This is a genomic window from Mesorhizobium sp. LSHC420B00 (assembly GCF_000503055.1).
Classification (GTDB): Bacteria; Pseudomonadota; Alphaproteobacteria; order Rhizobiales; family Rhizobiaceae; genus Mesorhizobium.
In genome coordinates, this window is sequence record NZ_AYVY01000015.1 from 56055 (window position 1) to 113725 (window position 57671).

44 protein-coding genes and 2 pseudogenes (2 of these 46 cut by a window edge) are annotated in these 57671 nt (G+C 62.6%); 35 read left to right on the forward strand and 11 right to left on the reverse strand.

The genetic code is table 11. The features are described from left to right. The 15 genes from X760_RS59965 to X760_RS60035 form a co-directional block, all read left to right on the forward strand. On the forward strand, positions 1 to 1569 hold the 3' portion of the coding sequence (locus tag X760_RS59965) for an amidohydrolase (protein WP_023720235.1). Its footprint begins 99 nt before the window's first position; only the last 1569 of its 1668 coding nucleotides appear in the window; its start codon lies beyond the left edge, outside the window; it ends in the stop codon at positions 1567 to 1569. Between the two features lie 139 nt (positions 1570 to 1708). Then, positions 1709 to 2803 (forward strand): ABC transporter ATP-binding protein, encoded by a 1095-nt coding sequence (locus X760_RS59970; protein WP_023720237.1) that lies wholly within the window; start codon positions 1709 to 1711, stop codon positions 2801 to 2803. After that, positions 2803 to 3723 (forward strand): ABC transporter permease, encoded by a 921-nt coding sequence (locus X760_RS59975; protein WP_023720238.1) that lies wholly within the window; start codon positions 2803 to 2805, stop codon positions 3721 to 3723. The genes X760_RS59970 and X760_RS59975 overlap by 1 nt, the downstream gene beginning before the upstream one ends. Beyond that, on the forward strand, positions 3716 to 4516 hold the full coding sequence (locus X760_RS59980) for an ABC transporter permease (protein WP_023720239.1): 801 nt from the start codon (positions 3716 to 3718) through the stop codon (positions 4514 to 4516). Before X760_RS59975 ends, X760_RS59980 begins: the two co-directional genes overlap by 8 nt. Positions 4517 to 4538: 22 nt before the next feature. Beyond that, entirely contained in the window at positions 4539 to 5573 is a 1035-nt protein-coding gene (locus X760_RS59985) for an extracellular solute-binding protein (RefSeq protein ID WP_023720240.1), read from the forward strand. A gap of 103 nt (positions 5574 to 5676) precedes the next feature. Then, on the forward strand, positions 5677 to 6858 hold the full coding sequence (locus tag X760_RS59990) for a serine hydrolase (protein ID WP_023720241.1): 1182 nt from the start codon (positions 5677 to 5679) through the stop codon (positions 6856 to 6858). Between the two features lie 120 nt (positions 6859 to 6978). Then, positions 6979 to 9291, forward strand: coding sequence for a Tex family protein (locus X760_RS59995; protein ID WP_023720242.1), 2313 nt, complete (start codon positions 6979 to 6981; stop codon positions 9289 to 9291). A 238-nt stretch (positions 9292 to 9529) separates the two neighbouring features. After that, positions 9530 to 10720: an acyl-CoA dehydrogenase gene (locus X760_RS60000; RefSeq protein WP_023720243.1), complete on the forward strand. Its 1191-nt coding sequence runs from the start codon at positions 9530 to 9532 to the stop codon at positions 10718 to 10720. 450 nt (positions 10721 to 11170) lie between these two features. Next, a complete protein-coding gene (locus X760_RS60005) occupies positions 11171 to 14542 on the forward strand; it encodes a transglutaminase family protein (RefSeq protein WP_023720245.1) in 3372 nt (1123 codons plus the stop codon). Positions 14543 to 14548: 6 nt separating this feature from the next. Next, positions 14549 to 16960 (forward strand): circularly permuted type 2 ATP-grasp protein, encoded by a 2412-nt coding sequence (locus tag X760_RS60010; RefSeq protein WP_023720246.1) that lies wholly within the window; start codon positions 14549 to 14551, stop codon positions 16958 to 16960. A gap of 7 nt (positions 16961 to 16967) precedes the next feature. Next, positions 16968 to 17852 (forward strand): transglutaminase family protein, encoded by an 885-nt coding sequence (locus X760_RS60015; RefSeq protein WP_023720247.1) that lies wholly within the window; start codon positions 16968 to 16970, stop codon positions 17850 to 17852. 109 nt (positions 17853 to 17961) lie between these two features. After that, positions 17962 to 19080, forward strand: coding sequence for a DNA topoisomerase IB (locus X760_RS60020; RefSeq protein ID WP_023720248.1), 1119 nt, complete (start codon positions 17962 to 17964; stop codon positions 19078 to 19080). A gap of 86 nt (positions 19081 to 19166) precedes the next feature. Beyond that, positions 19167 to 19541, forward strand: a complete 375-nt coding sequence (locus X760_RS60025) for a YciI family protein (protein ID WP_023720249.1) — start codon at positions 19167 to 19169, stop codon at positions 19539 to 19541. Beyond that, positions 19538 to 20800, forward strand: a complete 1263-nt coding sequence (locus X760_RS60030; RefSeq protein ID WP_023720250.1) for an RNA polymerase sigma factor — start codon at positions 19538 to 19540, stop codon at positions 20798 to 20800. The genes X760_RS60025 and X760_RS60030 overlap by 4 nt, the downstream gene beginning before the upstream one ends. A gap of 183 nt (positions 20801 to 20983) precedes the next feature. Further along, positions 20984 to 22495 (forward strand): aldehyde dehydrogenase family protein, encoded by a 1512-nt coding sequence (locus tag X760_RS60035; RefSeq protein ID WP_023720251.1) that lies wholly within the window; start codon positions 20984 to 20986, stop codon positions 22493 to 22495. Positions 22496 to 22554: 59 nt separating this feature from the next. On the opposite strand, the pseudogene X760_RS60040 reads toward X760_RS60035, so the two are convergent. Further along, positions 22555 to 23419, reverse strand: a pseudogene (locus tag X760_RS60040) (hypothetical protein). 709 nt (positions 23420 to 24128) lie between these two features. On the opposite strand from X760_RS60040, the gene X760_RS60045 reads away from it, so the two are divergent. Next, the gene (locus X760_RS60045) at positions 24129 to 24941 is read left to right on the forward strand and encodes a hypothetical protein (protein ID WP_023720252.1); all 813 of its coding nucleotides are present in this window, start codon (positions 24129 to 24131) and stop codon (positions 24939 to 24941) included. Further along, positions 24934 to 25686, forward strand: coding sequence for a metallophosphoesterase (locus tag X760_RS60050; protein WP_023720253.1), 753 nt, complete (start codon positions 24934 to 24936; stop codon positions 25684 to 25686). Before X760_RS60045 ends, X760_RS60050 begins: the two co-directional genes overlap by 8 nt. 319 nt (positions 25687 to 26005) lie before the next feature. Here X760_RS60050 and X760_RS60055 read toward each other — a convergent pair whose 3' ends face one another. Next, positions 26006 to 27619, reverse strand: a complete 1614-nt coding sequence (locus tag X760_RS60055; RefSeq protein ID WP_023720254.1) for a DHA2 family efflux MFS transporter permease subunit — start codon at positions 27617 to 27619, stop codon at positions 26006 to 26008. After that, on the reverse strand, positions 27616 to 28497 hold the full coding sequence (locus X760_RS60060) for an HlyD family secretion protein (protein ID WP_023720255.1): 882 nt from the start codon (positions 28495 to 28497) through the stop codon (positions 27616 to 27618). The genes X760_RS60055 and X760_RS60060 overlap by 4 nt, the downstream gene beginning before the upstream one ends. Before the next feature lie 448 nt (positions 28498 to 28945). Here X760_RS60060 and X760_RS78020 point away from each other — a divergent pair, with 448 nt between their 5' ends. After that, positions 28946 to 29377, forward strand: a complete 432-nt coding sequence (locus X760_RS78020) for a hypothetical protein (RefSeq protein WP_023720256.1) — start codon at positions 28946 to 28948, stop codon at positions 29375 to 29377. A gap of 351 nt (positions 29378 to 29728) precedes the next feature. Here the strand turns inward: X760_RS78020 and X760_RS60065 are convergent, their stop codons facing one another. The 3 genes from X760_RS60065 to X760_RS60075 all read right to left on the reverse strand — a co-directional run bounded on the left by X760_RS60065 (position 29729) and on the right by X760_RS60075 (position 32231). Then, positions 29729 to 30919, reverse strand: coding sequence for an NADH-quinone oxidoreductase subunit D (locus tag X760_RS60065; RefSeq protein WP_023720257.1), 1191 nt, complete (start codon positions 30917 to 30919; stop codon positions 29729 to 29731). Positions 30920 to 30985: 66 nt separating this feature from the next. Continuing rightward, on the reverse strand, positions 30986 to 31411 hold the full coding sequence (locus tag X760_RS60070) for a hypothetical protein (protein WP_023720258.1): 426 nt from the start codon (positions 31409 to 31411) through the stop codon (positions 30986 to 30988). A 145-nt stretch (positions 31412 to 31556) separates the two neighbouring features. After that, positions 31557 to 32231 carry a DUF2161 family putative PD-(D/E)XK-type phosphodiesterase gene (locus X760_RS60075; protein WP_023720260.1) on the reverse strand — a complete coding sequence of 225 codons (675 nt, stop codon included), beginning with the start codon at positions 32229 to 32231 and terminating at the stop codon, positions 31557 to 31559. A 363-nt stretch (positions 32232 to 32594) separates the two neighbouring features. Here X760_RS60075 and X760_RS60080 point away from each other — a divergent pair, with 363 nt between their 5' ends. From X760_RS60080 to X760_RS60110, 7 genes and pseudogenes are all read left to right on the forward strand, one after another. Then, positions 32595 to 33422 carry a phosphogluconate dehydrogenase C-terminal domain-containing protein gene (locus tag X760_RS60080; RefSeq protein ID WP_023720261.1) on the forward strand — a complete coding sequence of 276 codons (828 nt, stop codon included), beginning with the start codon at positions 32595 to 32597 and terminating at the stop codon, positions 33420 to 33422. A gap of 266 nt (positions 33423 to 33688) precedes the next feature. Further along, on the forward strand, positions 33689 to 34630 hold the full coding sequence (locus tag X760_RS60085) for a D-ribose ABC transporter substrate-binding protein (RefSeq protein WP_023675475.1): 942 nt from the start codon (positions 33689 to 33691) through the stop codon (positions 34628 to 34630). A 113-nt stretch (positions 34631 to 34743) separates the two neighbouring features. Further along, on the forward strand, positions 34744 to 35397 hold the full coding sequence (locus X760_RS60090; RefSeq protein WP_023720262.1) for a DUF2291 family protein: 654 nt from the start codon (positions 34744 to 34746) through the stop codon (positions 35395 to 35397). Further along, a complete protein-coding gene (locus tag X760_RS60095; protein WP_023720263.1) occupies positions 35394 to 36938 on the forward strand; it encodes a sugar ABC transporter ATP-binding protein in 1545 nt (514 codons plus the stop codon). Before X760_RS60090 ends, X760_RS60095 begins: the two co-directional genes overlap by 4 nt. Beyond that, positions 36935 to 37999: an ABC transporter permease gene (locus tag X760_RS60100; RefSeq protein WP_023720264.1), complete on the forward strand. Its 1065-nt coding sequence runs from the start codon at positions 36935 to 36937 to the stop codon at positions 37997 to 37999. Before X760_RS60095 ends, X760_RS60100 begins: the two co-directional genes overlap by 4 nt. A 1-nt stretch (position 38000) precedes the next feature. After that, a pseudogene (locus X760_RS60105) lies at positions 38001 to 39036 on the forward strand (Gfo/Idh/MocA family oxidoreductase). Then, positions 39033 to 40940 (forward strand): hypothetical protein, encoded by a 1908-nt coding sequence (locus tag X760_RS60110; protein ID WP_023720265.1) that lies wholly within the window; start codon positions 39033 to 39035, stop codon positions 40938 to 40940. The pseudogene X760_RS60105 and the gene X760_RS60110 overlap by 4 nt, the downstream one beginning before the upstream one ends. 78 nt (positions 40941 to 41018) lie before the next feature. Here the strand turns inward: X760_RS60110 and X760_RS0138465 are convergent, their stop codons facing one another. Together X760_RS0138465 and X760_RS60115 are read right to left on the reverse strand one after the other, a co-directional pair. Then, positions 41019 to 41963 (reverse strand): helix-turn-helix domain-containing protein, encoded by a 945-nt coding sequence (locus X760_RS0138465; protein WP_198030513.1) that lies wholly within the window; start codon positions 41961 to 41963, stop codon positions 41019 to 41021. A gap of 332 nt (positions 41964 to 42295) precedes the next feature. Beyond that, positions 42296 to 43009 carry a transcriptional regulator NanR gene (locus X760_RS60115; RefSeq protein WP_023720267.1) on the reverse strand — a complete coding sequence of 238 codons (714 nt, stop codon included), beginning with the start codon at positions 43007 to 43009 and terminating at the stop codon, positions 42296 to 42298. 183 nt (positions 43010 to 43192) lie between these two features. Here X760_RS60115 and oiaX point away from each other — a divergent pair, with 183 nt between their 5' ends. Beyond that, positions 43193 to 44455: a 3-oxo-isoapionate-4-phosphate decarboxylase OiaX gene (gene oiaX / locus X760_RS60120; protein WP_023720268.1), complete on the forward strand. Its 1263-nt coding sequence runs from the start codon at positions 43193 to 43195 to the stop codon at positions 44453 to 44455. Positions 44456 to 44459: 4 nt separating this feature from the next. Further along, a complete protein-coding gene (locus tag X760_RS60125) occupies positions 44460 to 45794 on the forward strand; it encodes a four-carbon acid sugar kinase family protein (RefSeq protein ID WP_023720269.1) in 1335 nt (444 codons plus the stop codon). Positions 45795 to 45886: 92 nt separating this feature from the next. Here X760_RS60125 and X760_RS60130 read toward each other — a convergent pair whose 3' ends face one another. After that, complete coding sequence (locus X760_RS60130; RefSeq protein ID WP_023720270.1) at positions 45887 to 46390, reverse strand: hypothetical protein; 504 nt, start codon at positions 46388 to 46390, stop codon at positions 45887 to 45889. Positions 46391 to 46663: 273 nt separating this feature from the next. Between X760_RS60130 and X760_RS60135 the strand changes: the two genes are divergently transcribed. From X760_RS60135 to X760_RS60145, 3 genes are all read left to right on the forward strand, one after another. Further along, positions 46664 to 48181, forward strand: coding sequence for an alpha/beta hydrolase (locus tag X760_RS60135; protein ID WP_023720271.1), 1518 nt, complete (start codon positions 46664 to 46666; stop codon positions 48179 to 48181). Positions 48182 to 48376: 195 nt separating this feature from the next. Further along, entirely contained in the window at positions 48377 to 49771 is a 1395-nt protein-coding gene (locus X760_RS60140) for a sensor histidine kinase (RefSeq protein WP_031194366.1), read from the forward strand. Beyond that, positions 49768 to 50442: a response regulator transcription factor gene (locus X760_RS60145; protein WP_023720273.1), complete on the forward strand. Its 675-nt coding sequence runs from the start codon at positions 49768 to 49770 to the stop codon at positions 50440 to 50442. Before X760_RS60140 ends, X760_RS60145 begins: the two co-directional genes overlap by 4 nt. A gap of 39 nt (positions 50443 to 50481) precedes the next feature. Here X760_RS60145 and X760_RS60150 read toward each other — a convergent pair whose 3' ends face one another. Next, positions 50482 to 50898 carry a hypothetical protein gene (locus X760_RS60150; protein WP_245278631.1) on the reverse strand — a complete coding sequence of 139 codons (417 nt, stop codon included), beginning with the start codon at positions 50896 to 50898 and terminating at the stop codon, positions 50482 to 50484. Between the two features lie 944 nt (positions 50899 to 51842). Between X760_RS60150 and X760_RS60155 the strand changes: the two genes are divergently transcribed. From X760_RS60155 to X760_RS60175, 5 genes are all read left to right on the forward strand, one after another. Continuing rightward, on the forward strand, positions 51843 to 52847 hold the full coding sequence (locus tag X760_RS60155) for a LacI family DNA-binding transcriptional regulator (protein WP_023720275.1): 1005 nt from the start codon (positions 51843 to 51845) through the stop codon (positions 52845 to 52847). 71 nt (positions 52848 to 52918) lie between these two features. Further along, positions 52919 to 54253, forward strand: coding sequence for a sugar ABC transporter substrate-binding protein (locus X760_RS60160; RefSeq protein ID WP_023720276.1), 1335 nt, complete (start codon positions 52919 to 52921; stop codon positions 54251 to 54253). 28 nt (positions 54254 to 54281) lie between these two features. After that, positions 54282 to 55208, forward strand: coding sequence for a sugar ABC transporter permease (locus X760_RS60165; protein ID WP_031194369.1), 927 nt, complete (start codon positions 54282 to 54284; stop codon positions 55206 to 55208). Next, on the forward strand, positions 55201 to 56043 hold the full coding sequence (locus X760_RS60170) for a carbohydrate ABC transporter permease (RefSeq protein WP_023720278.1): 843 nt from the start codon (positions 55201 to 55203) through the stop codon (positions 56041 to 56043). Before X760_RS60165 ends, X760_RS60170 begins: the two co-directional genes overlap by 8 nt. 24 nt (positions 56044 to 56067) lie before the next feature. Then, a complete protein-coding gene (locus X760_RS60175; RefSeq protein WP_023720279.1) occupies positions 56068 to 57264 on the forward strand; it encodes a glycoside hydrolase family 172 protein in 1197 nt (398 codons plus the stop codon). Here the strand turns inward: X760_RS60175 and X760_RS0138470 are convergent. Then, positions 57261 to 57671, reverse strand: partial view of a VOC family protein gene (locus X760_RS0138470; RefSeq protein WP_023720280.1) — the 3' portion only. 42 nt of this gene lie beyond the right edge of the window; the window shows 411 of its 453 coding nt (coding positions 43–453); its start codon lies beyond the right edge, outside the window; the stop codon is at positions 57261 to 57263. The two genes, X760_RS60175 and X760_RS0138470, sit on opposite strands and share 4 nt — an antisense overlap.

A 57671-nucleotide genomic window follows, 5' to 3' on the forward strand; every position in this document is an offset into this window, starting at 1 on the left:
ATCCTGGCGGTTGGCGATCGCCGGACGATCGAGGCGCTGAAAGGGCCGGCCACGAAGGTCATCGATGCGCAAGGCGGGTCGGTGGTGCCGGGCTTTATCGAAGCGCATATGCATCTTTTCGGCGGCGCGGCCGAACTCGACAATCTGCACCTTCAGGGCGTGCATGGCTTCGATGCGCTGAGCGACGCGATCCGCGCCTACGCGGCGGCACGGCCGAACGCCAAATTGCTGCTGGGGGCCGGCGTCGACTACACTATCCTTTCCAAGGAAGAGCCGGTCACCCGCCATCATCTCGATCGCATCATCGCCGACAGGCCGTTCGCGATGTCGGCTTCCGATCACCACACGATGTGGGCCAACACAAAGGCGCTGGAACTGGCTGGCATCCTGCACGGCAAGCAACTCGGTCCCGGCAACGAGATCGTCATGGGAGCGGATGGCCTAGCGGCGGGCGAATTGCGCGAGGGCGAGGCGTTCGGGCCGATCCTCGAGCTTTCCGGGCAGAACCGCGTGCGGCTCGGCCTTGCGACAGGCGGCGAGCCCGAGCCGTACCCTTCCGCCGCCGAAGTCGCTGCCGATCGCGACCTGATGCATCGCGGGTTGGAATGGTGCGCCCGCCACGGCATCACCTCGATCCAGAACATGGACGGCAATTTTTACCAGCTCCAGCTGCTAGCCGGGCTGGAACAGGAAGGGCGGCTGCTCTGCCGCACCAAGATACCTTTTCATTTCAAGAATTTCATGACGCTCGACGTGCTGGAAAAGGCATCGAGCATGGCCAACTCCTACCAATCGGAATGGCTGTCGTCCGGCATGGTCAAGATGTTTTACGACGGCGTGCTGGAAGGCTGGACCGCGGTCATGGTCGACGACTATGCCGACCGGCCGGGCTGGCGCGGTGAGCCGCTGTTTACGCCCGAGCATTTCGCCGAGGTGGCGCTGGAGGCCGACCGGCGCGGCCTGCAGATCGCCGTGCATTCGATCGGCGACGGCGCGGTGCGCGCGGTTCTCGACGGTTACGAGGCGGCGCAGCGGAAGAACGGCAGGCGCGACAGCCGGCACCGGGTCGAGCACATCGAGGTCACCACTGCCGCCGACGTGCCGCGCTTCGCCGAACTCGGCGTCATCGCCTCGATGCAGCCGCCGCACCCGCCCGGCGCCATGGACTTCCCGCTGGAGCCGACGCTTTCGCGCATCGGCCGCGAAAGATGGCCGCTGAGCTATGCCTGGCGGACACTGAAACAGGCGGGCGCGCATGTCGTCTTCGCTTCCGACTGGCCGGTGTCGCGGGTCGACCCGATCCTGGGCATTCAGGCGGCGGTGCTGCGCAAGCCTTGGGCAGAGGGCGATCCAGACCAGAGCTTCTCGCTGATCGAGGCGCTTGCCGGTTATACGGTCGAAGGTGCCTATGCCGAATTCATGGAACACCGCAAAGGCCGGCTGAAACCAGGCTATCTGGCCGATCTGGTGGTGCTGTCGGCCGATATCGAGGCAACTGAACCGGGTTTGCTACACAAGGTGCATCCGGTCAGCACCATCTGCGGCGGCAAGATCACTTACCAGGGTTGATGATGACGCTGACGATGGCACGGAGCTTGCATTCTGAACCGAGGTCCAGATGCATGGTTGCCAAGCCGACCGGCATATGCTGACAATCGAATGGGAACTGGATCCGCCGTCAAGAGCGGACATGAAAATGGGGTAATGCGTGCCGGATCAACCGGGTAAGAGTGCAATCGAGGTCCGCGGCGTCCGCAAGGTGTTCGGTACCGGGGACGCCCAAGTCGCCGCTCTCGACACGGTTTCGGTGTCGATCCGCGAGAACGAGTTCTTCACGCTGCTGGGGCCGTCGGGCTGCGGAAAGACGACGCTGCTGCGGCTGATCGCCGGCTTCGATTTTCCCAGCGAAGGCGAAATCCTGCTGCACGGGCACGACATCGCGCCGCTACCGCCGTTCAAGCGGCCAGTCAACACCGTGTTCCAGTCCTACGCGCTGTTCCCGCACATGACCGTGGCCGAGAATATCGGCTTCGGCCTGGAGATGCTGGGCAAGCCGAAGACCGAAATCAAGGCGCGCGTCGCCGAGATGCTGAAGCTGGTCAAGATGGAGGCGCTGAGTGCCCGCCGCACCAGCCAGATCTCCGGCGGCCAGCAGCAGCGCGTGGCACTGGCGCGCGCGCTGGCACCGCAGCCAAAAGTGCTGTTGCTCGACGAGCCGTTGTCGGCACTCGACTACAAGCTGCGCAAGGAAATGCAGATCGAACTGAAACGGCTGCAGCACCAGACCGGCATCACCTTCATCTTCGTCACCCATGACCAGGAAGAAGCGCTGACCATGTCGGACCGCATCGCGGTGATGTCGGCCGGCAAGATCCTGCAGGTCGGCACGCCCTGGGACATCTATGACAGGCCGGCCGAGCGCTTCGTCGCCGACTTCATCGGCGAAACCAATTTCCTGACCGCAGCCATTACCGGCATCGGCAACGGCAAGGCTCGCGCGACACTTAAATCAGGCGTGACGATCGACGCGACCGTGGCTGAGGGCTTCCAGCCGAAGGCGAATGCCACCCTGGTGGTCAGGCCGGAACACGCAAAGCTGACCGGCGGCAAGGGCGATCTTTCCGGAACCGTCGAAAACATCGTCTATTTCGGCACCGACACGCATATTCATGTCCAACTGGACAGCGGCGAAGCCTTCACCGTGCGCCAGCAGAACACGCGCAGCGCAGGCTGCGGTTTCGAGCGGGGCGACAAGGTCGGCGTCTCGATCGGCAACGACGCCGCGCAAGTGCTGAGGGATTGATGGCGAGCGCGGAAGAAGTCGCCAAGGCGGCCGAACGGCGCGACATCCGCGACCGCTGGCTGCTGTCGGCGCCGGCCCTGCTGATCATCTTCCTGGCAGCGACCGGCCCATTGCTGATCGTGCTGGTCTATTCGCTCCTGACGCCGGGTCCTTATGGCGACGTGAAGTGGCAATTTTCGCCGGAGGCCTGGATTTCGGTGTTCATGGAACGCGACATCTTTGACGACACGCTGTCGGTTGCCGCCGCCCACGTCACCATTTTCTGGCGCTCGATCAAGCTTGCCATCGTGACCACGCTCGCCACCTTGGCGCTTGGTTTTCCCACCGCCTATTTCATGGCGACGCGCAGCGAGAAGACGCGCGATCTCTGGCTGTTCCTGATCACCATACCGTTCTGGACCAACTTGCTGATCCGAACGTTCGCCGTGCTGCAGATCATCCGCAACGAAGGTCTGATCAACACAGTGCTGCTCAAGCTCGGCATCATTTCCGCGCCGATCCAGATACTCTTCACCGACACAGCGATCCTTATCGGGATGGCCTATGTCTATCTCCCGCTAATGGTGCTGCCGATCTATGCCAGCATGGAGAAGCTCGATTTCCGGCTGGTCGAGGCCGGCTACGATCTTTATGCGACACGCTTTCAGGTGCTCAGACGCATCATTTTCCCGCTGGTCAAGCCCGGCGTGATCGCTGGCTCGATCCTCGTCTTCATTCCAGCGCTCGGCGCCTATGTCACGCCCATCTTGCTCGGCGGCGGCAAGACCATGATGCTCTCCAACCTGATCGAGATGCAGTTCGGGCAAGGCCGCAACTGGCCGCTTGGCTCGGCCCTGTCGATCGCCGTCATGATCATCGTCATGGTGGCGCTGCTTGCCTATGTGCGTAACGCCGGCCGCTCAGAGATGCGCCATGGCTAGAAGCTTCGCAATCAAGCATCAGCCAGGATTCACCGCGATCGCCGCGACCTGTTTCGTCGTGCTCTATCTGCCCATCGTCATACTCGTCGTCTATGCCTTCAATGCCGCGACTTCGACCTCCGAATGGGGCGGTTTCTCGCTCAAATGGTTCCAGTCGGCTTGGCAGAATACGCAGGTGATCGACGCCACGCTGCGTTCCTTCCAGATCGGCGCCATCGCGGCAACCCTTGCGACCATCGCGGCGACCATGGCGGCGCTCGCGACAACGCGCACGGCAGCCTATCCGGGCCTGACTTTCAAATATGCGGCGATCAACCAACCGCTGATGGTGCCGGAGATCGTCACCGGCGTGGCGCTGCTGATCTTTTTTTCGCGCATAAAGATATTCACCGGCTATTCGGGTCTCGGCTATCTAATCGCCGCGCATACGGCCTTTTGCATTCCCTTTGCCTATCTGCCGATCCGGGCGCGGCTGGAGAACATGGACCTGACGCTGGAGCGCGCTGCCGCCGATCTCTATGCGACGCCGTGGCGGACGTTCCGTCGCATCACGTTGCCGCTGCTGTGGCCCGGCATCCTCGCCGGACTGATGCTGGCCTTCGTCATCTCGCTCGACGATGTCGTCATCACCGAGTTCGTGAAATCCGGCGGCCAGGACACGTTGCCAACCTACATGCTCGGCCAGATACGCCGAGGCATAACGCCTGAAATCAACGCGATTTCGACCGTGTTCCTGCTCTTGTCGGTCGCCATCGTGACGTTGTTTTTCTTCATCAGCAGGAAACGGGACTGAGCATGAAAATGGGAGTTAGAACATGAACTGGAAGACAACAGCGACCGCCATCGGGTTGGCATTGCTCGCCTCGACGAGCCTGGCTCGCGCCGACGGCGAATTGAACATCTACAATTGGGGCAACTACACCAGCCCCGACGTGATCAAGAAGTTCGAGCAAAAATACAACGTCAAGGTGACCATCACCGACTACGATTCCAACGACACGGCACTGGCCAAGGTTCGCCAGGGCGGCACCGGCTTCGACATCGCGGTACCCTCACAAACCTTCGTGCCGATCTGGATCAAGGAAGGCCTCGTCCAGGAAACCGATCCGGGCAAGATGGAGAATTTCAAGAATGTGGCGCCGGAATGGGCCAATCCCGATTTCGATCCCGGCCGCAAATATTCCGTGCCGTGGGCCTGGGGCACCGTAGGCATCGTGGTGAACACCGATGTCTACAGCGGGCCGTCGAACAGTTGGGGCATCATCTTCAACACGCCCGACGAACTGAAGGGCAAGGTCAACGTCGTGCCGGAAATGAACGATGTCATGTTCGCGGCGACCAAATATGTCGGCGCCGCGCAATGCGCCAGCGACAAGGAAACGCTGAAGAAGGTGCGTGACACGCTTGTCGCGGCCAAGCCGAACTGGATTGCTATGGAATACAACACAATCGAGAAGATGGGCGCAGGCGATTTCAAGGCGACAAGCGACTGGAACGGCTCGGCTCTGCGCCAGCGGCTGGCGAACCCCAAGATCCACTATTTCTATCCCAACGAAGGTTTTGGTCTCTGGAGCGACAATGTCATGGTCCTGAAGGAAGCCAAGAACGTCGAGAACGCCAAGCTGTTCCAGAACTTCATCATGGATCCGGAGAACGCCGCCGGCCTGTCGGCTTTCCACCGCTATGCCAACGGCATTGCCGGTTCGGACAAGTACATGCCGGCCGACATGAAGGACGCGCCGGAGGTCATTGTCCCGGAAGCCGTCAAAGCGCGTGGCGAGCTGCAGAGACTGTGTTCCCCGGAGGTGCAGGACATCTACAGCAAAATCTGGACCGAATTGCAGAAGTAACCCGGCCCACCCGGCGGCATTGCCGCCGGGTTTTTCCGGCGATCGGCCGTACACGCCATCGCCGCGGCGCTCGCCCAGAACCCAAAGACCGAAGGAAGCGCCAATGGCCGGCAAGACCGCGTTCGAAACCAGATATGGCTTTGCCCGAAACCAGGTGCTGCTCGGCAATTGGCGGGAAAGCCCGTTCAGCCGGTGGTCGTTCCAGAATGCCGGCGAGCTGGTGCCGAGCGCTGCCGTGGCGGCAAAGCCGGGCAGCAGCGAGGCGCCGGCGCGGGATTTCGGCGAGCTACTTGGTGAAAAGGTCGCTCTTGCAGGCGGCGCGGAGACTGTCGCAGCTTTTCTCAAGCGCTCCGATACCGACGCGCTGACGATCATGAAAAGCGGCAAATTCGTTGGCGACTGGTTCGCACCGCATATGGAATTCGGGGCGCGCCACATCGTCTTTTCGATCAGCAAGTCGCTGACCGCGATTGTTGCCAGGATATTGGCAGGCGAGGGGATTTTCGATCCGCAGGCTCCGGTAAGCCGCTATCTGCCCGAAGCTGCCGGCTCGGCCTATGGCGATGCGAGTGTGCGGCACGTGCTCGACATGAGTGTCAGCCTCGACTTCGAAGAGGCCTATCTCGATCCGGAAAGCGCCTTCGCCCGCTATCGCCGCGCCATGCTGTGGAATCCAGGCGGGGGCACCGAGAGCCTGGCCACTTTCCTCATGACGCTGCAGGGCCTGGCCGAGCCGCATGGCCGGACGTTCCGCTACCGTTCGCCCAATTCCGACCTGCTCGGCATCCTGCTCGAACGTGCGTCGGGCCGGCGCTTCGCCGATCTGATGCGCGAGAAATTATGGGAGCCGCTCGGCGCTGTCAGCGAAGCTTCGGTAACCGTGGACATGGAAGGCACGGCGCGTACGGCCGGCGGCATTTCGGTGACGCCGCGCGACCTCGCCCGGGTCGGCGAGATGATGCGGCAAGGCGGCATGGCCAATGGCTGCCGTATCGTGCCGGAGAGCTGGGTGCGCGACACGACCGAAACTGGCGGTGACGCCGAGGCTTGGCAACGCGGCACGATGGCGTTCCTGTTTCCGCGTGGCCGCTATCGCAACAAATGGTACCAGACGGGCGCGGCAAGCGGCGCCTTCTGCGGCATCGGCATCCACGGCCAGTGGCTGTACGTCAGTCCGAAGGCCGAAATGGTAATCGCAAAGATGTCGTCGCAGCCGGTACCGGTCGACGATCCGCTCGATCTGGATATTCTTTCTTTCTTCGAGGCGCTGAGCCGGATGGTCTGATCCGATCCAGACAGCCGCGCCTTTCCTGTGGACCTCTCGCCGGGTTGAAAATGGCGCGGTTGGCGCATCGGTGCTCTGCGCCTATGGTCGCGTCTCTTTTCGACAAACAGCAGGATCGACATGGCATCCGACATCAAGCGCATCGCAACCATCATAGCCGCCGAGATCGGCGCCCGGCCCGAACAGGCCGCGGCGGCGATGGGCTTGCTCGACGACGGTGCGACCGTGCCGTTCGTTGCCCGCTACCGCAAGGAGGTCACCGGCGGCCTCGACGACACGCAGTTGCGCGACCTCGCCGAGCGGCTCGCCTATCTGCGCGAGCTCGACGCGCGCCGCGACACCATCGTTGGTTCGATCCGCGAGCAGGGCAAGCTAACGGAAGAGCTTGAGGCAAAGATCGCTGCGGCCATCACAAAGGCCGAGCTCGAAGACATCTACCTGCCTTACAAGCCGAAGCGCCGGACCAAGGCCGAGATCGCACGCGAGCGCGGACTGGGACCGCTGGCCGAGGCCATTCTCGCTGACCGTACGGCCGTGCCGGCCGAATTGGCGCAGGCTTATGTCGAGGAGGAGGTGGCCGACGCCAAGGCAGCGCTCGAAGGTGCGCGCGATATCCTGTCCGAACAGTTCGCCGAGAATGCCGACCTGGTCGGCAAGCTCCGTGCCTACATGAAGGAACGCGCCTTCCTGCGCTCGCGCGTCGTCGACGGCAAGCAGGAGGCGGGCGCGAAATTCTCCGACTATTTCGACCATGTCGAGCGCTGGGCCAACGTGCCCAGCCATCGCGCGCTGGCCATGCTGCGCGGCCGCAACGAGGAGGTTCTGTCGCTCGATATCGAGGTCGATGCCGACGATGCCTCGCCGGTGAAACCGGTCGAGCGGATGATCGCCGACGCCTACGCCATCGGCCGCCAGTTGCCAGGCGATCGCTGGCTGATGGAGGTCGCCGGCTGGACCTGGCGCATAAAGCTGTCGCTGCACCTGACGCTCGATCTGATGCGGGACTTGCGCGAGCGAGCCGAGGAGGAGGCGATCCATGTGTTCGCCCGCAATCTGAAGGATTTGCTTCTCGCAGCCCCCGCCGGTTCGCGCGCCACGATGGGCCTCGACCCGGGCATTCGCACCGGCGTCAAGGTGGCGGTGGTGGACGGCACCGGCAAGCTGCTGGCGACGACGACGGTCTATCCGTTCCCGCCGAAGAACGATGTCCGCGGCACGCAGGCCGAACTGGCGAAGCTCATCCGGCTGCACAAGGTCGAGCTGATTTCGATCGGCAACGGCACTGGCAGCCGCGAGACCGAAAGGCTGGTGGCCGACATGCTGGCTGATATGCCGGCCGGGTCCGGGCCGAAGCCGCTCAAGGTGATCGTCAGCGAGGCCGGCGCCTCGGTCTATTCGGCGTCGGCAACGGCGGCGGCGGAATTTCCCGGCCTCGACGTGTCGCTGCGCGGGGCGGTGTCGATCGCGCGGCGCCTGCAGGATCCGCTCGCCGAACTGGTCAAGATCGAGCCGAAGTCGATAGGCGTCGGCCAGTACCAGCACGATGTCGACCAGTACCGCCTCGGCCGCTCGCTTGAGGCGGTGGTCGAGGATGCGGTCAATGCCGTCGGCGTCGATCTCAACACGGCGTCGGCGCCGCTTCTGGCGCGGGTTTCGGGTCTCGGCGCATCGCTGGCCGAAGCGATCGTTGCGCATCGCGATGCGACCGGCCCGTTCGCCAGCCGCCGCGAACTGTTGAAGGTGTCCCGCCTTGGACCCCGCGCGTTCGAGCAATGCGCCGGCTTCCTGCGCATTGCGAACGGCACCGAACCGCTCGATGCCTCGGCGGTGCATCCGGAAGCCTATGGCGTGGCCAAGAAGATCGTTGCGGCCTGCGGGCGCGACGTTCGCTCGCTGATGGGCGACAGCGCCGCACTCAAGGCACTCGATCCGCGCGTCTTCGTCGACGAGCGCTTCGGCCTGCCGACGGTGCGCGATATCCTGTCGGAGCTGGAAAAGCCCGGCCGCGATCCGCGCCCCGGCTTCAAGACCGCGACCTTTGCCGACGGCATCGACGACATCAAGGATCTGAAGCCCGGCATGCAGCTTGAAGGCACCGTCACCAATGTCGCGGCCTTCGGCGCCTTTGTCGATATCGGCGTGCACCAGGACGGATTGGTGCACGTCTCGCAACTGGCCGACCGTTTCATCAAGGACGCGCACGAGGTGGTCAAGGCCGGCGACGTGGTCAAGGTGCGTGTCGTCGACGTCGATATTAAGCGCAAGCGCATCGGCCTGTCGATGCGCAAGGACGGCGACGGTGGCGCACCGAAGCCGCGCGACAATGGCAACAGGCCGGTGCCGCGCGCGCCCACGCCCCAACGCCAGCCGGAGCGGCCGGCGCAGCAGGGCGCGTTCGGCGCCGCTTTGGCCGATGCGTTGAAGCGGAAGTAATTTCGCGAGCCGGGCTGTGGCAGGTCATACGGCGGCGCTCGACATTGATGATCCATCACCAATGCTCATGGATCGGCGAAGCTATTTCGTTTGATTTTTTGGGGACGGAAGCCGATAAGCCGCGCGTTTCAAGATTTCTGTTTGATGCATGTCGTTATCCCCAAGCTGCCGAACACCCTCGGGTCAGGCCCGTGGGCAAGCTTTGGGCGACATGCATGAGTTTGGGAGACCGAGAGCCATGGCCGCCGATAAGAATGCATTCGTCTGGGACGATCCTTTCCTGATCGAGGACCAGCTTTCGGAAGACGAGCGCATGGTGCGTGATGGCGCCGCGGCGTTTGCCGCCGACAAGCTCGCTCCGAAGATCGAGGAAGCCTATCTCGAGGAGAAGACCGACGCCGGGATCTTTCGCGAAATGGGCGAGGCCGGTCTGCTCGGCATCACCATCCCCGAGGAATATGGCGGGCTCGGCGCCAACTACGTCACCTACGGGCTGGTGGCGCGCGAGGTCGAACGCGTCGATTCCGGCTATCGCTCGATGATGAGCGTGCAGTCGTCGCTGGTGATGTATCCGATCCATGCCTATGGCTCGGAAGAGCAGCGCAAGAAATACCTGCCGAAGCTGGCGTCGGGCGAATGGATCGGCTGCTTCGGCCTGACCGAGCCGGATGCCGGTTCCGACCCGGGCGGCATGAAGACGCGGGCCGAGAAGACTGCGAGCGGCTACAGGATCTCCGGCTCGAAGATGTGGATTTCCAACGCCCCGATCGCCGACGTGTTCGTCGTCTGGGCAAAATCGGCCGCGCATGACAACGAGATTCGCGGCTTTGTCCTGGAAAAGGGCATGAACGGGCTGTCGGCGCCGAAGATCGGCGGCAAGCTGTCGCTGCGAGCGTCGATCACCGGCGAAGTGGTGATGGAAGGCGTCGAAGTCGGCGAGGACGCGCTGCTGCCCAATGTCTCGGGCTTGAAGGGGCCGTTCGGCTGCCTCAACCGCGCGCGCTACGGCATCTCCTGGGGCGCCATGGGCGCGGCGGAGGATTGCTGGCACCGCGCCCGCCAGTATGGCCTCGACCGCAAGCAGTTCGGCAAGCCGCTGGCCGGCACGCAGCTTTTCCAGAAGAAGCTCGCCGACATGCAGACCGAGATCGCGCTCGGCCTGCAGGGCAGCCTGCGCGTCGGGCGGCTGATGGATGAAGGCAAGATGGCGCCGGAGATGATCTCACTCGTCAAGCGCAACAATTGCGGCAAGGCGCTCGACATCGCCCGCCAGGCCCGCGACATGCATGGCGGCAATGGCATCCAGATCGGCTACCACGTCATGCGCCACGCCCAGAACCTGGAAACGGTCAACACCTATGAGGGCACGCATGATGTGCATGCGCTGATCCTCGGACGGGCGCAGACCGGGTTGCAGGCGTTCTTTTAGCATTGGCAGATGTCCTCCGCTTCCAGGACGCCACTGCTTCGCATCTTCCCTCGCAAAGCGGCAGATCGGCAATTTTCGCCGACAGTGCCACATTTTGTTCTTGCTTTGTGCCGGCAGCTATGCTACTAATTTGGTTATGGTGCTAATTGGCACCGGCGACCCGCCCACCGAGGCGGGTTTTCTTTTCAGCTCTTTTGGACCACGCATCGCGCGTGCTGCCGATCATCGATATCGGCGGGACAGCGCCCGGTGCTGACCCGCCGGCCGTCGGCTCTGCACCGTTGTATCGTTTTGCCGCAACGCTGCGGAATCCCAGGGTCGGCGCTCCGTTTCGTGAAGCGATGAAAGCTGCTTAATTTAGGTGCAGCGCAACATCTCTGCTTGGAGAATGGTCAGCATTCGTGTCAGGGTTCAGCGAACTCCTTTTGAAACGCCGACTTCAGGGGCACCATGGCAATTCTGGCAGCCGTCTATCACCTGACCCACTACAAATACGACCGGCCGGTCGTATTGGGCCCGCAAGTCATAAGGTTGCAGCCTGCGCCGCATTCCCGCACCAAGGTGCTCAGCCATTCGCTGAGGGTCGGGCCGGCAAATCACTTCGTCAATCTGCAGCAGGACCCTTACGGCAATTTCCTTGCCCGCTTTGTCTTTCCCGAACCGGTGACGGAACTGAAGATCGAGGTCGACCTCGTTGCCGACATGACGGTCTACAATCCATTCGATTTCTTCGTCGAGCCGTCGGCCGAGACGTTTCCGTTCGAATACCCGGAAGAGATCAGGGACGATCTGACCATCTACCGAACGCCGGAACCGGCAGGGCCGCTGTTGGAAGCATTCCTGAAAACCATCGCGCGCCACCCGACCAACACCGTCAATTTTGTCGTCGACCTCAATGCGCGCCTGCAGCGCGAGATCGCCTATATCGTGCGCATGGAAACCGGCGTCTTCTCGCCCGAGGAAACGCTGGCCGCCGGCAAGGGGTCGTGCCGCGATTCGAGCTGGCTCCTGGTGCAGATATTGAGGAACCTCGGCATCGCCGCGCGCTTCGTTTCCGGCTATCTGATCCAGCTGAAGCCTGACCTCGTCGCGCTCGACGGACCGCCTGGCACGGCGACCGATTTCACTGACCTCCATGCCTGGTGCGAGGTGTATCTGCCGGGCGCCGGCTGGATCGGCTTCGACCCGACCTCCGGCCTGCTCACCGGCGAAAGCCATGTGCCGCTCGCGGCAACGCCGCATTTCCGCAATGCCGCGCCGATCTCCGGCATGGCGAGCTTCGCCAATGTCGAATTCGGCTTCGACATGCGGGTCGACCGCATCGCCGAACATCCGCGCATCACCAAGCCGTTCTCCGACGAGAGCTGGCAGGCGCTCGACGCGCTGGGCGTCGAGGTCGATGCAGCACTCCAGGCCGGCGACGTGCGGCTGACCATGGGCGGCGAGCCGACCTTCGTCTCAATCGACGATTTCGAGGCGGCCGAGTGGAACACCGCCGCCGTCGGGCCAACAAAACGCGAAAAGGCCGATGCGCTGATCCGCCGGCTGCGCGAACGCTTCGCGCCGGGCGGCTTCCTGCATTACGGACAGGGCAAATGGTACCCCGGCGAAAGCCTGCCGCGCTGGACGTTCTCGCTTTACTGGCGCACCGACGGCGAGCCGGTGTGGAGCGATCCGTCACTGATCGCACATGAAAAGAGCGAGGCGGATGCCGGACCGAAGCAGGCCGAGAGCCTGCTGACCGCGATTGCCGACGAACTCGGCATCGACAAGACGATGGTCAGCGAAGCCTATGAGGATCCGGCCGAATGGCTGCTCAAAGAAGGCAAGCTGCCGGACAATGTCGATCCCTCCAATTCGAAGCTGGAGGACCCGGAGGAGCGCAGCCGCATGGCGCGGGTGTTCGAACGCGGGCTGACCAAGCCGTCGGGCTACGTGCTGCCCGTCCAGCGCTGGAACAGCCAGGCTTCCGGACCGCGCTGGCGCTCGGAGAAGTGGAAGACGCGGCGCGGCAGGCTGTTCCTGGTGCCCGGCGATTCGCCGGTCGGCTACCGCCTGCCGCTCGGCACGCTGCCTTATGTGCCGCCGGCGCAGTTCCCCTATATCGTACCGGTCGATCCATCGCTGCCGCGCGGACCATTGCCGGCGCGTGAGGCGATCTTGCCCGGTGCTGCTTCTTCGCCCGCTCCGGCCGAACTGGAAGGCGCCGACGAAATGGCGCGACGCCAGCAGGCGGTCTCCTTCACGGCCGTTACCGGCCAGCAAGACCGCGTCGAACAGGAGATTACCGAGATCGGCGGCGCCGTGCGCACAGCGCTTTCGGTCGAGCCGCGCGACGGACGGCTTTGTGTGTTCATGCCGCCGGTCGAGGCGCTGGAGGATTATCTCGAACTGGTCGCGGCGGCTGAGAACGCGGCAAGGGCGATCGGACTGCCGGTGCATATCGAGGGCTACGGCCCGCCACACGATCCGCGCCTCAATGTCATCCGTGTCGCACCCGATCCCGGCGTCATCGAGGTCAATATCCACCCCGCCGCGAATTGGCAGGATTGCGTGGCGACGACCACGGCGATCTACGAAGAGGCGCGGCAGACGCGGCTTGGCGCCGACAAGTTCATGATCGACGGCCGCCACACCGGCACCGGCGGCGGCAACCACGTCGTCGTCGGCGGCGCCACGCCCAATGACAGTCCGTTCCTGCGCCGCCCCGACCTGTTGAAGAGCCTTGTTTTGCAATGGCAGCGGCATCCATCGCTGTCCTATCTGTTCTCCGGCCTGTTCATCGGCCCGACCAGCCAGGCGCCGCGCTTCGACGAGGCACGACACGATTCGCTCTACGAACTCGATATCGCGATGGCGCAGGTGCCACATCCGGACAAGGGCGCGGCACCCCTGCCGTGGCTGGTCGACCGGCTGTTCCGCAACCTCCTGACCGACGTGACGGGCAATACGCATCGCTCCGAAATCTGTATCGACAAGCTGTTTTCGCCGGACGGGCCGACCGGCCGGCTGGGGCTGGTCGAATTCCGCGGCTTCGAGATGCCGCCCAACGCGCGCATGAGCCTGGCGCAGCAATTGCTGGTGCGCGCCATCATCGCCCGGGCCTGGAAGAACCCGCTCGACGGCCGCTTCGTACGCTGGGGCACCTCGCTGCACGACCGTTTCATGCTGCCGCACTATGTCTGGGCGGATTTTCTCGATGTGCTGGACGACCTCAAGCTGAACGGCTTTGCGTTCCGTCCGGAATGGTTCGACGCCCAGCTCGAATTCCGCTTTCCGTTCTGCGGCGAGGTCCAGCATGCCGGCATCAAGCTGGAGCTCAGGCAAGCACTGGAGCCTTGGCATGTGATGGGCGAGCAAGGCGCGATCGGCGGCACGGTGCGCTTTGTCGATTCCTCCGTCGAACGGCTGCAGGTGAAGACCGAGGGGCTCAACCCGGAACGTCACGCCGTCGTCTGCAACGGCCGCCGGGTGCCGATGAAGGTGACCGACAACCGCGAGATCGCGGTGGCCGGCGTTCGCTTCAAGGCCTGGCAGCCGGCGTCGGGCCTGCATCCGGCGCTGCCGGTCAACACGCCGCTGGTCTTCGATATCTATGACCGCTGGTCGGGCCGCGCGGTTGGCGGTTGCGTCTACCATGTGGCACATCCCGGCGGGCGCAGCTACGACACGTTCCCGGTCAACGGCAATGAAGCGGAGGCGCGGCGGCTCGCCCGCTTCGAGCCGCGTGGCCATACTCCGTCCGGCTATGTGCTGCGCAACGAAGAAGCCTCTGAAGATTTCCCGATGACCCTTGACCTTCGGCGGCCGCAAAGACTCTGATCAGCCATGGCGAAGGGGAATCACAAAAAGCTGCGCAGCAAGCCGCAGACCCACAGTCTGCTGGAGCACTATCAACCGATCGACGGCGTCGTCGACGAGATGGTCGATGCGTCGGGCAATCCGCGGCCGGCCTGGCGGCACTTCATCGAGGCACTGGAGGACCTGGGGCCGGAAAAGCTTGCCCAGCGTTTTGCCCGCGCCGACCAGTACCTGCGCGATGCCGGCGTCTACTACCGCGTCTACGACAAGGCCGGCGCCAATGAGCGGGAATGGCCGCTGGCGCATGTGCCGCTGCTGATCGAGGAGGAGGAATGGGCTGACATCAGCGCCGGCCTGGTCCAGCGCGCCGATCTGTTCGAGGAGACCATCGCCGACATTTACGGGCCGAACCGGCTGGTCGAGAAAGGCATTCTGCCGGCTGGATTGATCGCGGCCAGCTCGGAATATTTGCGGCCGGTCGTCGGCACCAGGCCTGCCAGCGGCCATTTCCTGCATTTCTGCGCCTTCGAGCTCGGTCGTGGCCCGGACGGCCGCTGGTGGGTGCTTGGCGACCGCACCCAGGCGCCATCGGGCGCCGGCTTTGCGCTGGAAAACCGCGTCGCCACCACAAGGGCACTGTCCGACATTTACGGCGAGATGCATGTGCACCGCTTGGCCGGTTTCTTCCGCCGTTTTCGCGATGCGCTGATCGGCATGGCCAAGCAAGCCGGCGGCCGTGTCGCCATCCTGACGCCGGGACCGCTGAACGAGACCTATTATGAACATGCCTATATCGCCCGCTATCTCGGCATCATGCTGCTCGAGGGCGAGGACCTGACTGTCTCCGGCGGCAGGCTGATGGTGCGCACAGTTTCGGGGCTGATGCCGGTCAGCGTCTTGTGGCGACGGCTCGACGCTGCCTTTGCCGATCCGCTCGAGTTGCGGTCGGACTCGCAGATCGGCACGCCGGGGCTGGTCGAAGCGGTCCGGCAAGGGGCGGTTTCGGCCGTCAATGCACTGGGTTCCGGCCTGATGGAGACGCGCGCTCTGCTCGCCTTCCTGCCGAAGATTTCGCGCGCCCTGCGCAATGAGGAACTGCTGCTGCCGACCGTCGCGACATGGTGGTGCGGGCAGGATACGGAGCGCGAACATGTGCTCGCCAATATCGATAGCATGGTGATCGGCCCGGCACTGTCGACGCGGCTTGCCTTCGAGGACGACGGCTCGACCAAGCTCGGGTCAGCGCTGTCGGCCGAGGAACGGGCCGAGCTCGTCGCCCGGATCGAACAAGACGGCGGCGACTTTGTCGGCCAGGAAGCGGTGACGCTGTCGACCACTCCTGTCTATGTCAGCGGCTGGCTGGAGCCGCGGCCGGCAAGCCTGCGCGTCTATCTGGCGCGGACGCCGGAAGGCTGGACCGTGATGCCGGGCGGTTTTGCCCGTGTCGGCTTCTCGCTCGACCCGACGGCCATCGCCATGCAGCGCGGCGGCCAGGCGGCGGATGTTTGGGTGGTCAGCGACAGGCCGGTGGAGCGTGAGACGCTGCTGCCGCAGGAGCATGACAGCTTCACCCGAACCTTGCCGGGCAGCCTGCCCAGCCGCGCGGCGGAAAACCTGACATGGCTCGGCCGCTATATCGAGCGATCGGAAGACACGGTGCGCATCCTGCGCGCCTACCACGTGCGGCTGGCCGAGACATCCGATCCCGAGATGCCGCTGCTCGCCGACATCAGGGACTATCTCGCGCCGTTCGGTATCGACGTCGAGACGGCAATCCCGTTGGGGCTCATCGGCACGCTGGACAGCGCCGTGTACAGCGCCGGGCAGATCCGCGACCGCTTCTCGCCCGATGGCTGGCTGGCATTGAAGGACCTGTCGAAGACGATCCATCAATTTGCCGTGACAGTGGCGCCGGGCGACGACGCGACAAGGGCAATGACGGTCATCCTGCGCAAGCTGGCCGGGTTTTCCGGCCTGCTGCACGAGAACATGTACCGCTTTGCCGGCTGGCGTTTCCTGGAAATCGGCCGCAGGCTCGAACGCGGCATCCAGATCGCCCGCACGCTCGCCCGACTGACCAGGGCCGAGGCGCCGGAAGGCGCGCTCGACATGATGCTGGAGATCGGCGACAGCGTCATGACCCACCGCCGGCAATATCCGGTGCAGGCGGGACGGCGTACCGTGGTCGACCTTCTGGCGCTCGATCCGCTCAACCCGCGCTCAATCCTGTTCCAGCTCGAACGGCTGAAGGCCGAAATCGCGCTGCTGCCCTCTGTCGGCGGTGAAGGCCATATGTCGCCGGCGGCCAAGGAAATCCTGCAGCTCAACACGTCGATCGCCATCAGGGAGCCCTCGGACATGACGGCCAAGGCCCTCAGCGATCTCGCCAATGAAATCGGCGGCCTCTACAACAGCCTCTCCAAAGCCTATTTCGGATAGAGACGGCATGCTCTACGACATCAGACTTCACCTGCGTTACGACTATGATGCGGCGGCGGGCGGCGGCCGCCATCAGGTGCGTGTGCTGCCGCCGACCATCCCTGGCGTACAGCGCGTCATCGCCGCTTCACTGTCTTTTGTGCCGGCGCCCAGCGAACGCTCCGACTTTTCCGACTTTTTCGGCAACAGTGTCACCTCGATCGCCTTTCGTGACGCACATGATGCGCTCGACATCAGGATGAGCGCGCGTGTTTCAGTGTCGCGGCCGGAGCCCGGGCTCGACGTATCGCCCGACCTACGCCGGCTGAGGGAAGAACTCGGCGCGGTGCACTCGCTGGCGCCGGCTTCGCCGCATCACTTTCTGGCCGCCAGCGATCATGCCGGCATCGACCCGGCAATCACTGCCTATGCGAAAGGCAGTGCCAGCAGTTCGACGGTCGGCACGGCCATGGCTCTGTGCAACCGCATTCACCGCGATTTCACCTATGACGGCGAGGCGACCACGGTGCAGACGCGGGCCAGCGACGCCTTCGGCCTGAAGCGCGGCGTCTGCCAGGATTTTTCCCATATCATGATCGCCGGCCTGCGTGGCCTCGGCATTCCTGCAGGCTATGTCAGCGGATTCCTACGCACCATCCCGCCGCGTGGGAAGCCGCGGCTCGAAGGCGCCGACGCCATGCATGCCTGGGTCAAGGTGTGGTGCGGGCGCGATGCCGGCTGGCAGGAATTCGATCCGACCAACGGTATGCGCGCAAGCAACGATCATATCACGGTCGGCTATGGCCGCGACTACTCCGATGTGGCGCCGATCGTCGGCGTGCTGAAAACCACGGGCGGGCAGGTTGGCGAGCAGGCAGTCGACGTCATACCGGTCGTGCTCGAAAAGGCGTGACGGCACCTCCTCGTTGCACGGCGTCGTCGTTAATCTGTCCTGGCAATCAAAAGGCGGTGGAACCCGCAGCCAGCAGGCGGCTTATCTACGGAAATTCCGTGGAGAGGACATGCTGGACAAATCCGGGTCGTCGTCTGGCCGATCGGCTGTTAGGAAAGCTGCACCAAAGAACGGGGTGCCGCGGAACGGAGCGCTGGAGAACGGCGCGCACGCCTCGGCCGTTCGGGCCTCGCTCAACTATGTCGCCGACACCGAACCCGGTATTCGCCGGCTGCGTTCAGGCAACGGGTTCTCGTACAAAGGGCCCGACGGACGTGCCGTCGACCAGGACGCGCTGGCACGCATCAAGGCGCTCGCCATTCCACCGGCCTGGACGGATGTGTGGATCTCGGCGGATGCCGACGGTCACATTCAGGCAACCGGTCGGGACCAGCGCGGGCGCAAGCAATACCGCTATCATCAGCACTGGGCGGAGGAGCGTGACGGGGTCAAATACTCGAGCCTCATCGCCTTCGCCGAAAGCCTGCCCGAATTGCGACGGCAGATCGATGCCGATCTGCGCCGTCACGGCCTGCCGCTGGAACGCGTCGTTGCGGCCATCGTCTGGCTGCTCGACAACACGATGATCCGCGTCGGCAACGCCGCCTACGCCCGCGATAACAAGAGTTTTGGGCTGACCACGCTGCGCGACCGCCATGTCGACATCAAGGGCTCGAGCCTGCGTTTTGCCTTCATCGGCAAATCCGGCAAGGAATGGAGATTGAAGCTTGTCGATCGCCGGATCGCCAAGATCGTGCGTGGAGCGCAGGACCTGCCGGGCCAGAAACTGTTCCAGTATCTCGACGAGGAAGGAAACAGGCATCCGGTGCGCTCCGACGACGTCAACCGCTATATCAGGGAGAATGCCGGCGTCGAGTTCAGCTCCAAGCATTTCAGAACGTGGGGCGGAACCATCCACGCGGCGTCGCTGTTTGCGCAAACCGAACGCCCGGAAGGCCAGGCACAACAAAAGCGGGCGATGAACGGCGTCATCGACAAGGTTGCCGAGCGGCTCGGCAATACGCGCGCCGTCTGCCGCCGCTGCTACATCCATCCGGAAGTCTTCCGCGCCTGGTCCGAAGGAGGGCTGCTTGGCGAAATGGCGGACGCCAACAGAGGCAAGCGCTCGATCGCCGGGCTCGACGACGAGGAGGCCCTGGTCTTGAGATGGCTGAAGGCGAGGGAATGACGCAGGACCGGGGGCGTATTTTTTTGTCGACGCCATGTCGGGATCGGTCCTAGTGTTTCGTCCTTTGACAGAGAAAAGGACGACCCATGCTCTACGCGATCCTCTGCTATGCCTCTGAAGACGTCGTCTGCTCCTGGAGCAAGGAGCAGGACGATGCCGTCATGGAAAAACTTATCGGCGTACAAGAGAAATATGCCAACGCCGGGCGGCTTGGCCCCGTGGCGCGGCTTTTGCCGACGACGGCGGCGACAACGCTGCGAAAGGTCAAGGGCGAATCGATCGTCATCGACGGCCCGTTTGCCGAAACCAAGGAACAGTTCCTCGGCTTCTACACGCTCGAATGCGCCGACCTCGACGAGGCCGTCGACTTCGCGCGCGAGCTTTCCGAGGTCAACCCGAGCGGCGGCTCCTACGAGATCCGGCCGGTCTCGCTCTTCAATCCCGCCAAGGTTTCCGCATGACCGAACTTGCCTGGATCAGCACGGCAATCAGCACCGCTCGCCCGCAGGCGATGGGAGCATTGCTGCGCTACTTCCGCGACCTCGACGCGGCGGAGGAAGCATTCCAGGACGCCTGCCTGAGGGCCCTGAACAACTGGCCGAAAAATGGCCCGCCGCGCGATCCGGCAGCCTGGCTGATCTTCGTCGGCCGCAACAGCGGCATCGATGCGGTGCGCAAGCGCGCCAAGCAGGCGCCGCTGCCGGAGGAGGACCAGATCTCCGATCTCGACGATGCCGAGAGCGACATCGCCGAGCGGCTGGACGGTGCGCATTACCGCGACGATATTTTGCGGCTGCTGTTCATCTGCTGCCATCCCGACCTGCCGGCCACCCAGCAGATCGCGGTGGCGTTGCGCATCGTCTCCGGCCTGACGGTCAAGCAGATCGCCCGCGCCTTCCTCGTCGGTGAAAGCGCCATGGAGCAGCGTATCACTCGTGCCAAGGCGCGCATCGCCGACGCCGGGGTGCCGTTCGAGACGCCAGGAGCGGTCGAGCGCTCCGAACGGCTCGCCGCCGTCGCCGCCATGGTCTACCTGATCTTCAACGAAGGCTATTCCAGCAACAGCGGCGAGGCGTCGGCGCGTGCGCCGCTTTGCGAGGAGGCGATCCGGCTGGCCCGGCTGCTGCTCAGGCTATTCCAGACCGAGCCGGAGATCATGGGGCTAACGGCGCTGTTGCTGCTGCAGCATGCACGCGCGCCGGCCCGCTTCGACGAGAACGGCGAGATCGTGCTGCTCGAAGACCAGGACCGCAGCCTGTGGAGCCGCAAGATGATCGATGAAGGCCTGGCGCTGGTCGATAAGGCGTTGCGCCATCGCAAGCCCGGTCCCTACCAGGTGCAAGCGGCGATCGCCGCGCTGCATGCACGGGCGGAAAAGCCCGAGGATACGGACTGGAACGAGATCGACCTGCTCTACGGGCTGCTCGAGCAGATGCAGCCGTCGCCGGTGGTGACGCTCAACCGCGCCGTCGCCGTCTCCAAGGTGCGTGGACCGGAAGCCGCACTCGCCATGATCGAGCCGCTGGAGCAAAGGCTTTCCGGTTATTTCCACTTCTTCGGCCTCAAGGGCGGCCTGCTGATGCAGCTTGGCCGCGGCGAGGAGGCGCGTGTCGCTTTCGACCGCGCCATCGCGCTTGCCAACACGGCAGCCGAGGCGGCGCATATCCGCATGCATATCGACCGGCTGATGAAAGAAGGCGCCAAGCAAAGGGCGCATTGATCCGACGCCTCCGCCTGGTTCAACGGTCTGACCTTTGCTTAGACCATGCCGGGGTGGCGATTTTTCCCTGAAACGAGTAATGCCACGCCATGACAGTGCCTGATGTGCCGACCAGCACAGAGACGGCGTGGCACAAGGCTTTGACCGACGCCATATGAGCGGCGGGATCTGAAAGGGATGAAAATGACGATTGCGAAGGAAACGGCCGGGCTTCTGGCGAAACTGGGTGTTGCCGAGGGCGCGCTTACAGGCGGCGATCTCATCGTGCGTAGCCCGGTGACCGGCGAGCAGATCGCCGCGCTGAAAACCATCTCGCCGGCCGACGCGGCAACGACCATCGACAATGCCCATAAAGCTTTCCTGGCGTGGCGGCAGGTACCAGCTCCCAAGCGCGGCGAACTGGTGCGGCTGCTCGGCGAGGAATTGCGCACACACAAGGCCGAGCTTGGCCGGTTGGTCTCGATCGAAGTCGGCAAGATTCCATCCGAGGGTCTTGGCGAAGTGCAGGAGATGATCGACATCTGCGATTTCGCCGTCGGTCTCTCCCGGCAATTGTACGGCCTGACCATCGCCACCGAGCGCCCCGGCCACCGCATGATGGAGACCTGGCATCCGCTCGGCGTCGTCGGCGTCATTTCGGCCTTCAATTTCCCGGTGGCGGTCTGGTCGTGGAATGCAGCGCTGGCGCTGGTCTGCGGCGACGCGGTGGTGTGGAAGCCGTCCGAGAAGACACCGCTGACGGCGCTCGCCTGCGAAGCGATCTTCAAGCGCGCGGCAAACCGTTTCGGCGATGCGCCGGAAGGGCTGGCGCCCGTGCTGATCGGCGATCGCGCCGTCGGCGAGATCCTGGTCGACCATCCGAAGGTGCCGTTGGTCTCCGCCACCGGTTCGACGCGCATGGGCAGGGATGTCGGCCCACGGCTGGCCAAGCGCTTTGCCCGTGCCGTGCTTGAGCTCGGCGGCAACAACGCCGGCATCGTCTGCCCGACGGCCGATCTCGACATGGCGCTGCGCGCCATCGCCTTCGGCGCCATGGGCACGGCCGGCCAGCGCTGCACGACGCTCAGGCGCCTGTTCGTGCATGAAAGCGTCTATGATCACCTCGTTCCGCGCCTGAAGAAGGCCTATGAAAGCGTCTCGGTCGGCAATCCGCTGGAGACAAGCGCTCTCGTCGGCCCGCTGATCGACAAGGCTGCCTACGAGAACATGCAGAAGGCGTTGGAGGACGCGGCTTCGCATGGCGGTAAGATAACCGGCGGAATGCGGGTCGAGAACGGCCATGCGGAGGCCTACTATGTGCGTCCGGCGCTGGTCGAAATGCCGCGCCAAGTTTCGCCGGTGACGGAGGAGACCTTCGCGCCGATCCTCTATGTGATGAAATATTCGGATTTCGACGCCGTGCTCTATGAGCACAATGCGGTCGGCGCGGGGCTTTCCTCGTCCATCTTCACCCGCGACCTGCAGGAATCCGAGCGTTTCCTCGGCGTCGACGGTTCGGACTGCGGCATTGCCAACGTCAATATCGGCACTTCGGGGGCCGAGATCGGCGGCGCCTTCGGTGGCGAGAAGGAAACCGGCGGCGGCCGCGAGTCGGGCTCGGATGCCTGGAAGGCCTATATGCGCCGCGCTACCAATACGGTGAACTACTCCAAGGCGCTGCCGCTTGCGCAGGGCGTGTCGTTCGACATCGATTGAAATGCCAGACCGTCGTGGTGGCGGCGCCAAAGCCGCCACGACGGCGTTTGGCTCGCCGTTCAGCTGGCTTCGGAAGTTACAACACAATTGTCGAAGGCTGCATCGATGATGGCGAGCTTGACCGCCTGGGCAGTCATGTATTCCTGATAGAACTCGCTCGAAACCCACATGACCGAGTGACCCCGCTGGCCCAACCAGCCAATGCTGCCGAGTTCCTCGGCATCGCGCAATTTGCGTGACAGGTGGGTCCGGGAAAGCTTGAGCCAGTTCGCGAAATCTCCGATTGAGACGACACCGGTCGGAATTCGGTCCAGGTCGGCATGATCGGGATCGACGCCAGACATCAGCCAATCCATGACGATGCCGCCATTGTCGAGCCAGGTGAACAAGGAAAAGGTCTGTCTCGGCTCCCGCACGGCATGCGACGAAAGCAGGCCGTCGGCCACCAGCGGCTGCAGTTTGGCGAGCAGGTCCGGTTGTGCGACGAATGCAGCCAGTCGAAATCCATTGTCCAGGCTGTCCAGCGTTTTCAGATGCGCCATGACCCAGCCGGCAACCGTCTCCAGAGTGCCCGCGGTCGGCTCAAAGGGGCGGATGCGCCCGTATTTGATCGGCAGATGCCGAATGAAACCGTAATGCAGCATCTCCTTCAGGAAGGCGTCGGCGGTGTTGCGGCTGGCCACCGAATGCCGGCAGATGTCGTCCATGAACCGTGCAGACGTAAGTCCCTTGCGATGATCGTCCGGCTCTCGATTGAAATACAAGCCAAGGCCGATATGGGGCCATCAGCCAACGCTGTTGCGCGGCGAATACGGAGGCCAGCCGCGGGTTCGCTTCATAGGTTTGGAGAAGCGTCCGCGACTGAGCCTGGACGTGGCGACGCAGTGCCGGATGGCGGGCAATGTCTTCAGAAACCAGCGCCATCCCCGCCGAGCCCAACCAAGTTTGCAACTGGAAATACCGATCACAATTTCAGCCTTCGCGGGTCGTGTCCAGCGCCGGCGGATCAGGATAAGAGCTGAATCCTGCCGGCTAGTGGCTGAATTCCGCGACTTGATCGCCGAGGCCCCTGATCTCGCGGCAGAAGGCTAGCCTGCTTGAACCCACCAATGATGGCTTCGCCTGTCCAGCACGTGCTCCCGCCGATGGCGACACGGAACCAACACAAGTTTTGCTCGTTGAAGAACGCTGATTGGACTGAGACAGTGAGGAACTACAAAATGGAGAATGGCCTTTTCGCCACGCCGCCTGCAGCGTTCCGGAAAACAGAGTCGGTTTGGCTACGGGCGCTCAAGTGGCTGTTACGCCGGGTGCGCAGCGCCTCCGACAGCTCGGGAACCATGTTGAAACCAATCCTTTCCGGACCCGAGAATGATAGCGGGCCCACTACGCCTCGACGCGCTTGAGGCCGAAGCGCGCTGCGATCTTGACGCCAAAAATAACCGCTCACATGTCTCTTTATGGCTGCCGCCGCGGCCGAGAGCCATGACCGCTTTGAAGGCCCGCCACCGCGGCGTGTTCGCCTGATGCAGCAGGCGAGAGCGGCGGTGGCACGCAGCGGCGGGAACCATCGGGCATGCTTGGCTATTAGATACAGGCGGCTGCTGGTCTGCCGGGCCAGGAGCCATTTGCTATGATCATCAATCCCCCACCGGAAAGCGCCATCCCGGCATCCGTTCCGTCGGTCGATCCAAAAGCCGCCCCGACGCCTCGCAATGCCGAAGCGGAGGTCTTTTATATCGAAGCGATCCGCGAGCTTGTCGCGACGGGCATCCCCTTTCTCGTCGCCGGCACCTATGCCGTAAGCGCCTATACCGGGATCATCCGCCCGACCAAGGATCTCGACATTTTCTGCAAGGCCGGCGACTGCCCGCGCATCCTCGCCCATTTCAAGCAGATCGGCTATGCGGTCGTGGTCGAGGACGACCGGTGGCTCGGCAAGGTGTTCAGGGGCACGCATTTTTTCGACGTCATCTTCACCTCGATGAACGGCACAATGCCTGTCGACGACCAGTGGCTGGAGCATGCTCGCCAGGCCGAATTGCTGGGCAGCCACGTGCGGATCATCGGCCCAACCGAGCTTATCTGGTCCAAATGCTTCATCCAGGACCGCGGCCGGCATGATGGCGCCGACGTCGCGCACACCATCCTCAAGGCGCACGACCAGATCGACTGGCAAAGGCTGCTTTCCTACATGGAAGTTCATTGGGAAGTCTTGCTGATGCATCTCTTGAACTTCAGATGGATCTATCCGACGGAGCGAGACCGTGTGCCCGCGTGGCTGCTCGACGAGTTGCTCGACCGGCTGGCCAAGCAGCGCGAATTGCCGCCTTCCCGGATGCGGATCTGCCGCGGGCGCATGCTTTCACGAACCGACTATGAGATCGACGTCAAGCAATGGGGCTTTGCCGACGTCGGCGGTGAAGGAGAATATAGCGATGGCTGACGAGCTCGAATCTGCTTCGGCAAAGGCCGAAAACGGCGGCACACTCAAGGTCGCCGCCATCGGCGATCTGCATGTCGGCAAGGAGGACCAGGCGTCGTACCGCGATCTTTTCGGCGAGATGTCGCGCGAAGCCCAGGTTCTCGTGCTGACCGGCGACCTTACCAATCTCGGCAAGCCTCGGGAGGCCGAAATCCTTGCCGAGGAACTGCGTGCCTGCACGATCCCGGTCGTCGCCGTACTTGGCAACCACGACTATGAGTCAGGCGCCGTCGAGCAGGTCACCGACATTTTGCGTCAGGCGGGCGTTCATCTCCTCGACGGCGAGGCGACGGAGATTCACGAGGTCGGGTTCGTTGGGGTCAAGGGTTTCGTTGGCGGTTTTGGATCGCGCATGCTCGGCTCCTTTGGCGAACCGGCGATCAAGTCGATGGTGGCGGAAAGCGTGAACGAAGCGATGCGGCTTGAAAACGCGATGCGGCAGGTCCGCGCCAAACGCACGCTTGTCGTTCTGCACTACGCGCCTGTCGTCGAGACGGTCGAAGGCGAGCCGCTGGAGATTTTCCCGTTTCTCGGTTCGTCACGCCTGGCCGAGACAATAGACCGGTTCCAGGTCAGCGCAGTGGTGCATGGCCATGCGCATCGTGGCGTCTATGAGGGCCGTACGCCGGGCGGAGCGTCGGTCTATAACGTTGCCATGCATGTCGCCAAGCCGACCGGCCGCCCCTACGCCATGCTCGAAATCTGACAGGCGGCGCCGCTGGCGCAAGCAATCGCCAGACAGGCTGCAGAACGATCACGGCAACTGCCGGCTGAAAGACATCCGCTTCGGCGGAATATCGTTTTCATCCGGATTGGGAATGGGGTCCTCGTCGGGGAGCCTGTCGGGGTCCGGCTCACGCACGGGCTTGGGATCGGGGATGGGAGGCGGTGGTACCGGGGTCGGTGTTGGCTCGGGTGTGGGAATAGTGGCCATCGTGATCATCTCCTCTTGGCGCAGAACAACGCAATGGGTCAGCTGGTTCCCGGCTTCCTCGTTTTTGGAACCACACCGTCGCGCCTGCGGGTCAGCCCATCTCCGGATTCTCGTGTCTGCTGCCCGACTTGCCTGACCGCAGCAGCAGGGCAAGCGGAACGAGCAGGGCGGTTGCCACCGCGCAATAGCGGAAGACATCGACGTAGGCGAGCAGCGTGGCCTGGCGGGCGATCAACTGGCCGAGCCAGCCGATCGCCTGCTGCTTCGCCTGGACCAGCGGCGAACCCTGGGCGACGAAATGCTCGGTCGCCTGCCGAAGCACCTGCTGATAGGCGGGCGACGATTGCACGGTGTGGCCAACCAGATTCGATTGATGGATCTGGGAGCTTTGCGCAATGACGGTGTTGGACAGCGAGACGCCGATGCTGCCGCCGATATTGCGTGCAACGTTGATCAGCGCCGATGCCTGGTTGGTCTGTTGCGGGGGCAGGCCGACATAGGCCGCGGTCGAGATGGGAATGAACAGGAACGGCAGCCCGACCATCAGGAAGACACGGGCAAAGGCAAAGAAGCGGAAGCTGGCGTCCGGGGTAAGCGAGGTCATGTGCCAAAGCGCGACTGCGACCACCGACATGCCCACCATGATCAGGTATTTGGGCTGCACGATGCTGCCTACAAATCCGGACACCGGCATCAAGATCAGCATGGCGATGCCGCCCGGCATCATCGAAAGGCCCGACAGCGTCGCGGTGTAGGCAAATGTCGTCTGCTGCAGCTGCGGCACGATCTGGGTGGTGCTGAACAGGATAGCACCGACCGCCATCATAACCAGGAAGGCCGTGCCGAACTGGCGCGTGAACAATAGGCGCATGTCGACGACCGGATCGCTGCGACTGATTTCCCATGGGATAAGCAGCAGGAACGCGATCGCGGAAATCACTGCGAAAGTCGTAATGAAATTCGAGGCGAACCAATCGTAGCGCTGGCCTCGGTCGAGGAAGATCTCGAGGCACCCCAGTGCGGTGGCCACCAGGACGAACCCGACCCCGTCGATCTTCAGGCCGCCTTTCAGCCGTTCCTTGCGTTCGCGTTCGAGTACGTCCGGTTCGACCAACAGCCATTGCACCAGTGCCAGCGACAGGATGCCGAACGGCACGTTGATGAAGAAGATCCAGTGCCAGGAGAAATGGTCCGTCAGCCAGCCGCCGATCGTCGGCCCGACCGTTGGTGCGACGATGACGGCAATTCCGTAAAGCGCGAAGGCTTGCGAGCGCTTTTCCGGCGGAAAGGTATCGGCAAGGATCGATTGCTCGCTTGGCGCCATGCCGCCGCCGCCGAGGCCCTGAAGGATCCTGAACAGGATGAGCAGTTCCAGGTTGGGCGCCAGTCCGCACAGCAGCGACGCGACGGTGAAGGTCGCCACGCAAAGCATGTAGTAGCGCTTGCGGCCGATGACGCTTGCCAGCCAGCCGCTGACCGGGATGATCACCGAGTTGGCCACAAGATAGGTGGTAATGACCCAGGTGCTTTCGTCCATTCCGGCCGCCAGGCTGCCGGCGATGTTGCGCAGGGCGACATTGGCGATCGAGGTGTCCAGCACCAGCATGAAAGTGGCGATGGAAACGACAATGGCGATGAGCCAGGGATTGTGTGTCCCGGCGGCGGATCGGCTTTCGCCCTGATTTCTGGCTGCTTCGCCGCTCATTGCACCTTGACCGTCGGCACCACCGACAGCCCTGGGCCGAGAAGCACATCGGGCGGCTTGTCGAAGACGATCTTGACCGGCACGCGCTGCACCACCTTGACGTAGTTGCCGGTGGCATTTTCAGCCGGCAGGAGGCTGAAGGCGGTGCCGCTGCCGGCCTGGATGCTGTCGACGCGGCCATGGAAGGACTTGTTCGGGTACGCGTCGATATCGATGTCGACCGGTTGTCCCTGCCGCATCAGGTCGAGCTGCGTCTCCTTGAAATTGGCCCTCACCCAGACCTCGTCGGGAACGAACATCATCAATACCTGGCCGGGTTGGGCGTAGGTGCCGTCAGCGGCCGAAATGCTCGTTGCCCGCCCGGCTGCGGGTGCTGTGATGGTCGTGCGCGACAGCGTCGTGCGTGCTTGCTCCTGGCTGGCTTTGGCCTGTTCGAGCTGCGCCTCGGCGCTCCTGGTTTGTGCCTGCAAGACCGAAACCTGGCTTTTTGCTGAGGCGACATTGGCCTCGGCACTGTCCAGCGCGGCCTGATCCTGACGCAGCGTCGATGCCGCTTGCTGCGCCTGCTGCTGCGTTGCCGTGCCCTTGGCCAGGAGTTCGCGATTGCGTTGATCCTCTGCCTTGGCGAAATCCAGCGCTGCCTTGGCCTGTGCAACCTGCCTCTGGGCAGCGTTCACCTTTGCGTTTTGAGCCTCGATCTGAGCGGTGACATTGACGATTTCGGCTTCGGCCGCGGCGACGCCGGCATCGGCCTGCTTCAGATTTGCCTGATAGTCGCTGTCGTCGATGCGCAGGAGGACATCACCTGCCTGCACGTGCTGATTGTCGCTAACCGCCAGCTCGGTAATGCAGCCGGCGATTTGGGCGCCGATCGTCACCGTGCGGGCGTCGATGAAGGCGTCGTCGGTCGATTCGTACTGGCGAGCGTTCANGGAGTTCAGACGTGTGCTCTTCCGATCTATCGCTCACGAGATTCTCGAACCCGGGCCGGTTGCTCCCGAGTTTCATTTACAGGCTCGACGTCTTGTTCGACGCTTTGAGGCTTCGTGTCCAACGGAATGGCTTTCAAGACTGATATTGCAGCAGCCGGGGCGGACGCAAAGCCAAACCGCGAGCTTCCGCAAAAGTTCCTGCCCGGAATGGGTTCGGTTACCGGGGCGACGTCGAACCCACTGAGCGGCGCCGGCGCGTTGGAACCGAGCGCCGCTTCACCGGGCAGGTGATCCGTACGCCTCATGTTGCGGTGATCCGGCCTTGTCAGCGCTCCACGGCGCGATAATTGCTCATATAGGCGTGGGCGAATTCACCTGTCGACAGGAGCCGACCATGAAACATCAAACACTCGACCAACTGCATGCCGTCGCGGAAGTTGAGTCCTTCGCGGCGTATCCGGCGATGAGCCGAAACCAGCGGATTGAACGTTGGGCAGAACTTCTCGAGCAAAACCCGACGCGATGCCTTGGGGCGCTTCCAGGCACCGAATATATGAACAGGGAAGCGCGCGACAGATCGCGTGGCGCTGGGACGCCGCTCACTGTCGCTTTTGAGGATCCGGTTCTGCGTGCCATGGGCTTGAACGACGATACCTATGGTGAGGCAAAGCGCTTCTTCGAACTGAGCGACCGGCAGTTGCACCAAATCGTTTGCCATTGCCACGTTGGCGCCACGATGCAAGCGCGATGGGCCGCTGCCAGGGTGCGCGGGATAGTTCGCGGCAACAGATTTGTTGCCTGGATGAAGGGCTTGATCGTGCATTGACGCGATACGAGGAACGGCGGAACACGCGTTCTTTCCGCGCTGCGGGGAGCGCTTCCGAACTTGGAAGGACTCGTGCCCGTCAGGCCGCGCAGATTGTGAAACTCCTTGACGCTTGGCTGCGCCTTGTCGCGGCCATGCGTCCGTCTTTGATGCGAGAATTTGAGTTGGCCCGCCGCAATTGAGGGCCTTCGTCCGACGGGCGTTCGAGCGCCGTCCAGGCATGTGCGATCTGGCTAGGGACAACAATCCCGCGATCGTGGAAGATCCTTCGACCTGGTGAGCGGCCGATCTCTCCAAACACCCTTCGATCCGCTCTAGCGGTCGATCTCTCCAAATACCCTTCGACCCACTTTAGCGGTCGATCTCTCCAAATACGATGTCGAGCGAGCCGATGATCGCGGCAACATCGGCGATCATATGGCCTCGGGACAGGAAATCCATCGCCTGCAGGTGGGCGAAGGAAGGTGCGCGGATCTTGCATCGGTAGGGAATGTTGCCTCCGTCCGATACGAGGTAGACGCCGAACTCGCCCTTCGGCGCCTCGACGGCGGCATAGACTTCACCGCGCGGCACGCGAATGCCTTCTGTATAAAGTTTGAAGTGGTGGATCGTCGCTTCCATCGAGCGCTTCATCGTGGCACGCGGCGGCGGCGTGATCTTGCGGTTCGGGATCGCGACCGGCCCCTGGCCTTCGGGTGAGCGCAACTTTTCCAGACATTGCCGCATGATCCGGACCGACTGGCGCATTTCCTCCATGCGTACGAGATAGCGGTCGTAGCAGTCGCCATGCTTGCCGACCGGGATATCGAAATCCATCTCCGGATAGCATTCGTATGGCTGCGCCTTGCGCAGATCCCAGGAGGCGCCCGATCCGCGCACCATCACGCCGGAGAAGGCCCAGGCCCAGGCATCGTCAAGGCCGATCACGCCGACATCGACATTGCGCTGCTTGAAAATGCGGTTCTCGGTCAACAGCCCTTCGAGATTGTCGCAGACCTTGAGGAACGGATCGCAGAAATTCCAGATGTCGTCGAGGAGCTCCGGCGGCAGATCCTGATGCACGCCGCCGACCCTGAAATAATTTGCGTGCATGCGGGCGCCGGACGCGCGCTCGTAAAAGACCATCAGCTTCTCGCGCTCGGCGAAACCCCAGAGCGGCGGCGTCAGCGCGCCGATGTCCATGGCTTGCGTGGTGACGTTGAGGAGGTGCGACAGGAGCCGGCCTATTTCGCAGAAAAGCACGCGAATGAGTTGCCCACGCTTCGGAACCGATATTTCAAGGAGCTTCTCGGCGGCGAGACAGAATGCGTGCTCCTGGTTCATCGGCGCGACGTAGTCGAGCCGGTCGAAATAGGGCAGGGCCTGCAGGTAGTTCTTGTACTCGATGAGCTTTTCGGTGCCGCGATGCAGCAGGCCGATGTGGGGATCGGCGCGTTCCACGATCTCGCCGTCGAGTTCGAGCACCAGCCGCAGGACGCCGTGAGCGGAGGGATGTTGTGGCCCGAAATTGATGGTGAAGTTGCGAACTGCAGCCTCGGCCATGACAGTCCTCCGCGATCAGGCGGGTTTCGGTTCCGTGCCGGAGCCGGCTTGTCCGCCTTCAGCCGCTCACGTCGTCGTCTGGATGATCAGCGTCAGCGTGCCGTCGCCGTCGATATTGGCGGCCACGACTTGCGTGGAATTAAGCCCGTTCGCCGCCAGTGCCGATGCCGCCTGCGGCGATGCGTCGATCGAACTTTGCAGGATACGCAAATCCTCGGCGCTGGTCTGGGTGACGACGGCCTCCGCCTGTGCCTTGATGTCAGGAGGCAGATCCTCCATCGCCACGATTGTCACTGCGGTGAAATTCTGGGCGGAGAAGGCTTGGTCAGGTGTAGCCTGGTCGGGAGTGGCCCCTTCGGGCGTGGCTTGCTCTGGCAGGGTTTGCGGGGCCGTCGGCGGGACAGGGGCAAGCTCTGGTCCCACGGATTGCGCATAGACCGGCGAGGCAAGAGCCAGTGCCGAGAGTGTGGCAATTGTCGTCGATAGCCGCATGGCCTTTCCTTCCGTTTTGCTCAGGGACGATCAATTCGGTGACGACACAACCCTCGTGTCGAAATATGGTTCCGTCACGGAGGTTGCAGTCTTGCCGAAGCCGTGATTGTCGCGGAAGCGAGCGCGAAATCCGGCGTTGCCTGTCTCAGGCAGCGGTGTGGCTGCGATGGGGCTGCGGCCAGCGCTGCAGTGCTTCACGGCCCTGAGTGGTCAGTTCGTAGATCCCGCGATCGGTGCGCGCGAACCAGCGATACACGTTGTGCAGCAGGATTTTGGGCGCGTTCGGCAGGTTGGGCTTCAAGTCACGCGGCCGCTTTGGGCCGTCCGCGAGTGCTGCGGCGCATGCCAGGGCCTGCTGGCGATAGGCGGTCATGATCGGCGCACGCGAGCCGCCGCCGGCGACAGGATCGCCCTGCCGACGCCGATGTTCGTCGATTAGTTTCGAGCGGCGCCGGGAATCCCTACGCGGAGCCAATGCCGTCGGGCTGAGCAGCACCTGAACCTCGCCGTTCGTCCGCACGCCAAGCAGGCCAAAGCCGAGGCGACGGCAGAGATTGCGATATCTCACATCGCTCTCACGGCCTTTGCCACGGCCCGACATGCATGCTGCGAGCCAGACCTCGTCGCTCACCGCCATACGGTCGACGCCCTGAAGGACCAACTCGAGATTGAACTTCAGCTTTAGCTCGCAGATGACGACGATCGGTGGAGAGTCGGCACTCAGCGCCAGCAGATCGCAGCCGCCGATCTCGCCCTTGACCATGAATCCCAGGCCTTCGAGGAAGGTCTTGACCGGGCTGTAGAGTGAAGTCTCGAGCATGGGCCTTTGTTCGCTGCGAATCATCCCGCCCGATTGGCAGTTCAGCGCGATGATCGCTCATTGCCATTGAACAGGAGGTAAACGACGGCCAAACCCAAGCGATTGCTGCGGCTCGCCGGTGGCGCAGAGCCGTGCCACGGCCGCTTGCCAATTTGGTATGCTGGTATAATATGTACCTGAGGTAGCATGCCCCGCATAGCTGCGCTGTGCTGGACATCCGAGCGCCCGAGACATCGTCCAGGGCATCGTCATTTGAGCGGCGGCTCCCCGCCTTTTCTAATCCGCCAGCCGGCGGCAATGTGCATACAAGTCAATGGGATGACGATCGGCAGGGCCGTCGTTGGAAATCAGGAGTAACGGACAATGACAACGATTGCGCTGTTTGGTGCTGGCGGCAAAATGGGTTACCGCCTGTCGACCAATTTTCGCGGGTCTCCCTATACGGTACGCCATGTCGAGGTCGGCGACGCCGGCCGCGAGCGGCTTAAATCGGGCCTCGGCATCGATGCCGTCAGCGCCGATGAGGCGCTTGATGGCGCTGATGTGGTGATCCTGGCGGTGCCGGACACGCATATCGGCAAGGTCGCGGCGAGCATCGAGAGCAAGCTTCCATCAGGCACGATGGTCGTCGTGCTCGACGCCGCGGCACCTTTCGCCGGGCATTTGCCGCAGCGACCTGACCTGACCTATTTCGTCACCCACCCGTGCCATCCGCCGATCTTCAACGACGAGACCGACATGGCGGCCAAGAAGGACTATTTCGGCGGCGTCAAGGCCAAGCAGCACATGGTCAGCGCCTTGATGCAGGGGCCGGAGGAAGATTTCGCCAAGGGTGAGGCGATCGCCAAGATCATCTGGGCCCCGGTCATGCGCTCGCATCGAGTCACTGTCGATCAAATGGCGCTGCTCGAGCCCGGCCTTTCGGAAACGGTATGCGCTTCGCTGCTCGTCGTCATGAAGGAGGCCGTCGACGAGGTGGTGGCGCGCGGGGTCGACAAGCAGGCGGCGCTCGACTTCCTGCTTGGCCATATGAACGTGCTTGGCGCCGTCATCTTCGGCGAGACCAAAGGCGTGTTCTCCGACGCCTGCAACAAGGCGATAGAGTTCGGCAAGCCGGTGCTGATGCGCGATGACTGGAAGCGGGTGTTCGAGCCGGAGGAGATTGCCGCGAGCATTCAGCGCATCACCTGAGGGCGCGACGCGTCTTCCGGAACATATCACCTGAAATTGTCATTGACTCATCATACCAGTTAGCTTAGCTGTTCGATGGCTCGGACCGTCAAGCTTCGCAGCAAGCTCAGGGCCTGGGACGAGTGGAGGATAGCGGGGAGACGATCGATCGAGGTGAAGCCGGCAAAGGGCTTGTGAACCTGACGCGATCCGCGATCCGCGCTGGCTAACGAATTGAATGCATATAGCCTTGGGATCAAGGCACGGGTTTTCAACGGGAGGAATACATGAAACTGACACGCAGAATGACGCTTGCGGCTTTCGCCGGCATGCTGGCGCTTGGCACGGCCGCACCCGCCTATGCGGCGGATCTGATCGCCATCATCACGCCCTCGCATGACAATCCGTTCTTCAAGGCGGAAGCTGTCGGCGCAGAGGCCAAGGCCAAGGAACTCGGCTACGAGGCGCTGGTGCTCGTCCATGACGACGACGCCAACAAGCAGTCCGAACTTATCGACACGGCGATCGGCCGCGGCGCCAAGGCAATCATCCTCGATAATGCCGGCGCCGACGCCACCGTTGCCGCCGTGCAGAAGGCCAAGGACGCAGGTGTTCCCTCATTCTTGATCGATCGCGAGATCAATGCCACCGGCGTTGCCGTCGCGCAGATCGTCTCCAACAACTATCAGGGCGCCCAGCTCGGCGCGCAGGAATTCGTCAAGCTGATGGGCGAGAAGGGTAATTTCGTCGAGCTCGTCGGCAAGGAATCCGACACCAATGCCGGCATCCGCTCCAAGGGTTACCACGACGTCATCGACGACTATCCAGACTTGAAGATGGTGGCGCAGCAGTCGGCCAATTGGAGCCAGACCGAGGCCTATTCAAAGATGGAGTCGATCCTCCAGGCCAATCCCGATATCAAGGGCGTGATCTCCGGCAACGACACGATGGCGATGGGCGCCTATGCGGCACTCGCCGCTGCCGGCCGCAAGGACGTCATAGTCGTCGGCTTCGACGGGTCGAACGACGTGCGCGACTCGATCACCTCCGGCGGCATCAAGGCGACAGTCCTGCAGCCGGCCTTCGCGCAGGCGCAGATGGCGGTCGAGCAGGCCAACGACTTCATCAAGAACAAGAAGTCTCCCGCCGAAGAAAAGCAGCTGATGGACTGCGTCCTGGTCAATGGCGACAATGCCGCCAAGCTCGAGACGTTCGCGCTCACCAACTGAGCCGGCGTAACATCAGGCAGCAAGGGACGAGCCTCCGGTTCGTCCCTTGCTTCCATTTCGCCCTTGCTTCCATTTCTCTGGGTGCTCCTCACCGCCATGCCGAACGAGCCGACATGTTCAACACGCTGACCCGGCCGATCTTTGTCGCGTTGTTCCTCGCAGCAATAGTCAGCCTGACCGCCTGCAAGATCTTGCCGACGCCGTCGGCGGAAAACGGCGGCACTGGCTCCGCGTTCAATCCCGACAAGATGGTCGAGGACATCTGGGCGGCGAAAGTGATACCCTATCTGCAGCAGAAGGCCGGGCCGTTTCCCGAGGTGCATGCCTTGGCCAAGGCCGATCCCGCCGCTGCCGGCGCCAAATACGGCAACCCGAAAAAGCAGGCGAATTCGCCGTGGACCTTCGCCGTTCGGCTCGAGGGCAAGGTCGTTGCAGCCAACACACAGTCACGTGCGGCGACGATGGATGTCGATGCCGACGGCGACGGCAAGGCCGATGCGCGGGTGCAGATCGGCCCCGCCATGCGTGGGACCGCCCTGCGCGACAGCCTCGACTTCATCCAGTTCAACGATTTCACCAATCAGATCGACTTCGCCCAGTTCGGCAAGTCGTTCAACGCCTATGCCGACAAGACCGTACTTTCCAAGCTGCCGCGCGAGGCACTCGAGGGCCGCAGCGTCAAGATCCTCGGCGCCTATACGCCGGGCAGTGGCCAGGACCTGCCGCTGGTGACGCCGGCGGAGGCAGAGATCGGGCCGAAGCCATGAGCGGCGATCAAGATGTCATCCTGAAGCTGGAGGATGTCTCGAAGGTCTATTCCGGCACCGTCGCGGTCAAGCGCGCGAATTTCGAGGTGCGCAAGGGCGCGGTCAACGTGCTGGTCGGCGAAAACGGAGCCGGCAAATCGACGCTGATGAAGATCATCGCGGGCGTCGAGCAGCCGACACTCGGGCGCATTCTGCTGGACGGCGAGGAGGTTTCCTTCTCGTCATCCGGGGATGCGGTGAATCGCGGCATCGGCATGGTGTTCCAGGAGCTGAACCTGTTCGGCAATCTGACTGTCGCCGAAAATATTTTCGCCACCCGCGAGATCACCAACCGCTTCCGCAAGATCGACCGCAAAGAGCAGGAGCGCCGCGCGGCGGAGTTCCTTGAACGCCTGGAAGCCGGCATCCGGCCCGACATGCTGGTCGAGGATCTGCGCATCGGCCAGCAACAACTGGTCGAGATCGCCAAGGCGGTTTCGCTCGATGCGCGCATCCTGATTATGGACGAACCAACCTCGGCGCTCAGCGCGGCGGAAGTCGAGATCCTGTTCAAGGTGATTGCCGACCTCAAGGCGCGCGGCGTGGCAATCGTCTACATCTCGCATCGGCTCGAGGAACTGATCCGCATCGGCGACACCATCACCGTGCTGCGCGATGGGCGCATCACCGGCCAGGCGGAGATGAAAGACGTCGATACCCAGTGGATCGTGCGGCAGATGATCGGCTCCGACGCCAAGGACTTCGCCAAGGCCGACGGCCATGTTCCGGGCGAAGAGATATTCCGTGCCGAGGACATTTGCCTGCCGCGTGTCACCGGCGGGCTCGCGGTCGACCACGTCTCGCTGTCGCTGCGCGCCGGTGAAATCCTCGGCATCTACGGCCTGATGGGAGCCGGACGCAGCGAGCTGTTCGACTGCATCATGGGCCGTCACGGCCATTCGACCGGAACGATATTCATTGCCGGCAAAAAAGTGCACGAGCGGGACACGACGCGACGCATCCGCCGCGGCCTGGCGCTGATCCCCGAAGACCGCCAGCGCGAAGGGCTGGTGTCGACCCTCTCCGTCGCCAGCAATCTGACGCTGGCCAGCCTGTCGCGTTTCGTGCGCCTGTTCCACATTCGTGGTGCCGCCGAACGACAGGCGGTGGCCCAGACCGTGCGCGAATTGGCGATCAAGGTCGCCGATCCGGCGCAGGAAGTCTCGTCGCTGTCGGGCGGCAACCAGCAGAAGGTGGTGATCGGCAAGGCGCTGCTCACCGGACCGAAGGTGCTGCTGATGGACGAGCCCAGCCGCGGCATCGACGTCGGCGCCAAGGCCGACGTGTTCCGCACCATGCGCAAGCTGTCGCGCGACGGCCTGGGGATCCTGTTTGCCACCTCGGATCTCGATGAGGTGATGGCGTTGTCAGACCGCATCGCGGTGATGAGCAATGGAAAATTGACTGGTATGTTCGACCGCGCCGAGGCGACAGAGGCCGCGATCGTCGCTGCCTCGGCGCTCGGCCACGGACCGGTCCCGCACGGAGAGCAAGGCGCATGACTGACATTCCAGCCAAGGCGGCGGTCACCTCCCTTTCGAGCGGCTCGGTCCTGCTGACGCTGATGAAGGCGAGGACGTTCATCGCGCTGATCGCCGTGCTGTTGTTCTTCTCGATAGCTGCCCCCAATTTCCTCTCGGCCGCCAATCTTATCCTGATGTCGAAGCACGTGGCGCTGAACGCATTCCTCGCAATGGGCATGACCTTTGTCATCATCACCGGCGGCATCGACCTGTCGGTCGGCTCGATCGTCGGCCTGTGCGGCATGGTGGCCGGCTATCTCGTGCTCAACGGCATCGACCTGCAGGTCGGCTATACCATCTATTTCAACGTCTTCGAGATCGCGCTGATCACGCTTGCCGTCGGCATATTGATCGGCGCCGTCAACGGCTTGCTGATCACCAGGCTTAACGTTGCGCCGTTCATCGCCACGCTCGGCGTGCTCTATGTCGCGCGCGGCCTGGCGCTGCTGTCGTCCGACGGGCGCACCTTCCCCAATCTCGTCGGCAAGCCGGAGCTTGGCACCACCGGATTCGGCTTTCTCGGCGCCGGCCGGTTGCTCGGCCTGCCCGTCGCGCTGTGGATTTTGCTCGTTGTTGCATTAGGGGCCGCCTATCTCGCCAAGTACACCCCGCTCGGCCGCCACATTTTCGCCGTTGGCGGCAACGAGCGGGCGGCGCGGATTTCGGGCGTCCGCGTCAACATGGTGAAGATGTTCGTCTACATGTTCTCCGGCTTCTGCGCGGCGATCGTCGGGCTGATCATCTCGTCCGAACTGATGGCCTCGCATCCGGCGACCGGAGAGAGCTTCGAACTCAACGCCATTGCCGCGGCAGTGCTCGGCGGCACCTCGATGTCGGGCGGACGCGGCACCATTGGCGGCACCATTGTCGGCGCCTTCGTCATCGGCATTCTTTCGGACGGGCTGGTGATGATGGGGGTGAGCTCGTTCTGGCAGATGGTGATCAAGGGCCTCGTCATCATCGTCGCCGTCGTCGTCGACCAGGCACAGCGCCGGCTGCAGAGCCGGGTGACGCTGATGCAGATGGCAAAGGCTGGCTGACATGACGGAACTGCGGGGAGCGCTGATCGGCTGCGGCTTCTTCGCCGTCAACCAGATGCATGCCTGGCGCGACATAGAGGGTGCCTCGATCGCTGCCATCTGCGACCGCGATCCGGACCGGTTGAGGATCGTCGGCGACCAGTTCGGGGTCGCGCGGCGCTATACCGACGCGGCAGCACTGTTTGCCGGCGAAAGGTTGGATTTCGTCGACATCGCCACCACCGCGCCGAGCCACCGTCCCCTCGTCGAGATGGCGGCGCAGCACGGCGTGCCGGTAATCTGCCAAAAAACCGTTCGCGCCGACGCTTGCCGACGCCAAGGCGATAGTGAAGGCATGCGCCGTCGCCGGTGTGCCGCTGATGGTGCACGAAAATTTTCGTTGGCAGTCGCCGATCCAGGCGGTGCGTGCCGTGCTCGACAGCGGCGACATCGGCACACCCTTCTTCGGACGGATCTCGTTTCGATCGGCTTACGACGTGTTTTCCGGCCAGCCCTATTTGGCGACGGGAAAGCGCTTCATTATCGAAGACCTCGGCATCCACATCCTCGACATCGCCCGCTTTCTGCTGGGCGACGTCTCGACGGTCACTGCGCGAACGGCGCGCGTCAACCCTGCCATTGCCGGCGAGGATGTTGCGACGATGCTCATGGACCACACGAGCGGCGCCACTTCGGTGGTCGACTGCAGCTACGCGAGCAAGCTCGCGACTGAGCCGTTTCCGCAGACGCTGATCGAAATCGACGGCAGCGACGGCACGATCCGGCTGGCGCAGGGCTACCGGCTCACCGTCACCGGCAGGAGCGGAACGGCTGTCAGCGACGTCTCGCCGCCGCTGCTGCCTTGGGCATCGCGGCCGTGGCACAACATCCAGGAAAGCGTCGTCGCCATTCAAAAGCATTGGGTCGATTGCTTGACCAACGGAACCGAGCCCGCGACCTCGGGCGCGGACAACCTCAAGACATTGGCGCTGGTCGAGGCGGCCTATGCCGGCGCCGCAAGCCGCGAACCGGTGCAACTCGACGCCTTGCTGAAATGACAGCCGACGCCTTCCTCCTTTACGGCACGCATGCGGTTGAAGTCGAACCGGTCAGGCTGCGCGCCGGTGCGCTGACGGCGGACTTCGTCAACGGCAATCTGCGCAACATTCGGCAGGGCGGCACCGAAGTTCTGCGCGCCATCGCCTATATCGTCAGAGATCGCGACTGGGGCACCTACGAGCCGGCGCTCACCAACCTTGCCATCGAGCAAGATACCGAGGCATTTTCCGTCAGCTATTCGGCAAGTTGCCAGGCACCGGACGGCAGTCGACTCGGCTTCCGCGCGACCATCAAGAGCTCCGCCGATGGTCAGTTGGTCTTCGACGTGAGCGCTCGTCCCGACAGCGATTTCGAAACCAATCGCTGTGGCTTCTGCATCCTGCATCCGATTGCCGGCCTGGCCGGCAGCCCGGTCACGGTTGAGCATACCGACGGCAGCGTGGTCGCAACGCGGCTCCCAGAACTAATCGATCCCTGGCAGCCGTTCAAGGATCTGCGGGCGATCACCCATGAGGTCCGGGCGGGCGTCACCGCCGAATGCCGTATGGAAGGCGATGCCTTCGAGATGGAAGACCAGCGCAACTGGTCGGATGCCTCCTACAAGACCTATGTCCGGCCGCTCGCGCTGCCATGGCCCTACGTGCTGCCTGCCGGCAAGCCCTTCCGCCAGACCATCAGCTTGCGGGTGGAGGGTGGCGGGAAAGTGCCGGCCACCGCGGCAACCGCCGAACCGATTCGTGTCACGCTCGGCCAAGCCGGACCGGTGCTGCCGGATGTCGGCATTATCATCTACCCGGATGAGGTCGAGGCCGCGCTGAGCAAGCTGTCGGTGCTGTCCGAGCTTGGCCCGCAGCAATTGATGTTCCACTTTGACCCGACGCGCGGCCACGGGCTCGACGCCTTGCGGTCCTACGCCAGGCTGGCCGCCGCCTATCCGGCTCGGACAACGCTCGAATGTGTCATTGCCGGCGACGGCGATCTCGACACGGAGCTTTCAGGCGTCGCCGACAGGGTGCGCAAGGCCGGGCTCAAGCTCTCGGCCATTGCCGTTTCGCCCTCGGTCGACCGGCAGTCGACGCCGCCGGGCAGCGCATGGCCGCAGTGCCCGCCGCTCGAAGATGTCTATGCCGCGGCGCGGCGTGCCTTTCCCGACACCCGCCTCGGCGGCGGCATGTTCAGCTATTTCACCGAACTCAACCGCAAGCGTGTGCCGGCCGACCCGCTCGATTTCGTCACGCATTGCACTTGCCCGATCGTGCATGCCGCTGACGATCTCAGCGTCATGCAATCGCTGGAGGTGCTGCCTTTCATCACCGCGTCTGCACGGGCGATCTTCGGAACAAAACCTTATCGGATCGGGCCGTCGACCATTGCCATGCGCCAGAACCCTTATGGCGGCGCGACCAAGCCCAATCCCGACAGTCAGCGCATTGCCATGGCCGACCGCGACCCGCGCCATGCCGGACTGTTCGGGGCCGCATGGACGATCGGCTATGCCGCACGCCTCGCCCCTGCCGGGCTCGAAATGCTCACGCTCTGCAGCTTCACCGGGCCATTCGGCGTGCTGGCCTCGTCGGGTGAACCGGTCGAAGAAGGTACACGCCGGCCGATTTTCCACGCGGTGAAAGGACTTTGCGAACTGGCCGGCCATGCGCATATGGCGGCAACAACGACCGATGAGACGCAGGTGCTCGGACTGGCCGGCCGCGCCCAGACAGGCAAGATCATCGTCTGGCTGGCGAACCTTACCCCTGACGACGTTCCAGTCGATGTTTCCGGGCTCGGCTCCGATCAGGGTTTTCTGAAGATCTGGGATGGACGAACGTCACGCCAGATTCAGCGCGACGCGTCGGGCCGAGACCGTCTTGTGATGACGCCTTACGCAATCGTCCGGATCGGCTGAAGTCATATGCCGGGGTTCATGAATCGCCGCAATTCCGCAACGGTTGCCCCTAGCCGCAGCATGTCCGCTGCCGGCTTGTCACCCGATTTGCTTTCGAAACTCGCCTGGTGCCATTCCAGTCGTCCTGGAAAAAAGACGGCTGAACGAGGCGACGTCCTGATAACCCACCCGATAGCAAATTTCTGAAACGCTCAGTTTCGTTTCCTCAAGCATGGACCTTGCCAACTCCAGCCGCCTTTCCTGGATCCATTTTCCCGGCGTTGTCTGGAGTTCGTCGAAAAACCTGCGAGACAGGGTTCGCGAAGACATGCCCAATTCGGTTGCCAGAAATTTCAGATCGATTTCCGACATCTTGTCTTTCGAGAGCTCACGCAACTTGTCCTCGAATGGGCTGGCCCCGTTCGAAATTCCATCGAGGGAAAATTCGTAGGGACTCTGGAATGTGCGCGGCGGCGGGAGAACCAGAAGTTTTCGAATGATCCGCTCTTCCTTCGAGAAGCCCAGATCGATCAGCAAAGCCCTGGCGAGTTCGAGTCCGGAAAACCCGCCTCCACATGTGTAGAGGCGGTCCTGGCGAATGAGGAGGCGGGAAGCGTCCCACCGCACTTGCGGAAACCGGCGGCTTGCCTCGGCTCTCAGCCACCAGGATATCGTCGCGCGTTTACCGTCCAATAATCCCGAATTGGCGAGCAGATAACACGCGCCGCAATGCGCTGCGATGATTGCGTCCTGCTGCTGCGCGAGCGCGATCAGCGGTTTTGAATGTTCACTCTCCTCGTCGAGCGAGCGCAGAAGCTCCGGAATCTCGACACCCGGCATGGCAATGAGAATCAGGACATCCATTTTCCGGGATGGTTGAGCCTTTGTCGGGAAGGAAATTCCGGTGCTTGATGCCGACGGCGCGCTCCTTGAAACGAACTCACAGGAGAGAACCTGCGAACGGCAGACGTCATTCACAAGCTGAAACATTTCCACGAGCGTCGAGACGACGGCTGAATAGAAATTCGACGGCAGCCAGATCACAACGTGGAGGCTCCTGACAGCCATTGCGGTACTCCAGTGTCGTTCTCGTGGATGGCAAGCTTAGCATAGTCTTTGCAAAAATTGCCAATTCCAGAACAAGCGCGAGGGGCTCCAGGAGGGCCTATGCGGGCTTGCTGACGAAAGCGGGCCGCGGAAATCCATGGCTGGGAAGATGCAAATGCTGAAATCGTTGAATGAAAACACGCGGCAAATACATCGGATTCAGAGGGCAACAGAAAACTGCGTCGGTCCGGGCTCAGGCTGATCTGTGGTCAGTCAGTAAGCCGAGAGCAAGCCGGCCGCTAGGCCGGTCGGGACCTTGCTCTTGGTTTTCAGCTGCCGGAGTTCATCACGTAAAGCGCACGCGAGCGTTCGAGGTGCTTGATCATCGCCTTCTCGGCGCCATCCGCATCCTTGGCTTCGATGCGTCCGATGATCTCTTCGTGCTCGGTCAGCGTGAACTTTTCCTTGCCGGTCCAGATCAGCATTTCGGTGTGGTATTCCTTTAGCCAGCCAAGCATTGCCTCGCTGACGGCGACATAGATCGGATTGCCGGATATTGCCGAGATCTGGGTGTGGAATTTCATGTCGGCGGATATGAAGGCTTCCGAGTCGCCACGATGGCTGCGCTGCTCTGCAACCGTTGCGCGCAACCGCTGCACGTCCTCGGCGGTTGCCTTCTCCGCGGCTTCCCTGACCATGCCGCGCTCGAAGAAGATACGCGCGTTCTTGAGGTGCTCCAGCGTGTCCTTCGACGACGACAGGATGATCTTGGCGGCGCCGTCGACCTGTTTGATGATCGACTTGGCGGTCAGCTGCAGCACTTTCGCCCGCTCGCCATGCGAGATCGCGACGAGGCCCATATTGCTCAACGCCTGCATTGCCTCGCGGATCGCCGGCCTGCCGACCTCGAAGCGCTCCATCAATTCGCGCTCCGATGGCATGTCGTCACCCGGCAGCAATTCGCCGCTGGTGATCAGGCGCTTCAGTCTCAAGAATACTTCGTCGGAAAGCTTGCGCCGGACGATCGGCTCCGAACGGTTCATCGTCGCGAATCACTCCTTTGACCGGCCCCTATCTAGCATTTCCGGCGTGAATTCCGGAACGCCTGCTGCCGGCTCGCCCGGCCCTGCCCAGCCGGATAGGGCTTGCAAAGCTTATGTACTCATTATACCAGATTTCAAGGGCCAAGGAACCTTTTTCGAACCACCCCGGCAGGCCGCGCGAATATGATTGTTCTCACCTATTGCATCGAAACGCCCGGCAATATCGAGGCGCTGGCGGCCAAGATCGCAAGCGACCAGTCGACCGGAACCTTCGTCGCGCTGGCCGGCGAGACCGAAGAGCTCAAGGCCAGGGTCGCGGCGCGAGTCCTGGCGATACGGCATCTGCCGGATGCGGATCGGCCGTCTGTTCCCGAAACCGGTCCCGAAGCGCGCAATGGCCCGGTCAAGCGCGCCGACGTCGACATCGCGTTTCCGCTAGACGCCATCGGCACCGACTTGTCGGCGTTGATGACCATCGCCATCGGCGGCACTTTTTCGATCAAGGGCCTGTCCGGTATCCGGGTCGTCGACATGAGGCTACCCGAGGAGTACCGGGGCGCGCATCCGGGCCCGCAATTCGGCGTCACGGGCAGCCGCAGGCTCACCGCTGTCGCGGATCGTCCGATCATCGGGACCATCGTCAAGCCGGCGCTGGGGCTCCGCCCGCCCGAGACGGCCGCAATGGTGCAAGAGCTGATTGCCGCCGGCGTCGATTTCATCAAGGACGACGAGAAGCTGATGAGCCCGGCCTATTCACCGCTGTCGGAGCGGGTGAGGGCAATCATGCCGCTGATCCTCGACCACGAGCAGAAGACCGGCAAGAAGGTCATGTATGCCTTCGGCATCTCACATGCCGATCCCGACGAGATGATGCGAAACCACGACCTGGTGGCAAACGCCGGCGGCAATTGCGCCGTGGTCAACATCAATTCGATCGGTTTCGGCGGCATGGCTTACCTTCGAAAACGCTCCAGCCTTGTGCTCCATGCCCACCGCAATGGCTGGGACATTCTCACCCGCCATCCCGGCCTCGGCATGGATTTCAAGGTCTGGCAGCAGTTCTGGCGCCTGCTCGGCGTCGACCAGTTCCAGATCAACGGCATCGCCTCGAAATACTGGGAACCCGACTGGTCCTTCGTCGAATCCTTCAAGGCGGTGACCACGCCGATCTTTTCGCCGGCCGATTGCGCATTGCCGGTCGCCGGCTCCGGCCAGTGGGGCGGGCAGGCGCCTGAAACCTTCCGGCGAACCGGCCGGACGGTCGATCTTCTCTATCTCTGCGGCGGTGGCATCGTCAGCCACCCGGACGGGCCGGGCGCCGGCGTACGCGCCGTGCAGCAGGCCTGGCAGGCGGCGGTCCAGGACATTCCGTTGGCGGATTATGCCTTGAGCCATGTCGAGCTGGCGCGGTCGATCGAGAAGTTCGGCGGCGGCGAGGCGGCCTGACGCCATGCAAAACCTGCTTCTGAGTTACTATGGCGACGACCTGACCGGCTCGACCGACGTTATGGAGGCGCTCGAGCTCGGCGGCGTGCCGACCGTGCTGTTCATGCGCCAGCCGGACGAGGCGCTGCTTTCGCAATTTGCGCATTGCCGCGCCCTTGGGCTGGCCGGCACCAGCCGCAGCGAGACGCCGCAGTGGATGGACACGCATCTGCGAGATGCCTTCGCCTGGCTGAAGACTGTCAACGCCGAGATCTGCCACTACAAGGTCTGCTCGACCTTCGATTCCAGCCCGGCAATCGGCAGCATCGGCCGGGCGATCGAGATCGGCCGCTCGGTTTTCCGGCAAGGCGGCGTGCCGCTGGTGGTCGGCGCGCCGCAGCTGAAGCGCTACACCGCCTTCGGTCATCTCTTCGCGGCCTACCGCGACAAATATTTCCGTATCGATCGCCATCCCGTGATGAGCCGCCATCCGACCACGCCGATGGACGAATCCGACCTGCTGATCCATCTGTCGCGCCAGACAGACCTCAGCTCGGGGCTGGTCGACCTGGCGACGCTGCAATCGGCGTCGCGGTCGGAAGCATTCGACCGGCTTGTGGAGAATGGCACAGACATCGTGCTCTTCGATGCCGACAGCCTGGAAACCCAGGCGCTTGCCGGCAAGGAGATATGGCGCGCTCGCAGGCCGGGCGGTTATTTCGTCGTCGGCTCTTCAGGCATCGAATATGCCTTGCTGGCCGAATGGGCATCGAACCGGATCGTGGATGCCAAACTCGCGTTTTCGCCGCCGGGCGCTGCCGACAGGATCGCCGTGGTCTCGGGGAGCTGCTCGCCGACGACGGAACGGCAGATCCGGCATGCTCTAGCCGATGGCTTCGACGGGATCGAGATCGACCCGGTCGAACTGGTTTCTGAGGCTTCGAACGACGCTATTGCGCGCGCGGTTGCAACCGGCCGCTCCAGCTTGAAGGCCGGGCGCAGCGTCATCCTCTACACCGCGCTCGGACCGGCGGCCGACCGCGGTGCTGAAATCGATCTCCGGGAAGGCGCCCGCCATAAGCTTGGCCGCGGCCTTGGCGAGCTTCTCCGCGAATTGACGCTTCAAGAGAAGCTACTGCGCGTGGTCATCGCCGGCGGCGATACGTCGAGCCACGCACTTGGCCAGATAGGCGTCGATGCGCTGACGGTGCGAATGCCGCTGCCGGCATCGCCGGGCTCGCCGCTTTGTCTCGCGCATTCGCGCATCGAGGCGATTGACGGGCTGGAAATTGCCCTCAAGGGCGGACAGGTCGGAACCGACCGCTATTTCTGCGCCATTCGTGATGGGATCGGCGCTTGAGAGCAGAAATTTAGGTACGTCGTTGGTGCTCAAATCGAGATCCGGCAGCATCCATTAGCCGGCAAATCAATCAGAGGCGTGTCTGATCCCGGTTACCGCGTGCGACCCATCGCCTTGACTGGATGGCGCTGACGGGCATAGGCGACACAGGCGTCCACCGTGCTGACACAGAGTCCGTCGCGGTTGTTCGGCAGGTTGTTGTCGCCGGCGTAGGCGACCTCGGCAACATGGCCGTCAACCATTCGAATTTGCGTATTGCAATAGCCGCCGGGGGCGACGTTGACGGAACCTCCGAGCGCCGGGACGGGGCCAATGGCCACGGTCGGAACCACAATGTTGAGATTGCCGCGTTGAACGACGCGCTGATAGGTCCAGATCTGGCCGGATCTGCCAACATCGGCGGTGGCTGTCGGAAAGCCGGCACACATTCGAACATCCGCTTCGCTAAGGCCGACCATCTCCTTGCGGGCTGCTGCCGCCGTGGCGTCCTCCTTCGCAGTGCTCGACGTGTCGTCGGGCATGACGCAGGAGGACAGGATGGCGGCGCTTACGGACAGAACGAGAAGGGCAAGCTTTCGTGTGTGGAAAGATGTCATACCAACTTCGGATTGCATGGGAGCCCCGAATGCCAACCTAGGAAGTGAGCCAATCGAGTCAACCGGCAGAAATTCACGAAGTCGTTTGGTACGCCACCGCCACGCATCTGCTGCAAGGGGTTGAGGCTGCTGCCGTGTCCCTCGCGCCCTATCTTCCGCCTGGGCATCGGATTTCTCAACCCGACCCCTTCTTGAGATGTACTGGCGCACGGTGCTGTGACTTTGGTTCGGCCGACGGTGTGCTAGTTTCCAGCCAATTGCTCCGGAGACGTCATGCTTATCAAGCTGCAAGAAATCGCCCTCGCTCTTCTGCTGTTGGTCGCCGGCGCTGGGGCCAGTCATGCGGAGGCGGCCCAGCGGCCGCCGCCCACAGGCGGGGTTCTCTCGCTCCTGCCGCCGCCGCAGACTTCCGATCATTCGATCGTCATCGCCGGACGCACGCTCGATTACGAGGCCAAGGCCGGCACGCTGTCATTGCCGTCCGGCAAAGGCGATATCACCGCCGAGATTTTCTATGTCGCCTATGCACTGCATCCCGGAAAAGAAACGGGACCGGATCCGCGGCGTCCGATCACCTTCGTGTTTAATGGCGGTCCGGGAGCAGCTTCCGCCTATCTGCACCTCGGCGCGCTCGGTCCGCGGGTCCTGGCGACGGCGGCCGATGGAAGTTTCCTGCCGCCGCCACAGAGGCTGTTCGATAACCCCGACACTTGGCTCGACATGACCGACTTGGTCTTTGTGGACCCTGTCGGAACCGGTTACAGCCGTGAAGCGCCCGGCACGGAGGCACACAGCTTCTGGGGCGTCAGTCAGGACGCCGCGTCGATAGGCGCGTTCATCCGGCTCTATCTGGCGCAGACCAACCGCACGGCATCGCCGGTGTTTCTTGCCGGCGAAAGCTATGGCGGGTTTCGGGCGGCATTGCTCGCCAGGAAGCTTCAGGAAGACATCGGCATCAGCCCGAGCGGCGTCGTGCTGATTTCGCCGGCGCTCGAATTCACGCTGGTGCGCCCGGACGAGTTCCAGCCGCTCCACTGGGCGCTGGAACTGCCGTCGCTGGCGGCAGTGCGCCTGCACAGCGAAGGCGTTTCCGGCCCGGCTCTGCAGGAGCGGCTGGCAGAAGTCGAACACTATGCGCTCGGCGATTATCTGGCCGCGCTAGCCGGTGGACTGGAGCAAGGTGGACGGCTGGCGAGCCAGCGTGTCGCCGAAATCACCGGTCTGCCGCTCAACCTTGTCCAGCGGCACTTTGCACGCATTCCCATAGGGCTCTTTGCCAAGGAGTTTGCACGGGCAAAGGGCAATGTTCTCAGCGCCTATGACGGCAACATCGCGACGGCGGACGTGGCGCCAGAGAGCCTGGGAGTCGAGGGTCCCGATCCGGTGCTCGACCGAAGCGTGCCGGCGCTCACCTCTGCTTTCGTCGGCTACGTGCGTGATGAATTGAACTTCCGTACGGATATCAGCTATCGGCTTCTCAACCGCGAAGTTAGCGGCAATTGGGACTATGGAACGAGCCCGACGCGTCAGGGCTATGCGGGTGTCATGGACGACCTTCAGCAGGCACGCACGCTGAACCCCAATCTCGGCGTGCTGATCGTCAACGGCTACAGCGACCTGGTGACGCCGTACATGGGCTCGCGCTACCTGCTTGGTCAAATTCCTTCGCTTGCCGGCGCAAAGCCCATTCGCGCCGAGGTGCTGGAAGGCGGGCACATGATGTATCTGAGGCCGGATGGACGGGCGGCACTGAAGCAGGCCGCGTCCGAGCTTTACCGAACGACGCAATGAGACAGTTGCGCAAAAAAGCGCCGGATGCGCTGTTCGCCCTCTCATCAGGCCCTAGTTCCATCGCAATTGATCGGTTACACACCAAGGATGGCGTCTTTTAGCGACGTTCGACAGCAAATTAGCCGGTTCTCCAGAATCGCGCCACTGATGCGGCGTGTTGCCGAGCGGGCCACTCGGAACACTAGGCCACACTGGGTGACAAGCCTTGTCGGCCGCTGGAACGCGTTGTCGCTGGCCACGCAGTTCCTGCTCGCGGGTGGTCTATTCTCCCTGTCGGCCATGGTGGTGGTGGGGATTTCAGTCACGAGCCACATAGAAGCCGTGGTCACGCAGAATTCGGCATCCGCTACGGCTCTTTACGTGGACAGCGTTATCGCGCCGCTGCTTCCGGATATGCGCAAGAGCGAAGTCCTCGACGAGAGCGTCGCCCACGCGCTCGATGAAACGCTGGGACAAGGGGCACTCGGCACAAGGCTCGAATCCTTCAAGCTCTGGCGTCGCGACGGAACCATCCTGTATTCGACCGACAAGACATTGATCGGCAAGCGCTTTGAACCCAGCGGCAATCTCCGCGCGGCGTTTGCAGGCCAAATGGTTTCGGAGTTCGACAAGCTCGACGATCCGGACAGCGAGGCCGAAAGAGCCAGCGGCTTGCATCTCCTCGAGATCTACAACCCGGTGCTGCAGCCATGGTCGGGGGAAGTGGTGGCCGTTTCGGAATTCTACGAGGTCGCCACTGATTTCGAAAGAAACCTGCATCAGGCACTTATTCGAACCTGGCTGGACGTTGCCGCCGTCACAGCGGCCTTCTTTCTCGGGCTGTCGGCAATCGTGTTCCGTGGCAGCCGCACGATCAGTTCGCAGAGCCGCTCGTTGAAGCAGCGCATTGCTGAACTCTCCGACCTGCTTGCTCAAAACAGACTGTTGAGGCTGAAGGTGCAGCGTGCCTCGCAGCGCGCCACCGCACTCAACGAACGCTATCTCAGGCGCATCGGTGCGGACTTGCACGATGGGCCGGCCCAACTGGTTGCTCTCGCGGCGCTGGGGATCGACAGCCCCCTCATTGCCGATCCCGCTACGCCGCAACCGAAGCGTGCACAGGAATTGCTGGCTGTGAAAGCACATCTGGACGATGCCATGCGCGAGATCAGGAGCATCAGCAAGGGCCTTGTCCTGCCGCATATCGAGCATGCCGAGTTGGCCGAAATTCTCGAGCTTGCCGTGCAAGCGCACGAAGAACGAACCGGCGCCAAAGTGGCGCTATCGATGACCGGCGGCCATGCGACGTTGTCGCCGGCGGCCAAGATCTGCATCTTCCGCTTCGTCCAGGAGGCGCTGAACAATGGATTTCGCCATGCCGGAGGTGAAGGTCAGTCGGTCGAGAAACATTTCGACGGCGAGCGCGTTTGTATCGAAGTGTCCGACGCCGGCCCTGGCTTTGACCCACAAATCGTGCGTCCCGAGAGGCTGGGGCTCGTTGGGCTGCGCGAGCGGGTGGAAAGCCTCGGGGGCCAGTTTACCGTGACTTCCTCACAAAGTGGCACGATCGTGAAAATGGCTCTCAACATCGTTGAAATGGGGCAGACATGACCGCAGCCATCAAGCTTGCCATCGTCGACGACCACCCTCTGTTCAGGGAAGGCGTTGTGCGCACGCTCGATCAGATCGGCGGATTCGAGATAGTCGGTGAAGGAAGCAGCAGAGATGACGCCCTGCGGATAATCGAAGACCAGCGGCCCGACATTCTGCTGATGGACATCTCGGTTCCCGGAGGTGGCCTTGGTGTGATCGGACCGGCCCTGGAGCGGCAGCCGGCATTGAAAATCGTGATGCTGACCGTTTCGGAAGAAAACCAGCACGTGATGACCGCGTTGCAGAGCGGGGCAAGGGGCTATGTTTTGAAGGGGGTCGGGTCGAGGACGTTGGCTGCGATCCTGCGCACGGTAGCGTCGGGCGAACGATATGTCTGTCCACAATTATCGGCGCGCCTGTTGGCCGATCTGTCGGCTCAATCAAAAGAGCCGGCGAAAGCTGACGGACTTGCCGAACTCACCAGCCGCGAAAGGGAGATCCTGACGCTGGTTGCCGCGGGACTGAGCAACAAGCGGATCGGGCTTCGGCTGAACCTGCATGAGAAAACGATAAAGCACCACATGACGCGAATCCTGGCCAAGCTCAACGTCAGCAACAGGACCGAAGCCGCAATGACGTTGCGCGACGCGACTGAGCGCCGGCATCCGACTGTTCGCGATCATGCTTGAGCCAAAATTGCCGCACAGCGCAGCTATGTGAACTGGCCCTCAGTTGATCATTTCAAGCAATCTGTCCCGATCGGAACGCGTCGCCAGGCGCCGAATGATGGTGCGGCCCTTGGCATCCCGCATTTCATATTGGCCGCTGTCGATGCGTTCGCTGAGGCCGTTCGAATGCACCACGCCAATGCTCGGCCCACGCACCTCGACCCGGTCTCCTGTGGTCGCGTTGACAAAGAGTTTTGGCTTGCTGTCGGGGTTTACCGCAGGGGCGGGATCAGGGGGATTGTCGTCCTGCGACTTTGCTTTGCCCTTGCCGGCTCCAGCGTTCGAGTTTGAATTGCCGGAGTTTCCACCCGAATTGCCTGAATTCCCGTTCCCGTTTCCGCCATTGCCGTTGCCGTTCCCGCCGTCTTTGGCACAGGCGGCCTGCGGGCCGAGCGTCGGCGACGGTCCGTCGAACATGACGCGATACGGGCCTACGACGAGAATGAAGGTCAACACGATTACGGAAATACCGACACGACGTCCTCGTGAAGATCTGGTCCTTCGTCTCCGGGTCGTCATCAATGAACTTGCCAGTCGCATGTCGTAAATCCCCTTAATCATACGGACCTGTCGTGCTGCCTCCTGTTCGACTTCGTGTCATGCTTAAAACAATGGTTTGTATCCGGGACGTCAAGACCCACCAGTCCCACGATGGTAACTGGTGGGTCTCGCTGGCGCAGGAAGGGACTATTTACTGCGCAAGTCTTTTGCCTTCCGTTGGTTGCGTCTCTCGGTGATAGCGCCGACTTCCCACCGTCAGCCAACAATAAATCCAATGGCCGCGATCCCGAAACACAGGCCAAACAACGGAAAAAGCAGCCAACGTGCCTGATGAATGCTCGGGTCCATAGCGGCCTCCTGTACCAGTCGGCATCGCAACGGGGTTCTTTGGAACTCAGTTCCTGAAACTCTCGCATTTCGGGCTTTTGCGATAGCAGCCTCGGACCAAAGTTTGGCCGTGCAGGTCCTTGGTCGACAGTCTTACAGACTGAAGTCCCTATGCCAGGAGCAATGGACCCCGCCTTGCATTCGGCAACCTTTGTATCCGACTGGCAGCTGCGATCCACCGCTCCCTTCGAATGCTTTGCGTTCCTGGCACTATGGCAACAGCGACGTTGGTCCACTGCCATGTCGTTGAAACGTCACCAATACAGACCCATATGAAAGTTGCGTCGGACGTCTCCTCCCATTGCGTCCGGCGCGTTCCCCTCTGGAGGTTACAGACCTTCACGCTTGGCCGGGCTTAACAGTCCGGCCTTTTTCTTTGGTCATTTGTGCAGCAATCCGCCGGACGACTCCAATCTGCGAGGCGTCAGTAAAATCGATTTGCAAATGCATTCATGTGCTCATAACCTGTCACTATGAGCACGATTTCCAAAGTTGCCACGCGAGCGGGCGTGTCGCGCACGACAGTGTCGCATGTCATCAACCATGCGGACCGGGTATCGAAACCGCTGCGTGAGCGCGTACAAGCGGCGATCGACGAACTCGGTTATACGCCTAACCCGCAGGCGCAGAGCCTGCGCACCGGCCGCACCAACATCATCGCGATGCTGATCCCCGACATCCGCAACCCGTTCTACCCGGAGCTGGTGAAGACGGCGCAGTCGACGCTCGAAGTGGTCGGCCTCGACATGCTGATCTTCAACACCGACGTACCGGGCGGACATTCACAGGATCACGGCCGCGAGTATTTGCGCCAGATCGGGCGCAAGCGGGTCGACGGCGTCATCGTTGCCGACTTCGCGCTGCACGGCATGCACAGCGAGCTGCTCAACCTCGATCTGCCCGCCGTCTTCATCGGCAATCTCCCCAATCAAGCCGTCGACAGCGTCCAGCTGGACGATTTCGGCGGCGGCTATCTGATGGGCGAGTATCTGGCGAAGAGGGGCCATCGCCGCGTCGCCCATGTCACCGGGCCATCCTTTTTCAAGGAGGCGATGGCGCGTGCCGCGGGCTTCGAGAAAGGGCTTGCCGACAATGGCGTGCCAATCGCCGCCGATCTTCGGTTCGAGGGAAGCTATCTTGCCCCGTCAGGACGGGAGGCGGTCGCTTGGCTCCTGGACAAGCACGGCGGAAACCTGCCGTCGGCGATGTTCTTCGCCAATTATCTGATGGCCTCCGGTGCGCTGACTGAATTCTACGACCATGCGATTAATATCCCTCAGGATATCGCCATCGCGGTCTTCGATGACCTGCCTCAGCTGGAATATGTCAGGCCGAAGCTGACCCGTGTCGGCAACAGCCCGACAATGCTCGCCAAGCGCGCCACGGAAATGCTGCTCGAGCGCCTGGGCGGCAAAGTCGAGGGCGCGCCGCGCACCGAAGTGATCCCATGCGCGTTGAGCCCATCCGACAGCGCATGACGTCAAATGCCGGCAGAGGGAACGGAGGTCCTTCGCCAACGTTCGACCGAACAACACCCAGGGAGGAAATGATGACTGACAAAACGACCCTCAACCGCCGTCGGCTGATCCAGGGCGGCGCCACTTTCGCGGCCGCCGGCCTTACAGGCTTCCCGTTCATCAATAGGATGGCCTTGCGCGCTCAGGAAGCGCCGCTGAAATTCTGGCAGTTCTATGCGCCGGGCGGAGACGTGAAGCCACAGGTCCAGTGGTTCGAAAAGCTGGTGGCCGACTGGAACGACGGCCACGACCAGAAGGTCGAGCTCGAATATGTCGTCAACAGCGAATACATCTCCGGCTCAAAGCTGGCGACGGCCTTCGCGTCGGGCGAGGGCCCCGACATCTTCCTCATCAGCCCCGGCGATTTCCTGCGTTATTACAATGGCGGCGTACTGGCCGACCTGACGCCGCATATCGAGGATGCCGCGAAAGCCGATTTCCCGGAAAGCGTCATCGCCAACCGCATGGTCGACGGCAAGATCTACGGCGTGCCGATGGAGGTCGAGCCGATGGCCTTCTATTATTCGGTCAAAGCGTTCGAGGAAGCAAAGCTCAACGAAAACGACGTGCCGAAGACCTGGGACGAGTTGTTGGCGGTTGCCAAGAAGCTGACGACGCCCAACCGTTATGGCGTGCTGTTCGAAACGACGCCTGGCTATTACCAGAACTTCACCTGGTATCCGTTTCTGTGGCAGGGCGGCGGCGAATTCCAGGGTAAGGACGGCAAGAGCGCCTTCGATTCGGCGGCCACGGTCCAGGCGCTTAAACTCTGGCAGGATGCTATCAATACCGGTGTGGCGCCGCGTCAGGTGGTCGGCGGCGGCTTCGACATCGTCGCCAATCTCGGGGCAGGGCTGTGCGCCATGCAGAGCTGCGGCATCTGGGGCATTTCGGCGATGGACAACAACGCCAAGGACGTGCCCTACGGCATCTTCAAATTGCCGACACCTGCCAATGGCAAATATGTCACCGTCGGCGGTGGCTGGGCCTTCGTCGCCAATGCCGGGGGCAAGAACCCGGATGCTTCCGCCCAGTTCTGCGCCTGGGCGCTGGCCTCGATGGATCAGGGATCGATCGACCGGGTCGTCAACTGGTGCACGGTCGCCAAAAGCGACATGCCGCCGCGCAACAGCGCACTGAAGGCCGGCGCCGATGTCTTCAGCACGGGTAAGTTCGGCACCTTCGCCAAGGAAATCCACCCGGGAACGCGTGCCGAACCGCGGGTTCCGCCTGAAGCCTACAAGATCATCTCGGATGCCATCCAGTCGGCACAGCTTGGCGGGGTCGATGCCCAGCAGGCCGCGACGGCAGCCAGTCAGCAACTCGACGCGTTCCTCGCTTCCTATTCCGGCGCGCCGATCCTTTAGGTCCCCTTCCAGCATGCACGCAGACGAGATGAAATCGCCGGCCGCGGGCGCCAAATCCGCTCGCGGCCTTACCGCCAAGCAAAGGGAACGCTACGCCGCATGGCTGTTCGTCCTGCCCGATGCGCTCGGACTGCTGGTGTTCGTCGGCGTGCCGATGCTGCTGTCGCTCGCCGTCGGGTTTTTCGAGGTCAACGGCTTCGGCGGCTATAGATTCGTCGGGCTCGGCAATTATCGGCGCATGTGGAGCGATCCGCTGTTCTGGTCGTCGGTGAAGGTGACCGTGGCCTATGCCGTCATGCTGGTGCCGGCGCTCTACGCCGCCGGGCTGGGGCTGGCGCTTCTGGTGCAGAAGACCAACCGCTTCAACGCGGTCATGCGCTCGATGTTCTTTGCGCCGCAGATGGTCAGCCTGGTCGTCGTGGCGCTCGTCTGGCAACTCATGCTGGTCGAGAAGGTCGGCATCGTCAGCCGGCTGGCGCCGCTCGTCGGCCTCAGCGGAATTTCGCTGCTCGGCGATCCAAATCTGGCGCTGTTCACGCTGGTGCTGGTCAGCGTCTGGTTCCTGATGGGCTTTTACATGCTGATCTTCCTCGGCGGGCTCCAGGACATCCCGGCAGAGTATTACGAGGCCGCAAAGATCGACGGCGCCGGGCCGGTGACAAGCTTTTGGTACATTACCTTGCCCTTGCTCAAACCGACCAGCTTCTTCGTCCTCCTGGTCTCGCTGGTCGCGGCTGTCGCCGGCGGCCAGGTCTTCGACCTGATCTATGTGATGACCAAGGGCGGGCCCGTCAATTCGACCTCGGTGCTGATCATCTACATCTACAAGCAGGCGTTCCAGTTCGGCGCCTTCGGCTATGCATCGGCAATGGCATCGCTGCTGGTGCTGGCGCTGATGCTGGTCACGGTGTTCTTCTTCCTGCTGACGCGCGGCGGACGTTTCGAGCATGACTGACAGCCGAACTCCTTCCACGCGTTCGCAGATACGAGCGGCGAGGCTTGCCTGGATGCTGGCGACCGCGGCGCTTGGCCTGATGACGGTGTTCCCGCTTGTCTGGATGCTGGTCATCTCGCTCAAGCCGGCGAGCGACGTCTTCACGCCGAGCCTCATTCCGGAACAGCCGACGCTCGGCAATTTCCTCTATGTGCTGACCGAGGTGCCGTTCCTGCGCTACCTTTTCAACTCGTTCTTCGTGTCGGCGACGGTGACCGTCGCTGCGCTGTTCTTCCATTCGATGGCCGGCTATTCGCTCGCACGGCTGCGTTTTCCGGGCCGCGACATCCTGTTCCTCGCCATGTTCTCGACGTTCCTGGTGTCGCTACCGGTGATCATCGTGCCGCTGTTCATTTTGACGCGGACGCTGCACATGCTGGACAGCTATGCCGGGCTGATCATTCCGGCGATCTTCAACGCATTCGGCATCTTCCTGCTCAGGCAATACTACCTGTCGCTGCCGAGGGAGCTGGAAGAAGCGGCGATCATGGATGGCGCCAGCTATTGGCGCATCTATTGGAGCATCATCCTGCCGCTCAGCCGGCCGATCCTGTCGGCGTTGGCGATCCTGTTCTTTCTCGCCAACTGGAACGCTTTCCTGTGGCCGTTGACGATCACATCGGACCTCAACCTCTGGGTGGTGCAGGTTGCCATCGCAAACTTCAAGAGCCAGTACGCCGCCGCCTGGAATTATGTCATGGCCGCCTCGACCATCGTCGCCGTGCCGATGCTGGTCCTCTTCGTGATCTTCCAGCGCCAGATCATGGAATCCATCAAGACAAGCGGCCTGAAATAACCGCTGAAGCAAGAGGAGAAACACATGGATAATGCCGGCCTGTCGCCGCTTCGCGGGCTCGCCAAATTGCGCGATGCCAAAACCCGCCGGTTCTCAAGCTACGACCGCACCGGCGGCAATGACGACCGGCTGCATATTGAACCTGGCCAGACGCTGGTGATTGCCGAGCATTATGGTGCCGGCATCATCACGCATATCTGGGCGACGCTCGCCTGCAAGAGCGAGGACTTCCTGCGCAAGATCGTATTGCGCGCCTATTGGGATGGTGAAGAACATCCGAGCATCGAAACACCGATCGGCGATTTCTTCGGCATGGGCCATGCCCGCACCCGCAATTTTGCCAGCCTGCCGGTGCAGGCAAGTCCAGAGGATGGCAAGGCCTTCAACTGCTATTTTCCGATGCCGTTTGCCAGCCATATGCGCTTCACCGTCACCAATGAAGCTGAGGACGACCTGCTTTTCTATTACTATGTCGATCTCGAACTGCATGAGGAACTCGAGGAAGGCCTGGGCCGCTTCCACGCCCAATACAGGCAGCAGCGACCCGATGGCATCGACGAGACGGGGCTGGCCAACGAGCAGGTCCTGTTTGGCGGGGAAAATACCGACGGGAACGGCAACTACACCATCCTGGAGGCGGAGGGTCACGGCCACTATGTCGGCCTGCTCTATTCGGTCTATTCGCGGCGCCGTTCCCCTCTATGGGACTGGTATGGCGAGGGCGACGACATGATCTTCGTCGATGGCGAGCCGGGCATTTCCGTGCCGGATGCGGTGCGCAAGCCCGATCCGCGTATCGGCCCGAAGGCCGAACTGGTCGGCGATCGTGGCGAGACCAGCCCCGGCGCCAACGACGCATGGCCGCCGACGCTGCACGGCACCGGCACGGAAGATTATTTCAATACGGCATGGTGCCCGACACAGGACTACAGTGCGTCCTATCACGGCATCATCGCCGCCGGCGGGCCGAACTGGACCGAGCCGGTTACGCTCTATCGCTGGCACATAGAAGACCCGGTCATCTTTCACAAACGCATCCGGGTGACCATCGAGCACGGTCACGCCAATCGCCGCTCTGACGACATCTCGTCGGTCGCTTTCTGGTATCAGGCGGAACCGCACAAGCCGTTCGAAGAGCTTGCCGATGTCGAGAACCGCATCCCCACCTTTCGCGCGCCTTATCACAATTGGAACGCCGCCTTCGACGAGAAGAGGCGTTAGGCCGGGATGCGTTCGAGTTGAAGCGTGCATCCCGCGCTATCTGCGTCGGGGCGCGACCCTGCCGTAGCGCGCCGCCTCAGCTGCGAGGGTGGAAGTTGCTGGACAGACCAGGTGTTGCCGTCGGGATCCTCAAAGAAGACAAATCTGCCCCAGGGAAAATCCTTGATATCGCTGACCACGATACCTTGAGCTGCCAGGTGCCGGTGTGCCTCATCAATATCGGGCACGACCAGTTGCAGGCCTCTTATGGATCCCGGGGGGCTGTCGACGAGGCCCTTGCCCATGGCAATCGAACAGGCCGAACCGGGCGGCGTCAATTGCACGAAACGTATCTCGTCGCTTACGGTGTGGTCGTGATCGAGATGAAAGCCGACCTTGCCGACATAAAAGGCGATTGCTCTATCGAC

Coding starts and splice junctions, on each gene's coding strand:
- X760_RS59975 (WP_023720238.1), top strand. CDS start 2,803: ATGGCGAGCGCGGAAGAAGTCGCCAAGGCGGCCGAACGGCGCGACATC.
- X760_RS59980 (WP_023720239.1), top strand. CDS start 3,716: ATGGCTAGAAGCTTCGCAATCAAGCATCAGCCAGGATTCACCGCGATC.
- X760_RS59985 (WP_023720240.1), top strand. CDS start 4,539: ATGAACTGGAAGACAACAGCGACCGCCATCGGGTTGGCATTGCTCGCC.
- X760_RS59990 (WP_023720241.1), top strand. CDS start 5,677: ATGGCCGGCAAGACCGCGTTCGAAACCAGATATGGCTTTGCCCGAAAC.
- X760_RS59995 (WP_023720242.1), top strand. CDS start 6,979: ATGGCATCCGACATCAAGCGCATCGCAACCATCATAGCCGCCGAGATC.
- X760_RS60000 (WP_023720243.1), top strand. CDS start 9,530: ATGGCCGCCGATAAGAATGCATTCGTCTGGGACGATCCTTTCCTGATC.
- X760_RS60005 (WP_023720245.1), top strand. CDS start 11,171: ATGGCAATTCTGGCAGCCGTCTATCACCTGACCCACTACAAATACGAC.
- X760_RS60010 (WP_023720246.1), top strand. CDS start 14,549: ATGGCGAAGGGGAATCACAAAAAGCTGCGCAGCAAGCCGCAGACCCAC.
- X760_RS60015 (WP_023720247.1), top strand. CDS start 16,968: ATGCTCTACGACATCAGACTTCACCTGCGTTACGACTATGATGCGGCG.
- X760_RS60020 (WP_023720248.1), top strand. CDS start 17,962: ATGCTGGACAAATCCGGGTCGTCGTCTGGCCGATCGGCTGTTAGGAAA.
- X760_RS60025 (WP_023720249.1), top strand. CDS start 19,167: ATGCTCTACGCGATCCTCTGCTATGCCTCTGAAGACGTCGTCTGCTCC.
- X760_RS60030 (WP_023720250.1), top strand. CDS start 19,538: ATGACCGAACTTGCCTGGATCAGCACGGCAATCAGCACCGCTCGCCCG.
- X760_RS60035 (WP_023720251.1), top strand. CDS start 20,984: ATGACGATTGCGAAGGAAACGGCCGGGCTTCTGGCGAAACTGGGTGTT.
- X760_RS60045 (WP_023720252.1), top strand. CDS start 24,129: ATGATCATCAATCCCCCACCGGAAAGCGCCATCCCGGCATCCGTTCCG.
- X760_RS60050 (WP_023720253.1), top strand. CDS start 24,934: ATGGCTGACGAGCTCGAATCTGCTTCGGCAAAGGCCGAAAACGGCGGC.
- X760_RS60055 (WP_023720254.1), bottom strand. CDS start 27,619: ATGAGCGGCGAAGCAGCCAGAAATCAGGGCGAAAGCCGATCCGCCGCC.
- X760_RS78020 (WP_023720256.1), top strand. CDS start 28,946: ATGAAACATCAAACACTCGACCAACTGCATGCCGTCGCGGAAGTTGAG.
- X760_RS60065 (WP_023720257.1), bottom strand. CDS start 30,919: ATGGCCGAGGCTGCAGTTCGCAACTTCACCATCAATTTCGGGCCACAA.
- X760_RS60070 (WP_023720258.1), bottom strand. CDS start 31,411: ATGCGGCTATCGACGACAATTGCCACACTCTCGGCACTGGCTCTTGCC.
- X760_RS60075 (WP_023720260.1), bottom strand. CDS start 32,231: ATGCTCGAGACTTCACTCTACAGCCCGGTCAAGACCTTCCTCGAAGGC.
- X760_RS60080 (WP_023720261.1), top strand. CDS start 32,595: ATGACAACGATTGCGCTGTTTGGTGCTGGCGGCAAAATGGGTTACCGC.
- X760_RS60085 (WP_023675475.1), top strand. CDS start 33,689: ATGAAACTGACACGCAGAATGACGCTTGCGGCTTTCGCCGGCATGCTG.
- X760_RS60090 (WP_023720262.1), top strand. CDS start 34,744: ATGTTCAACACGCTGACCCGGCCGATCTTTGTCGCGTTGTTCCTCGCA.
- X760_RS60095 (WP_023720263.1), top strand. CDS start 35,394: ATGAGCGGCGATCAAGATGTCATCCTGAAGCTGGAGGATGTCTCGAAG.
- X760_RS60100 (WP_023720264.1), top strand. CDS start 36,935: ATGACTGACATTCCAGCCAAGGCGGCGGTCACCTCCCTTTCGAGCGGC.
- X760_RS60110 (WP_023720265.1), top strand. CDS start 39,033: ATGACAGCCGACGCCTTCCTCCTTTACGGCACGCATGCGGTTGAAGTC.
- X760_RS60115 (WP_023720267.1), bottom strand. CDS start 43,009: ATGAACCGTTCGGAGCCGATCGTCCGGCGCAAGCTTTCCGACGAAGTA.
- oiaX (WP_023720268.1), top strand. CDS start 43,193: ATGATTGTTCTCACCTATTGCATCGAAACGCCCGGCAATATCGAGGCG.
- X760_RS60125 (WP_023720269.1), top strand. CDS start 44,460: ATGCAAAACCTGCTTCTGAGTTACTATGGCGACGACCTGACCGGCTCG.
- X760_RS60130 (WP_023720270.1), bottom strand. CDS start 46,390: ATGACATCTTTCCACACACGAAAGCTTGCCCTTCTCGTTCTGTCCGTA.
- X760_RS60135 (WP_023720271.1), top strand. CDS start 46,664: ATGCTTATCAAGCTGCAAGAAATCGCCCTCGCTCTTCTGCTGTTGGTC.
- X760_RS60145 (WP_023720273.1), top strand. CDS start 49,768: ATGACCGCAGCCATCAAGCTTGCCATCGTCGACGACCACCCTCTGTTC.
- X760_RS60150 (WP_245278631.1), bottom strand. CDS start 50,898: ATGTTCGACGGACCGTCGCCGACGCTCGGCCCGCAGGCCGCCTGTGCC.
- X760_RS60155 (WP_023720275.1), top strand. CDS start 51,843: ATGAGCACGATTTCCAAAGTTGCCACGCGAGCGGGCGTGTCGCGCACG.
- X760_RS60160 (WP_023720276.1), top strand. CDS start 52,919: ATGACTGACAAAACGACCCTCAACCGCCGTCGGCTGATCCAGGGCGGC.
- X760_RS60165 (WP_031194369.1), top strand. CDS start 54,282: ATGAAATCGCCGGCCGCGGGCGCCAAATCCGCTCGCGGCCTTACCGCC.
- X760_RS60170 (WP_023720278.1), top strand. CDS start 55,201: ATGACTGACAGCCGAACTCCTTCCACGCGTTCGCAGATACGAGCGGCG.
- X760_RS60175 (WP_023720279.1), top strand. CDS start 56,068: ATGGATAATGCCGGCCTGTCGCCGCTTCGCGGGCTCGCCAAATTGCGC.